Annotated in this window: 47 protein-coding genes, 1 pseudogene and 1 riboswitch; of the genes and pseudogenes, 35 read left to right on the forward strand and 13 right to left on the reverse strand. The window is 40.3% G+C overall.

The window, feature by feature from the left end; all coding sequences use genetic code 11:
• The 3 genes from ABH902_RS14305 to ABH902_RS14315 all read right to left on the reverse strand — a co-directional run.
• Positions 1 to 380 (reverse strand): transposase (locus ABH902_RS14305; protein WP_404591840.1); only part of this gene is annotated, 380 nt, incomplete at its 3' end.
• 258 nt (positions 381 to 638) lie between these two features.
• A complete protein-coding gene (locus ABH902_RS14310; protein WP_404591842.1) occupies positions 639 to 2,093 on the reverse strand; it encodes a glucosyltransferase domain-containing protein in 1,455 nt (484 codons plus the stop codon).
• 275 nt (positions 2,094 to 2,368) lie between these two features.
• Positions 2,369 to 2,749 carry a YxeA family protein gene (locus tag ABH902_RS14315; protein ID WP_404591844.1) on the reverse strand — a complete coding sequence of 127 codons (381 nt, stop codon included), beginning with the start codon at positions 2,747 to 2,749 and terminating at the stop codon, positions 2,369 to 2,371.
• Between the two features lie 369 nt (positions 2,750 to 3,118).
• Between ABH902_RS14315 and ABH902_RS14320 the strand changes: the two genes are divergently transcribed.
• Entirely contained in the window at positions 3,119 to 4,774 is a 1,656-nt protein-coding gene (locus ABH902_RS14320; RefSeq protein ID WP_404591846.1) for an alpha-glucosidase, read from the forward strand.
• A gap of 52 nt (positions 4,775 to 4,826) precedes the next feature.
• Here ABH902_RS14320 and ABH902_RS14325 read toward each other — a convergent pair whose 3' ends face one another.
• From ABH902_RS14325 to ABH902_RS14335, 3 genes are all read right to left on the reverse strand, one after another.
• Complete coding sequence (locus ABH902_RS14325) at positions 4,827 to 5,375, reverse strand: STM3941 family protein (RefSeq protein WP_404591848.1); 549 nt, start codon at positions 5,373 to 5,375, stop codon at positions 4,827 to 4,829.
• Positions 5,376 to 5,540: 165 nt separating this feature from the next.
• The gene (locus ABH902_RS14330) at positions 5,541 to 7,040 is read right to left on the reverse strand and encodes an NAD-dependent epimerase/dehydratase family protein (RefSeq protein WP_404591850.1); all 1,500 of its coding nucleotides are present in this window, start codon (positions 7,038 to 7,040) and stop codon (positions 5,541 to 5,543) included.
• Complete coding sequence (locus ABH902_RS14335) at positions 7,037 to 8,020, reverse strand: NAD-dependent epimerase/dehydratase family protein (protein WP_404591852.1); 984 nt, start codon at positions 8,018 to 8,020, stop codon at positions 7,037 to 7,039. Before ABH902_RS14335 ends, ABH902_RS14330 begins: the two co-directional genes overlap by 4 nt.
• 119 nt (positions 8,021 to 8,139) lie before the next feature.
• Here ABH902_RS14335 and ABH902_RS14340 point away from each other — a divergent pair, with 119 nt between their 5' ends.
• Together ABH902_RS14340 and ABH902_RS14345 are read left to right on the forward strand one after the other, a co-directional pair.
• Positions 8,140 to 9,360, forward strand: coding sequence for an AraC family transcriptional regulator (locus ABH902_RS14340; protein WP_404591854.1), 1,221 nt, complete (start codon positions 8,140 to 8,142; stop codon positions 9,358 to 9,360).
• A gap of 147 nt (positions 9,361 to 9,507) precedes the next feature.
• Positions 9,508 to 10,725, forward strand: a complete 1,218-nt coding sequence (locus ABH902_RS14345; protein WP_404591856.1) for a pyridoxal phosphate-dependent aminotransferase — start codon at positions 9,508 to 9,510, stop codon at positions 10,723 to 10,725.
• Between the two features lie 92 nt (positions 10,726 to 10,817).
• On the opposite strand, the gene ABH902_RS14350 is transcribed toward ABH902_RS14345, so the two are convergent.
• A complete protein-coding gene (locus ABH902_RS14350) occupies positions 10,818 to 10,994 on the reverse strand; it encodes a hypothetical protein (protein WP_404591858.1) in 177 nt (58 codons plus the stop codon).
• 185 nt (positions 10,995 to 11,179) lie between these two features.
• Here ABH902_RS14350 and ABH902_RS14355 point away from each other — a divergent pair, with 185 nt between their 5' ends.
• Complete coding sequence (locus ABH902_RS14355) at positions 11,180 to 12,007, forward strand: helix-turn-helix domain-containing protein (RefSeq protein WP_404591860.1); 828 nt, start codon at positions 11,180 to 11,182, stop codon at positions 12,005 to 12,007.
• 99 nt (positions 12,008 to 12,106) lie between these two features.
• Positions 12,107 to 13,255, forward strand: coding sequence for an N-acetylglucosamine-6-phosphate deacetylase (gene nagA / locus ABH902_RS14360; protein WP_404591861.1), 1,149 nt, complete (start codon positions 12,107 to 12,109; stop codon positions 13,253 to 13,255).
• Positions 13,256 to 13,322: 67 nt separating this feature from the next.
• On the opposite strand, the gene ABH902_RS14365 is transcribed toward nagA, so the two are convergent.
• The 3 genes from ABH902_RS14365 to ABH902_RS14375 form a co-directional block, all read right to left on the reverse strand.
• Positions 13,323 to 13,907 (reverse strand): DJ-1/PfpI family protein, encoded by a 585-nt coding sequence (locus ABH902_RS14365; RefSeq protein WP_404591863.1) that lies wholly within the window; start codon positions 13,905 to 13,907, stop codon positions 13,323 to 13,325.
• Positions 13,908 to 13,999: 92 nt separating this feature from the next.
• Positions 14,000 to 14,383 carry a hypothetical protein gene (locus ABH902_RS14370; protein WP_404591865.1) on the reverse strand — a complete coding sequence of 128 codons (384 nt, stop codon included), beginning with the start codon at positions 14,381 to 14,383 and terminating at the stop codon, positions 14,000 to 14,002.
• Between the two features lie 54 nt (positions 14,384 to 14,437).
• The gene (locus tag ABH902_RS14375; protein ID WP_404591867.1) at positions 14,438 to 15,103 is read right to left on the reverse strand and encodes a DNA/RNA non-specific endonuclease; all 666 of its coding nucleotides are present in this window, start codon (positions 15,101 to 15,103) and stop codon (positions 14,438 to 14,440) included.
• A gap of 161 nt (positions 15,104 to 15,264) precedes the next feature.
• Here ABH902_RS14375 and ABH902_RS14380 point away from each other — a divergent pair, with 161 nt between their 5' ends.
• The 8 genes from ABH902_RS14380 (at position 15,265) to ABH902_RS14415 (ending at position 26,402) form a co-directional block, all read left to right on the forward strand.
• Complete coding sequence (locus ABH902_RS14380) at positions 15,265 to 15,966, forward strand: ABC transporter ATP-binding protein (RefSeq protein WP_404591869.1); 702 nt, start codon at positions 15,265 to 15,267, stop codon at positions 15,964 to 15,966.
• A gap of 9 nt (positions 15,967 to 15,975) precedes the next feature.
• A complete protein-coding gene (locus tag ABH902_RS14385; protein ID WP_404591871.1) occupies positions 15,976 to 19,401 on the forward strand; it encodes an FtsX-like permease family protein in 3,426 nt (1,141 codons plus the stop codon).
• Positions 19,402 to 19,697: 296 nt separating this feature from the next.
• Entirely contained in the window at positions 19,698 to 20,222 is a 525-nt protein-coding gene (locus ABH902_RS14390) for a hypothetical protein (RefSeq protein ID WP_404591873.1), read from the forward strand.
• A gap of 18 nt (positions 20,223 to 20,240) precedes the next feature.
• Positions 20,241 to 21,716 carry a flotillin family protein gene (locus tag ABH902_RS14395; protein ID WP_404591875.1) on the forward strand — a complete coding sequence of 492 codons (1,476 nt, stop codon included), beginning with the start codon at positions 20,241 to 20,243 and terminating at the stop codon, positions 21,714 to 21,716.
• Positions 21,717 to 22,126: 410 nt separating this feature from the next.
• On the forward strand, positions 22,127 to 24,775 hold the full coding sequence (locus ABH902_RS14400) for a hypothetical protein (protein ID WP_404591877.1): 2,649 nt from the start codon (positions 22,127 to 22,129) through the stop codon (positions 24,773 to 24,775).
• Between the two features lie 77 nt (positions 24,776 to 24,852).
• Complete coding sequence (locus ABH902_RS14405; RefSeq protein ID WP_404591879.1) at positions 24,853 to 25,308, forward strand: hypothetical protein; 456 nt, start codon at positions 24,853 to 24,855, stop codon at positions 25,306 to 25,308.
• 63 nt (positions 25,309 to 25,371) lie between these two features.
• Positions 25,372 to 26,013 (forward strand): hypothetical protein, encoded by a 642-nt coding sequence (locus tag ABH902_RS14410; protein ID WP_404591881.1) that lies wholly within the window; start codon positions 25,372 to 25,374, stop codon positions 26,011 to 26,013.
• Positions 26,014 to 26,051: 38 nt separating this feature from the next.
• On the forward strand, positions 26,052 to 26,402 hold the full coding sequence (locus tag ABH902_RS14415; protein ID WP_404591882.1) for a hypothetical protein: 351 nt from the start codon (positions 26,052 to 26,054) through the stop codon (positions 26,400 to 26,402).
• A 69-nt stretch (positions 26,403 to 26,471) separates the two neighbouring features.
• On the opposite strand, the gene ABH902_RS14420 is transcribed toward ABH902_RS14415, so the two are convergent.
• Positions 26,472 to 27,068, reverse strand: coding sequence for an aromatic acid exporter family protein (locus tag ABH902_RS14420; RefSeq protein ID WP_404591884.1), 597 nt, complete (start codon positions 27,066 to 27,068; stop codon positions 26,472 to 26,474).
• A gap of 119 nt (positions 27,069 to 27,187) precedes the next feature.
• Between ABH902_RS14420 and ABH902_RS14425 the strand changes: the two genes are divergently transcribed.
• Positions 27,188 to 28,147 carry an aromatic acid exporter family protein gene (locus tag ABH902_RS14425; protein ID WP_404591886.1) on the forward strand — a complete coding sequence of 320 codons (960 nt, stop codon included), beginning with the start codon at positions 27,188 to 27,190 and terminating at the stop codon, positions 28,145 to 28,147.
• 70 nt (positions 28,148 to 28,217) lie between these two features.
• Here ABH902_RS14425 and ABH902_RS14430 read toward each other — a convergent pair whose 3' ends face one another.
• Positions 28,218 to 29,177, reverse strand: a complete 960-nt coding sequence (locus tag ABH902_RS14430) for a Gfo/Idh/MocA family protein (protein ID WP_404591888.1) — start codon at positions 29,175 to 29,177, stop codon at positions 28,218 to 28,220.
• 213 nt (positions 29,178 to 29,390) lie between these two features.
• Between ABH902_RS14430 and ABH902_RS14435 the strand changes: the two genes are divergently transcribed.
• The 11 genes and pseudogenes from ABH902_RS14435 to purB all read left to right on the forward strand — a co-directional run bounded on the left by ABH902_RS14435 (position 29,391) and on the right by purB (position 37,967).
• Positions 29,391 to 29,906: a hypothetical protein gene (locus tag ABH902_RS14435; protein WP_404591890.1), complete on the forward strand. Its 516-nt coding sequence runs from the start codon at positions 29,391 to 29,393 to the stop codon at positions 29,904 to 29,906.
• A 19-nt stretch (positions 29,907 to 29,925) separates the two neighbouring features.
• On the forward strand, positions 29,926 to 30,132 hold the full coding sequence (locus tag ABH902_RS14440; protein WP_404591892.1) for a hypothetical protein: 207 nt from the start codon (positions 29,926 to 29,928) through the stop codon (positions 30,130 to 30,132).
• 89 nt (positions 30,133 to 30,221) lie between these two features.
• Positions 30,222 to 30,842 (forward strand): glycoside hydrolase family 73 protein, encoded by a 621-nt coding sequence (locus ABH902_RS14445; RefSeq protein WP_404591894.1) that lies wholly within the window; start codon positions 30,222 to 30,224, stop codon positions 30,840 to 30,842.
• A gap of 21 nt (positions 30,843 to 30,863) precedes the next feature.
• Positions 30,864 to 31,544 carry a hydrolase gene (locus tag ABH902_RS14450; RefSeq protein WP_404591896.1) on the forward strand — a complete coding sequence of 227 codons (681 nt, stop codon included), beginning with the start codon at positions 30,864 to 30,866 and terminating at the stop codon, positions 31,542 to 31,544.
• Between the two features lie 352 nt (positions 31,545 to 31,896).
• A pseudogene (locus ABH902_RS14455) lies at positions 31,897 to 32,232 on the forward strand (C40 family peptidase); the annotation flags it as partial.
• Positions 32,230 to 32,724, forward strand: coding sequence for a hypothetical protein (locus ABH902_RS14460; RefSeq protein ID WP_404591927.1), 495 nt, complete (start codon positions 32,230 to 32,232; stop codon positions 32,722 to 32,724). The pseudogene ABH902_RS14455 and the gene ABH902_RS14460, both read left to right, overlap by 3 nt.
• A 79-nt stretch (positions 32,725 to 32,803) precedes the next feature.
• Positions 32,804 to 32,901: riboswitch (purine riboswitch) on the forward strand.
• A gap of 75 nt (positions 32,902 to 32,976) precedes the next feature.
• A complete protein-coding gene (locus tag ABH902_RS14465; RefSeq protein ID WP_404591897.1) occupies positions 32,977 to 33,558 on the forward strand; it encodes a xanthine phosphoribosyltransferase in 582 nt (193 codons plus the stop codon).
• Between the two features lie 2 nt (positions 33,559 to 33,560).
• Positions 33,561 to 34,874 (forward strand): nucleobase:cation symporter-2 family protein, encoded by a 1,314-nt coding sequence (locus tag ABH902_RS14470; protein ID WP_404591899.1) that lies wholly within the window; start codon positions 33,561 to 33,563, stop codon positions 34,872 to 34,874.
• A 178-nt stretch (positions 34,875 to 35,052) separates the two neighbouring features.
• Entirely contained in the window at positions 35,053 to 35,541 is a 489-nt protein-coding gene (gene purE, locus ABH902_RS14475; RefSeq protein WP_404591901.1) for a 5-(carboxyamino)imidazole ribonucleotide mutase, read from the forward strand.
• Positions 35,525 to 36,655: a 5-(carboxyamino)imidazole ribonucleotide synthase gene (purK, locus tag ABH902_RS14480; protein WP_404591903.1), complete on the forward strand. Its 1,131-nt coding sequence runs from the start codon at positions 35,525 to 35,527 to the stop codon at positions 36,653 to 36,655. Before purE ends, purK begins: the two co-directional genes overlap by 17 nt.
• Positions 36,656 to 36,668: 13 nt before the next feature.
• Positions 36,669 to 37,967: an adenylosuccinate lyase gene (gene purB / locus ABH902_RS14485; RefSeq protein ID WP_404591905.1), complete on the forward strand. Its 1,299-nt coding sequence runs from the start codon at positions 36,669 to 36,671 to the stop codon at positions 37,965 to 37,967.
• A 76-nt stretch (positions 37,968 to 38,043) separates the two neighbouring features.
• Here purB and ABH902_RS14490 read toward each other — a convergent pair whose 3' ends face one another.
• Positions 38,044 to 38,430 carry a hypothetical protein gene (locus tag ABH902_RS14490; RefSeq protein ID WP_404591906.1) on the reverse strand — a complete coding sequence of 129 codons (387 nt, stop codon included), beginning with the start codon at positions 38,428 to 38,430 and terminating at the stop codon, positions 38,044 to 38,046.
• A gap of 307 nt (positions 38,431 to 38,737) precedes the next feature.
• Between ABH902_RS14490 and purC the strand changes: the two genes are divergently transcribed.
• The 10 genes from purC to ABH902_RS14540 all read left to right on the forward strand — a co-directional run bounded on the left by purC (position 38,738) and on the right by ABH902_RS14540 (position 49,212).
• The gene (purC, locus tag ABH902_RS14495; RefSeq protein WP_404591908.1) at positions 38,738 to 39,454 is read left to right on the forward strand and encodes a phosphoribosylaminoimidazolesuccinocarboxamide synthase; all 717 of its coding nucleotides are present in this window, start codon (positions 38,738 to 38,740) and stop codon (positions 39,452 to 39,454) included.
• Positions 39,455 to 39,473: 19 nt separating this feature from the next.
• Complete coding sequence (gene purS, locus ABH902_RS14500) at positions 39,474 to 39,722, forward strand: phosphoribosylformylglycinamidine synthase subunit PurS (RefSeq protein WP_404591910.1); 249 nt, start codon at positions 39,474 to 39,476, stop codon at positions 39,720 to 39,722.
• Between the two features lies 1 nt (position 39,723).
• Positions 39,724 to 40,407: a phosphoribosylformylglycinamidine synthase subunit PurQ gene (gene purQ, locus ABH902_RS14505; RefSeq protein WP_404591912.1), complete on the forward strand. Its 684-nt coding sequence runs from the start codon at positions 39,724 to 39,726 to the stop codon at positions 40,405 to 40,407.
• Positions 40,404 to 42,626 carry a phosphoribosylformylglycinamidine synthase subunit PurL gene (gene purL, locus ABH902_RS14510; RefSeq protein ID WP_404591913.1) on the forward strand — a complete coding sequence of 741 codons (2,223 nt, stop codon included), beginning with the start codon at positions 40,404 to 40,406 and terminating at the stop codon, positions 42,624 to 42,626. The genes purQ and purL overlap by 4 nt, the downstream gene beginning before the upstream one ends.
• Positions 42,611 to 44,050, forward strand: coding sequence for an amidophosphoribosyltransferase (gene purF, locus ABH902_RS14515; RefSeq protein ID WP_404591915.1), 1,440 nt, complete (start codon positions 42,611 to 42,613; stop codon positions 44,048 to 44,050). The genes purL and purF overlap by 16 nt, the downstream gene beginning before the upstream one ends.
• A gap of 36 nt (positions 44,051 to 44,086) precedes the next feature.
• Positions 44,087 to 45,127, forward strand: coding sequence for a phosphoribosylformylglycinamidine cyclo-ligase (gene purM, locus ABH902_RS14520; protein WP_404591917.1), 1,041 nt, complete (start codon positions 44,087 to 44,089; stop codon positions 45,125 to 45,127).
• A gap of 2 nt (positions 45,128 to 45,129) precedes the next feature.
• Positions 45,130 to 45,735: a phosphoribosylglycinamide formyltransferase gene (gene purN / locus ABH902_RS14525; RefSeq protein ID WP_404591919.1), complete on the forward strand. Its 606-nt coding sequence runs from the start codon at positions 45,130 to 45,132 to the stop codon at positions 45,733 to 45,735.
• The gene (gene purH / locus ABH902_RS14530) at positions 45,710 to 47,251 is read left to right on the forward strand and encodes a bifunctional phosphoribosylaminoimidazolecarboxamide formyltransferase/IMP cyclohydrolase (protein ID WP_404591921.1); all 1,542 of its coding nucleotides are present in this window, start codon (positions 45,710 to 45,712) and stop codon (positions 47,249 to 47,251) included. Before purN ends, purH begins: the two co-directional genes overlap by 26 nt.
• 12 nt (positions 47,252 to 47,263) lie before the next feature.
• Complete coding sequence (gene purD / locus ABH902_RS14535; protein WP_404591923.1) at positions 47,264 to 48,529, forward strand: phosphoribosylamine--glycine ligase; 1,266 nt, start codon at positions 47,264 to 47,266, stop codon at positions 48,527 to 48,529.
• 146 nt (positions 48,530 to 48,675) lie between these two features.
• Positions 48,676 to 49,212 carry a type II toxin-antitoxin system Phd/YefM family antitoxin gene (locus ABH902_RS14540; RefSeq protein WP_404591925.1) on the forward strand — a complete coding sequence of 179 codons (537 nt, stop codon included), beginning with the start codon at positions 48,676 to 48,678 and terminating at the stop codon, positions 49,210 to 49,212.
• The last annotated feature ends 44 nt before the right edge of the window (positions 49,213 to 49,256 follow it).

The raw sequence follows: 49,256 nt of genomic DNA on the forward strand, positions 1-49,256 counted from the left end.
GATTCTTCATAAATAGTTGACTGGTGTCTCTTGATTTTCCGTACATATTGCCAGTGAGTTTGCGCAAGACGATGGGCATCTTGTTTATCAGTTTTGAGCACACGTAACCCGTTATCTAGCTGTTTTTTCGCTTCTAAAGGATTCAATAGGCAATAAGAAAAGTGATTGTTTTGGCAAAATGTTTCGATTACTTTTGAATAAACACCCGTTGACTCGAACACAATACTTGGCGTTTCAGGCAGAGCCAAAATTTCTTGAAGTAAGGTGTCAAATCCAGATTTTGTATGAAGAATTTCTCCTTCAGAGAGACAAACATTCTCTTGATAAAGCACTTTATAACTTTTCCCCATAGAAACATCCAACGCAAGTACATAAGCCATTCTTTTCATCTTCTTTCTTTTTTTCTGAAAGGTTCTTCACTGTTTCATTTCGTTCCTAATTTCCTAAACACGAGCTCGAAGCCCCAACATACTTAAACCAGATTTTAAAATGACAGTGAAGGAGACCGTTTTTTGATAGGGACTCGAAGTCCATGTGGACATGGTCGATCTTCCTTTCACACTCTACTATAAACCTAAAAAAGGAAAATAGAGGAGAAACTCATCCGTCGATAAGTTTCTCCTCTAATCTTAGTATGTTTATTTTGCAATAATATATAGTGCCTTTTCCTTTTGATAGATATCGTAGTAATAATCAGTGGATTTTAATGTGCTGCGAGACTTGTCAAACTCAGCTGAATTGAAGGGCTGAATGTCAATGTCTATGCCAGAATAGGTTTTAAAGAGTACCTGATTTGGCCAGAAGAGCGCACTATTCGCTGGTACTAGATCTTTTAATATTGGATAATTTCTTGCTGTATTTTCAACAATCGGAGAATCTTTAAAAAGTGTTGTTGCGTAAACTTGCTGCTCCTTAGAAGAAACGAAATTTTTCAGGTCATCAGCTAAAAGCATGCTCTGACGTTCAAACGAGTCTCGTTGATAAGCTAAGGAAGCTGCATAAACAAATGGAAATGACAGCAGATAGAAGCTAAACAAATAGAGTAACCCTTTGGCACTAAAAGCGAGACTGAAAATATTCGGCAGTAGACTCAATACTAAAAGACAAGTAATTACTGCAAACACACTAAAGCCATAGGCATAACGCGGCGCAGCTAAAGCTAATTTTTCCGGGAAAATTAGAAATACTCCATAGCTTAAAATCGCTCCTAAAACTAAATATAGAAATGCATAAAGCAGCCCTTTCCATTTATTCGTACTCGCTGCAAGTATACTCACGATACAAAATAATAAAACGATCAGAACAAAAAGTAAAAGCCAGATACGTGTACTTTGTTCGGCGATTCGCTGTAAGTACATTTGGCTATTGCTGATGAAAACAGCCGGAATATCCTTTAATGCAGCAATCGCAACATTTCCGCCGCGACTAGCAATGTCAGGATTCAGCTTAGTCTCAAGAAGATAGACAATCATAGCACAGATATAAGCACTTGCTGCAAGTCCTGTTTTTTTGATCACAGCCACTAAAGAGCCATTAGCTAATAGTTCTTTAAATGAAAGTGCTAAAACTAAAACAATATAAATGCCAGTAGAAGCCTGATAAGTATTGCACATTAAAAAAATTCCAACGCAGGATAGAAGAAAGAAATGCGCTGTTTTACTTGACCACCAAAGAAAAGGAATGACAGAAAAAAGAACGCTAAATGCCATATACGGACTATCAAATCTGAAGCTGATATTCTGTAAAAACCAAGGATTTAATCCAAGCAATGTTGACACAACAAAGGCTGAAACGGGCGGTTGTTTTTTATTGATAACAAAAACTACTATTACACTAGCCGCTGTAAGAATTACGGCCGTAACCAATGGTGAAAGCAGTCCCGTATCTGTTAAATGCCTGCTGCCTTGGTATATCCAAGCTAAAATTTCGCTTCCCCAGCGCGAATATCCTTCAGCAAATTTTGAATATCCCCATAATTGTCGGCCTACATCATCCAAATATGGAAAATTCACTAAGCCAATGGCAAGTAAAGCGAACGAATAAATCGCAAAAACTATGCCGATTTTATACCTATTTTGTTTTATTAACCCCAAATTACGACACCATCTTTCATCAATCGACGTTCTTATTAAAAAGTGAGTAAGAAAAGTAAAAACAACTTTTGCACCACTCTTGTCTTGAACGCATTCTTGTATTTCCTTTGTAAATTATACGTTAAGGCAAGACCATCTTCAATGAAAACTTCATACAAAAAACGAGTGCATGAAAAAAGTAAAAACTACTTTTGTCACACACTCATCTATGCTTAAAAAATAAACAACTTAGAAATTGTTATTGCTTACACTTAAAAGCTTAATTGTATTTTGCTTTATTTTAATTTTTCCTTTACTTTATCAGGCAATTCTTGCTCAGAAATATACGTCGGACCTTCAAGTACACGCTTTTTACTCATCTTCACTTTAATATAAGTGCCGGGTTCCAATGGTTTTTCATCGTCTCCGGATACTTGATAGCTTTGTTTTTCCACACGTCCATCTTCTTTTACAAACGTTAGATTATAATCATAAGAATACCAGGGTGCATTGTTGCCGATGCCGCTTTTACTTTCGTGTTCTATTTTTTCAGGTACTGCGTCGGGTACTTGCGCATAAGCCGTTTCTCCTACATAGGTTTCTTGGTAATAGTGATAGCCAAAAAAGCCAAGCATTACTACTGCTATAAAAAACAGTAAACCAAAGATTTTTTTCATTTTTATGCCTCTTTTCTTGAATAGTGGCTATATTCTAACGGATTTTTTCCGATTATGTCATGCTTCTTTTCGATCATTTTTGTAAGAAAACCCTACATATTTGTTCGTTAAAATAATTAATGAGCGCACGTAACAGCAGACAGAAAGATCTATTTTTACGGTAATCAGAAAATGGCGTTAATTATTTTTACCGCATTGTCTTCATTTCATGAAATATTCATGTAAAATAAAAAAATTGACTTTTTTGTAATTATTCTTGCTATTTAGTTTAACCATATTTAAGAAAATATTACGAATAAGGGGAAGCTATACGCTTTTATTTTAAATCTTACTATAATATAGGAAATTGTTAAAATGAAGGTGAGACAGATGATGATTAAGAAAGCTTGGTGGAAAGAAGCCGTTGGTTATCAAATATACCCAAGGAGCTTTTTAGATACAAATGGGGACGGAATTGGTGATCTTAACGGGATACGTGCAAAGCTGGATTATCTGAAGGATCTGGGGATCGGTTTTATTTGGATCACACCAGTCTATGAATCTCCTAATGTCGATAACGGCTATGATATTAGTGATTACCAGAGGATTCTCTCAACGTTCGGTACGATGGAGGAATTTGATTTATTACTGGAGGAAGCACACGAATTAGGAATAAAGGTGATTATGGATTTAGTGGTTAATCATACTTCTAGTCAGCATCCCTGGTTTTTAGAATCAAGATCATCACGCAAAGATGATTATCGCGATTACTATATATGGGCAGATGGACAATTGGACGGCCCTCCGAATGATTGGACCTCCATTTTCGGCGGCTCTGCCTGGGAGTACGATGAAGCAACGAATCAATATTATTTTCATGCGTTCGCTAAGGAACAGCCTGATTTGAATTGGGAAAATCCGCGAGTAAAACGCGATGTCTTTACCATGATTAATTGGTGGCTGGATAAAGGTGTGGATGGTTTTCGAGTAGATGCCATTTCGCACATAAAAAAAGCGCCCTTGGAAACGGTGACTGCAGACGATCCTTTTGCGCCGTTTAAAAATGTAACAGGTATTGAAAATCATTTGGAAGAATTACGGGATGTTTTCAAACAACGGGACATTTTAACGGTTGGTGAAGCAAATGGTGTTGGAGCTAATGAAGCACAGCAGTGGGTCGGCACAGAAGCAGGCTATTTCAATATGCTTTTTGAATTTGATCATATTTCGCTTTGGAATAAAACCGAGCAAGAAGGTTTGGATGTGATTCAATTTAAGCAGGCACTAACTGCTTGGCAACAGGCTTTGGCTCATGGGAAGGGCTGGAATGCGCTATATATGGAAAATCATGACATTCCTCGCTCCGTTTCTAGCTTTGGTAGTGAAGAAACTGTCTTTTGGCGAGCTTCTGCTAAAGCGCTGGCACTTAGCTTTTTACTATTGCAGGGAACGCCGTTTATTTATCAGGGTCAGGAAATCGGTATGACTAATATGCCGTTCCAGTCCATTGATGAAATCGATGCGGTTGATACGAGAAATTTCTACTATGATATGCTGCAGACAGGAGTAGCTCCTGAAAAGGCGCTTGAAATTATTCGGCAAACAGCCAGAGATAATTCACGCACACCAATGCAGTGGACTGCAGAGGAATTTGCAGGCTTTTCAAAACGTCAGCCCTGGCTGAAAATTAATCCTAATAAGCAATCTATTAATGTATTGGATGAACAAGCCGATCCACATTCAATCTTGAACTTTTACAAGGAAATCATTCGTTTAAGGAGAGAAAACGAGGCTTTAATTTATGGTGATTATACACTTTATTTGCCTGAGCATCCACAGCTATTTGTGTATGGGCGCCGCTTAGGAGAAGAACGTTTTGTTGTTTTAATCAACTTATCGAAAGAATTTGCTTCGGCCGATTTACCAGAAAATGTCCACATTGAGGACTGGGAATTAGTCTTGTCTAATTTAACAGGTCGCAAGATTCAGCAGCATACATTATTTGCTCCCTTTGAAGCAAGAGTATATCATTTTAGAAATGAATAGAAAAAACGTGAAACAACAGCGTCTGTTGCTTCACGTTTTTTAATAAAGAGCATTAGTGTACTTCGTTGGCGTTTTGCCAAAAAAGGGTCATTTCTTTTAAGAGCTGATTTAATGAAACACCTTTTGCCTGTTGAGCAGTAATACTAATTTCGTAAGCACCAAGCTTCAAATTAGCTTGGACTGCTTTGCGGTGAAAAGACGAAAGTGAAGCCAAAAAAGCTTCGCTGTTTTTCATTTTTACAGTAATAAAGGGCTGTCCCATAGTGCTGAAAGTCGCTATATCAGCGACATCCTGCCATGAAATGAGCCGATCTTTGGTTGCCATGGCGCTAGAGTAGTCATAGAAACCATCTTGGGTTAAAACGATCAGCTGTTTACCTGCTACAAATTCCTTAATTAAAAAAATCGTTCCAAAACCAAAAAAGAGGACACCTAAAAGACCAAAAATCACGATTAAATAATTAAGAAAATAGCTGGTTCCGTAGCCGTCATTCTGCTTAATAAAAATGACCAAAAAAGAGGCACCAACCATTATGATTGCAGCGATTATAAGTAAAAGCTGCTTTCCTTTACTTTCATAGACAACAAATTCATTTTTCATTTAACCTACTCCTTAAATAATTATTCTATTTATATAATAGTTTACCATTTAATTTAAACACTTATGATAAAAAGTTAGAAATTCTGCCTAATTTCAAAGGTAAAAATGAAAAAGAAAATTGAGCCGTTAATATTTCAACGGCTCAGTCTTCTTAAATTTAACTATCTATCGAACATCCGTATCTTTGACAGTTTTTTCATAACGCTTCGGTAATTCATTTTCAGCGTGAAGAGGCTGCCAGACTTGAGCGAAGAACGGACTGTGTTTGGCCAAATGATGGAAGTCCCAGCTTTCACGTTCGCATGTATCACACCAGTGTCCTGCTTCTAAAATCAAACGCGGACTTGCTTCAAACTGGTGACCACAGTGGCATTCAAAGGTTAATTTAGTGCGCCAATCGCCAATCGTCATTTGTTTAGACAAACAGCGCCCGCCGCGAAAGACAGCTGCTTTTTGAACATCCTCTAAAGATAATTCTGCTTCCGGCTGGTCTTCATCATAGCCATGATCTAAAATAATCGGCTTACCGGCTGGACGGTAAAGGACATATTGATCCCAACCGGGAATTTCAGCCCATTTTTCACGGGAAATAAAGAAAGGCTCCAATTTATCTTCTTCATTGTGGATGAGCCAATGCAAAGGACCAGTATCAGATAAAGCTGCTTCAAGATTTTTCTCCCGAATTCCTTGCTGAATCGCTTCTAGCGGTACCTGCGCTGCGTCTGAACCAGCTGCTTGCTGCATAACTCTACCATAATATTCAATAAAGTCATCGACTGTTTGGGTTCGGAATTTCAAAATGTCATTTAGCTTGTCAGAATCCAAATACCATTGTCCATGGAAGTTATGCGTGGCATACCAGTTAGGTTCAGCAACTGTTCTAAAATCATCAATACCGACTTTTGCCATCATCTTACTCATTAATTCGTAATTCGTTACACGGCAATCCTCGCCGCCGCCAATATTGTAAACATGTCCCCAGAATTCTTCCGGAACCCAATCCTCGCAGGCGTTGGCACATAATAAGCCCGAATCATGATCAGTGACCCATTCCAAAACATTATTTAACGGCTGGTGGAAGCCAATGCCTTCGTTATGGCTGAATTCTTTAATAGACATAATGCCCGTTTGTCTTAAGGAAACCCAATGCTTGATGCCGGATTCAATGACGGCACGTTCCGCCGCAATTTTTGAAACAGCGTAATAATCATGGACACTTGGCTTCAGCGGATCGCCGACGCGGCCCCAGTGAATCGGTGCCATACGATCACCGGTTTCTGCGACCGTACCAATATTCACCAGCTTAATATCATCATGATTCGGCTGCGCTAAAACGGCACGAATCAGGTTTAAGGTACCGCCGTAATTAATCGCCATCGCTTCTTTCGGATAGCGGTCAGCCGCAGGAGAAACAAAGGCGGCACAATGAATAACATAGTCACAGCCGGTCACACAATTTAACACATCCTCATAGTTCGTTAAATCTCCCCACACAACTTCTAAATTAGGAGTATTGGCAAACTCCTGCATAAAGAGTCGATTTTTTTCTGAATTTCGTGCCAAAGTGACCACATCAAAGCGATCAGGACGTGCAAGCAGTTCTTTCATTGCAGCGCCGCCCATTGTTCCGGTTGTTCCAGTGACGAATACACGTTTTTTAGTCATTTCATTTCCTCCTCTGTACATTTTGCTAGTGTTTCTTTAATCGATGCTATCACATCATGGGCTTTAATTCCCAAGCGATCCATGGTGTCTGCGGGATTTAGATATAAATCCTCGGTTTGCAATTTTGCGCTGACAGTCATATGAATGCCATGCTCCAAGCCGGCCGCTGCTGCCTGCTGATCAATCTCTTCATAAACTGGCAACATTTCGGCATAGTCCACGACTGGAATCTGAGTGGTTTTTGTTTGACCTAAGGCTTGTACAATCATTTGATAAAATTGCTGGTATTTCATATTCAGAGCTGAAATAGCGTAGGTACTGCGGTGTGTGCCGTTTTCCAGCGCACCGACTGCTGCTTCAGCTACTTGTTCAACCGTAACCATTGCTGTGCCGCCTTTTAAAGCCGGATAGACTGCCTGACCCTTGATTTGATCGCTAAACATTTTCCACAAAGGCATTCTACCGGGCATTGTGCCGAAAATGTATGGCAGGCGTAGTGACATCACACGCATACTGCCTTCACCTTCAGCAAAGGCAATTTGTTCCTGTAGCAAACGCATCGCCGGATAAGCTTGTCTTTGTAAGTGATAGTGAGGGAATCGTTCAGCAAATTCAGCAAAATAAGAGCCGAAAACCACAAAGCTTGTCACGCCGGCCTGCTTGGCTAAACGGGCTAAGCGCTGAGTAGGTAATACGTTAGCTTCATAGAAAAACTTCATTGCCGGTTTTTCCGGAATTGTACGCTCATCCGCACCGGCTGCGTAGATAAAGCCTTGACAATCACTTAACACAGCTTTAATTTCCGCATCGCTTAAGGCCATTATGTCACCTAATGTGCAGGAAACCTCAGCAGGCAGTAGATCTGCTTCTGGTAAGGGCGGCAACGCCATCGTTTTGACTTGATACCCTCGCGCTAAAAGTTCTTTAATCGTGTAATAGCCTAAAAAGCCAGTTCCGCCTAACACAAATACTTTTTTCACTTGACTCACTCCTTATTGAAATCGTTTTCTAAAGTGTAAGTTAAAATTATGGCAAAAAAAAGGACTAAACCTTCCTAATCACTAACCTAATTGCTAGAATAAAGAAGGAGGTGTCGGCTATGGAGCAATTCTTTGACAATTTGCCTTATGTCAGCTCAGATTATATATCAGAAAATTTTCATCCCAATCAGTTGCGGATTCAGCAGGAAACCATTCGGGCAGATGAGGCGATTCATCATAAAAACGAAGTTGAATTTATTTATATTTGCAGTGGCAGCGGCAGTATTCTTATTAATGGCAACCTTTTTTCAGTTACAACAGGAGATTTACTTTTTTTGCAGCCTTATCATGTTAATGCTTTACGTTTGCAGCCCGGACAAGTGCTGACAATTTATCGGATTACCTTTTCATTGGGTTTGCTGCTGCTCATTAGTACCAATCGGCAAGAATACCTGGCTGCTATTAAGCAGGTAGAAGATGCTCAACCGATCCTCAGCTTGGCTAAACCGCAAAGAAGACAAGTGCTTTTTCTATGTAATGAAATTTCTATAGAAAAGCAGCGAAATCATGAAATGAACAATAATTTGAATGTCAGCTTAGTGGCTTTTTTAACGTATATTTTTCAGCATTATCAGCAAAAGCTGACACCAACGAAGCAACCTAGAAATCTAGCTTGGGAAATTTTGGAGTTTATCCAAGTCTATTATCGTAGTCCGCTTACTTTGGCGATTTTAGCCGAGAAGCTTCAATTGGAGCCAAAGCTAGTTAAAAAGATTCTATATCAATTAACCGGTGCCAGCTTTCAAGAGAATCTGAACCGAACTCGCATCCGCAATGCAGTGGCTTTACTGCAGTTTGAAGAGCTTTCCAGTAACCAAATCGGGAAAATCTGCGGCTATCAAACAGAAGCCAACTTTTACAAAGCATTTAAACGACTGCTGGGCGTCACCCCTGCTGTTTATCGACAGGAACAAATTTCCTATAATTCTAGCCAAACACGAATGGATGCCTGGGAAATTTATCTTTATATTCAGGAAAATTATCGGCGGGATCTGTCATTAAAAAAAGCGGCGGAGGAACTGAACGTCTCGGAAAAGAAAATCAATCAGTTGTTGCGTGAAACCTTTGCCAAAAATTTCAAGGAGATTTTATTGGCAATCCGTCTGCAAATCGGTAAAAATCTGTTAACCTCCGTTGACAAAACAATCAAAGAAATTAGCTATATTGTCGGATTTCAGGAGGTTTCATTGTTTCGTCGCCATTTTAAGAAATGCTACGGCTCTACGCCAAAACAATACGCGCTTAGCCATAAGCAGCAACTGTCCACTTTAAAAAATTAAGATTGCTCATCAAAGAAAATCGATTATTAAAGAAATAAAAAAGCAATGTCTGTTAAAAATTTAGAAAATTTAAAATTTTTGATTGATTTTTCATGCTGGTTGGCGTAACTTTAAAGATATAAATTTTTGAAAATGAGGGATGACAGTATGAGAAACTTTGAGAAATCCAGTAAGCTTGATGGCGTAAGCTATGATGTTCGTGGTCCGGTTTTAGAAGAAGCCGACAGAATGCAGGAAGAAGGCATTCGCATTTTGAAACTTAATACTGGAAATCCCGCCCCGTTTGGTTTTGATGCACCCAATGAAGTGATTCGCGATATGATTACCAATGTACGCAACTCCGAGGGTTATTCAGATTCAAAAGGAATATTTTCAGCGCGGAAGGCCATTGAACAATATTGTCAGGTGAAAGGCTTTCCTAATGTAACCATCAATGATATTTACACAGGTAATGGTGTTAGTGAATTAATTACAATGTGTATGCAGGGGTTAGTCAATAATGGGGATGAAATTTTGGTTCCGATGCCTGATTATCCGTTATGGACTGCGTCAGTTTCTTTAGCAGGCGGGACACCTGTTCATTATATTTGCGATGAGCAGGCAGAGTGGAATCCTGATATTGATGATATCAAGAAGAAGATTACTTCAAATACTAAAGCCATTGTGCTAATTAATCCGAATAACCCTACTGGCGCGCTGTATCCGAAAGAAATTTTGGAGCAAATCGTTGAAATTGCCAGACAAAACGAATTGATTATTTTCGCAGATGAGATTTACGATCGTTTGGTGATGGATGGAATGACACATATTCCGGTTGCGACTTTAGCGCCTGACTTGTTTGTAGTGACTTTAAACGGCTTGTCTAAATCGCATCGCGTAGCCGGGTTCCGTTGCGGCTGGATGGTGCTTAGCGGCAACAAAAAACATGTTAAAGGCTACATTGAAGGCTTAAATATGTTAGCGTCAATGCGACTTTGCTCAAATGTTTTGTCCCAGCAGATTATTCAAACTGCTTTGGGCGGCTATCAAAGCGTGGATGATCTTTTGCTTCCCGGTGGTAGAATTTACGAGCAGCGAGAATATATTTACAATGCAATCAATGACATTCCAGGGCTTTCTGCAGTCAAACCGAAAGCTGCGTTTTATATTTTTCCTAAAATTGACACTGCACGCTTCAACATTTATGATGATGAAAAATTTGTTTTAGATTTTTTACATGAGCATCATATTTTGTTAGTGCATGGCGGTGGCTTTAACTGGAAGCAGCCGGATCATTTTAGAATTGTCTATTTGCCAAAAATGGAAGATTTAAAAACGACTACTGCGAAAATGCGTCAATTTTTAAGTAATTATCAACAAAAGTAAACCCGATTGAATTCATGACAAAAAAGCGACTCAAAACCAAGCCGGCTTTGGGTCGCTTTTGGTTGTCTTAAAAACAAAGATAAGTTTGCAACTTATTCTGTTTCTTGACAACTTTTTTTACTGATTACCATTCGATTTGTATACTTTTCAACCATATCCGGACTGGGGTCCGAAACAACAACCAAATAAGCATTTTCATATTCTTTCTCGACATAGCCCATATAATTGCTTTTCTCCCAACGAAAGCTGATCCGTCTCTCCTGTGCCATAAGTAACACTCCTTATTTGTATTAAATTCAATCGTCTTGGTTAAGCTTTAGGTAATGTTCTTGCAGTATATTATGCAATAAAGTAAAATAAATGCATAATGCGAATTCGCATATTTTTACAAAAGGTAGATGAAAATACTCTTTTTACTTAATATAGTATGTCAATTTGACCTAGGGGTGAAGTTATGAATTCTTTTGGAGCGGTGATTAAAGAAATTCGTAAGAATCGAAAATTAACACAAAAAATGTTATCAGAAGATATTTGTTCACAAAGTGTATTGAGTCGGATCGAAAATGATGAGGAGCTGCCAAATGTCGTAGTAATGCAGCAAATTTGTCAGCGCTTAGGTGTTACGATGGATCAGATTATGCAGTTTAAGTCGGAGGATGTTCGCTTAGTTACGCGTATGTTTGATAAAATTGCGGATTATTTTCGTCATAAGGAATACCAAAAGATTTTAAATTATATGAAGGAAACAACGATTGAAGAACGTCTGCATCTAGACACGGACTGGCAGCGTTACTATTATTATTTAGGCAGCTGTAAATTTTATCTCTATAATAATTACGAGCAGGCAATTTTAGACTTGAAAAAAGGGCTATCCTATACGTATCAAGCGAATAAAGCCAATCTTTCCGACTTTGAAATTCAAGTAATCAGCTGTATCGGCAGTACTTATGGGAGTGCCGGCAACCCGGCGGAAGCAGAAAAATATTTGAAGCTAAGCATCCACTATTTTCATAAATTACCTAACATTCGAGTAAATGCTGAGCTGACCAAGATTTTTTTCAATTATGCAAAATTCTTAAGAGAACAGAATCGCTTGGAAGAAGCGCAAATATATATTGATCAAGGCATTGTTTGGGCTAGACATCGCAATAGCTACTATTATTTAGAGGAACTGTTTAAGCTAAAAAGTCAATTAATGGAACTGAAACAAAATCATGAAAAAGCAGAAGAATATCGGCTTCTTTCAGAGCAAATTCGTCGGATTGAAACTATAAAAATCTAAAAATCAGACAAAAATTTCAAAAAGGTCTACACCATTCTTGACTTCTTTCACGTTTAAGAGTACGTTTAAAGGAGAAAAATTAAAGAAAGAAGGATGACGATGAGAACGTTTATCTTTGCTGACAAATTCTTTTTGAAAAGCGATGTTAAAGGTCCAGGCTATCTGGAAATTACGGACGGATTATTTGGCGAATATTTTAAAGAGCTGCCAGATCCGTCAGCGAAAGTAATCAGAGAAGAAGGAAAATGGGTTGCACCGGGCTTGGTGGATACCCATATTCACGGATATATGAATCATGATGTCATGGACAATGATGCAGAAGGCTTGAAGGTAATGTCTGAGGGCTTACTTTCCTGCGGTGTAACTTCGTTTTTACCAACAACTTTAACTTCAAGCAAAGAGCGCTTGAAGGAGGTTGCTCAAACGATTGGCGAGGTCTATCAAGAAGTACCAGGTGCTAAGGTTCAGGGGATTTATTTTGAAGGTCCTTTTTTCACTGAAGAGCATAAAGGCGCTCAAAATCCCAGCTATTTCGGCGATCCGGACTTGGCTACTTTTAATGAATGGCAAGAAGCTTCCGGCGGTTTAATTAAGAAAATCGCTCTGGCGCCTGAACGCAAAGGCGTGAAGGAATTCGTTAAAGCAGTGACTGAAGAAGGCGTCGTGGTATCTTTGGGACATAGTGATGCGACTTTAGAGCAAGCGACTGAAGCTGTAGAAGCCGGTGCCAGTGTCTTTGTTCACGCTTATAATGGTATGCGCGGATTAAATCACCGCGAACCCGGTATGGTGGGAGCGTTACTTTCATTAAACCATGTTTTTTCTGAATTAATCTGTGATGGTCACCACGTACATCCCAATGCAGCAGACATTTTAATGGAAAAAGCCGGACATGATCATGTGGCTTTAATTACAGATTGTATGATGGCCGGCGGTATGCCTGACGGTAATTACAATCTTGGTGAATTTCCGGTTGTAGTAAAAGACGGAACAGCTCGCCTAGAATCAGGCAACTTGGCTGGTAGTATTTTGAAACTAAAAGAAGCGATTAAAAATGTCGTGGATTGGGAAATTGCCACGCCGGAACAAGCAATCATGATGGCTTCTTTAGTACCGGCTGTCAGCTGTAAAATCGACGATAAATGTGGAATGATCGCTAAAGGGCGTGAAGCTGACTTTATCGTATTAAATCCAGCGATGGAATTAGAAGCAACGTACTTAGATGGTGTGGAACGTTACCGCGCCTAGAAGTGACTGATTAAATGAAACAAACATGAAGAACGAGTCAACTGACTTGCGCTTCATGTTTTTTCATTTATTCATTATAGCCCATTGCTTGTTTGACTGTGGTCATCATTGTTTCACCCGCTAGCATTTTCAGTAGCTCAAAGGCAACATCAGCTGAGGTTTCGGGACAATACGAGGTGATAATGGTGTCATCGACAACGATGCGCTCATTCATCACCTTTGCGCCAAAAGTAGCTAATTCTTTTTGGCGATAGCCGTTTTTTAAATGATAAGTGGTAGCTTTTCGATTCATCAAAATACCGCTTTTTCCTAAAGCGAGTGCGCCTACACAGATTGCAGCAATCGGTTTTTTCTGATGTTCAAAGGCGCTAATTAAAGCAGAAAGCTGCGCATCATATGCCTCATCGTAAAAACCGTATTCTTCAAAGCCGCCCGGAATTGCTAGGGCATCATACTCATTAACGTCTATTTCGGTGATACACTTGTCTACTACGATCGGAATACCAAAAGTGCTGACCACCGTTTTTGTAAAGCCGCAGGTGTCTACTGTTATCTGACAGCCAAAATCATTTCTGGCCCAGCCAAACACATCCACGAATACACTGAATTCCATTGTTTCAAAACCTTTTGCGCAAAACAATAATACCTTCATTTTTAACCTCCCGAATGAATTGTCTAACTATTAAATCCTATTAATAGGATAGCCTTTTCGGAGAGAGAAGTAAATCGCTTCTTGATTATTGCTTAAGGACTAGGCAAGATGGCAGAAGAAAGAGTGCCATTTTCATAAGCGATAAAAAAATCCGTTAAAAATAGGTCATGTTTTTCAATATCCGCTTTATAAAGCGAAACAGGTATCACAAAGGTTTGACTCAGTGTCCCAGCAATGTAATCTCCATCAATCGTTTGAGCAACCACTAAGAAACCTTCACTCTGCAACTGAGTCACGTCGGCTAGAGAAATCGTTTCTTCAGAAGCCAAAACCTGACAATTTTGCTCAAACTGCTTTTCAATTGTCGAACTAAAGATGAAAAAAGCATCAATTTGCTGTGTTTCTGCCAAGACACAGGTTAAAAAAGCGTGCGGGTCATTTTGCGGTATTTTTTCTTTTATAGCTTGAAAATCCATGTTGCACCTCCAATTGCTCAAATTTGATTGGCTATTAATCTCAGTGATGTCCGCCTACTTTTCATTGAAAATTGTCACTCGAAAATTGATGCTTGACTGCTTAGCTAAGCCTTTTGCTTCTAAATCTATCTGCTTACAGAGCAATTCAGTTCCTTCGTAAACAGGTGTCACACGATAACGGACTGTTTCTCCCTTATCCAAGGCCTGACGAATCTGATTTTCATACTTTGTCATATAAGGCGTATTAACAGGTGTTTGGTAAAGAGTCGTTAAATTTCGTGCATCATCACCGGTTCCGCCTAGCTGGCGTCCGATCAAATGTCCGCGTGAATGATTATAAGGGTCTAATCCCGAAATAAAGCCCGGCGGTCGAATGTCTTTATTAGCGGAAGTTCCGGTATTTACCATAGCTGGCTTCAATAAAGCATCAGCACCAGTTGCCCGACCCAGTGAATCTACAGCATCATAGTGAATCCAGCCCTTTTTACTGTCTTTCATTTCATCTGCTGAAAAGGTGGCTGACCCTAGTTCCTTTGGTCCCGGATTTGTTGACGTGGTTGATTCTTTTGTTGCCGGCTTGCTCTGTTCTTGAGTATGGATCCCGAAGAAAGACTGAATATCGTTCGGTACTTGAATACCCAAAACGCCTAAAAGTAGAATAATTAATGCGGCAGCCAGCATAACAGCTGGACTAAAAGGCGGTTTTTGTTTTTTTGCCATAATTTTCTCCCATCTATTGCCTAACCTGCTATTGTCAATAGGTTAATATAAATACCTATCTATTATACGAAAAATACTAAAAAAATCAAAAAAGCTTTTACCTTGAAGAGGACTTGTTCGGCGGCATGTGATAAAATCTTTCTGAGAGGAGATTTGTGTAGATGGCATATATAGAAGTAATTAATGAATATAAACGATACCACATGGGTGATACCACTATTGCGGCAAATGACGGTGTTAGTTTTTCCGTAGAAAAAGGTGAGGTGGCGGTTATTTTAGGTCCCAGCGGTGCGGGAAAATCAACTGTTTTAAATATTTTAGGCGGGATGGATTCCTGTGACGAAGGGCAGATTATTATTGATGGAACCGACATTGCCAATTTTAATGAAAAACAACTGACCAAGTATCGGCGCAATGATGTCGGATTTGTGTTTCAGTTTTATAATTTAGTTCCTAATTTAACAACGAAAGAAAATGTAGAGCTGGCATCTCAAATCGTTACTGATGCTTTAGATCCGGTGGAGATCTTAACATCTGTCGGTTTAGGCAAACGATTAGATAATTTTCCTGCTCAGCTTTCCGGCGGCGAACAGCAACGGGTCACGATTGCCCGGGCAATTGCTAAACGCCCGAAGCTGTTGTTGTGTGATGAACCAACCGGTGCGCTGGACTATGAAACTGGGAAACAAATTCTAACGATTTTACAGGATACTGCGCGTAATACTGGCACAACTGTCCTGATTATTACCCATAATTCCGCTATTGCACCTATGGCGGATCGAGTGATTCGAATTAATGATGCGAAGGTTCGTGATATTACGATCAACGAAAATCCCCAACCTGTAGCAGATATAGAGTGGTAGGTGTAAATAGTGAAAAAGACAGCTTTGTTTAAAACAAGTATCCGTGAAATCAAACAATCCAAAACACGCTTTTTATCAATTATGGGAATTATTTTCTTAGGCGTAATGGTTTTCGTCGGTTTAAAAGCAACGGGTCCGGACATGACCAGAACAGCAACCAATTATTATCAAAAACAAAAATTGGCAGATACACGCGTAGTTTCCTCCTTAGGCTTGACGGAGCAGGATGTAAAAAAGCTTGAGCAGCTGGACGAAGTAAAAGCTGTTGTTCCAAGATACACGACAGATATTGCTGTCAGTGAAAAAAATGCGGTCGTTAAAATGATCGGTTATGATTTGAAAAAGAAAACGGAACTGAATCAGTATCTGGTTGTTTCCGGACGCTTGCCTGAAAAAAGCGGTGAAATTGCGCTTGATGCTTTAGCCAAAATTTCCGGAGATTATAAAGTAGGCCAAAGCCTATCCTTATCCGCAGAAGATAATGCGGATGGTACTGTTAAAAAGGAAAAATTTAAAATCGTCGGTTTTGTTCAATCCCCTGAATATATCGACAATACCTCTCGGGGGAACACGACGATCGGTAAAGGAACTTTAGATTATTTTGTGGTAGTACCCAAAGAGGATTTGGCTGTAGAGACCTATACGGATATTTTAGTTTCCTTTAAGAATCTTGAAGACACTGACAGCTATTCAGAAACATACAAAAAAGTGCGCGATCAAGATCAAAAGAAGGTCAAAGCAGCACTGAAAGAACGACCAAAACAACGTGCGCAAGAAATTCGTAATGATGCTCAGGAAAAGCTAGACAGCGCACAAAAGAAAATTACGGACAGTGAAAATCAATTAGCAGAAGCACAAAAAGCGTTGACTGAAAATAAACAAAAGCTGGATAGTGCAAAAGCAGAATACAATCAAGCGCAAGCCGCTTATACAGAACAAATCACCACAGCTGAAAATACATTGGCTGAAAAGCAAAACGAGGTGACTGCCGGAGAAGCTGAATTAACAGCTCAAAGAAATGAACTGGAAGCTAAAAGAGCGGAATTAGCTCAAAATGAAGCGCAGGTTGTCCAAGCGCAGCAAACCCTTACTGATTTACAGGCTCAGCGTGCAGATTTGGCGGTTTCAAATGATTCTCTTACACAGCTTGCCAACGGCTATCAAAGCTTAGCTGCTTCCGTCGCCATTTTGGATCGTGTCCCGGATGAATTATTGCCTGAAAGTGTCGGCGATGCTGCGGGACAACTGCAAGCAGCTTTGCAATCCTTAGGTAACCCGCCGGAAGTATCCAACACAGTGAATCAGTTGATTGACCAACCTGTTCGCGGGAATATCGCTGTAGTAATGAACGCCATCAACAGTGCATTGACGAGTCTTTCAGAGCAAAAGACGCAAATCAATCAAGGCATTGCGACGCTGGATCAAAACATTCAAACGATCACCCTCTCTGTTAATCAATATCAGCAAGGAATGCAGGCCATCAATGAAGGGGCAGCCCAACTAGATCAAGCCCAAGCACAGCTTGACGAAGGGAAAAATCAGCTGGCAGCCGGTTACCAGCAGTTAGAGCAGGCCAAAGCAGAAGGCCAGGCACAATTAAATGAAGCAAAAGCGCAAATTGATAAAGGGCAAGCCGCTTATGACGAAGGTGCAGCTGCTTTTGACAAAGAACAAAAAACAGCACAATCTAAATTAGAAAAAGCCAAAAAGCAATTAGCGGATCAGAAAAAAGAATTGGCGGATTTGAAAAAAGCGGATTATTATTATTTCACTCGTAAAGATAATCCCGGCTACTCAGAGTATGATGATAATGCCCAGCGGATTGCTTCGTTGTCCACTGTTTTTCCGATCTTTTTCTTCTTGATTGCAGCATTAGTCAGTCTAACGACAATGACACGAATGGTGGAAGAAAAACGAATGGAAATCGGCAGCCTGAAAGCGTTAGGCTACAAAAATGGTGAGATTGCCTTTAAGTTTTTGCTGTATGCAACCTTTGCCAGTCTGTGCGGCGCTCTTTTAGGTTTAGTAGTGGGTTATTATCTATTTCCAACGATTATTTTCAATGCGTACGGACAAATGTACAATATTCCTAATTTCGTGACGCCATGGTATGTGAGTCATAGCTTAGTTGGGATTCTCGTTGCTGTTTTATGTACGGCAGGAGCGGCGATGGTGGTCTTACGCATTGATCTCTTTAGTACACCGGCTATTCTTTTGCGTCCAAAAGCACCAAAAGCCGGTCAGCGAATTTTTCTTGAAAGAATCAAGCCGATCTGGAATCGAATGGGCTTCATAGAAAAAGTAACGGCACGTAACTTATTCCGTTATAAACTGCGGATGCTGATGACAGTGGTAGGCATTGCGGGCTGTATGGCTTTAATCATTACTGGCTTTGGCTTAAAGGATTCAATTACTGATATTGTTGAGATTCAATTTAATAAAATCTGGCACTATCAAGCGATTGTTACCTTCAAAGAAAATCCGGATCAACAAGAAATGCAAAAGTATCAGAAGGACATTGAAGCACTTTCGGATTTGAAAGGCACGATGCCGATTTATTCTGAAATTCTAACGACAACGGATAGCGCCTATGCGAAGCAGGAAGTTTCTATTTATGTACCGAAAGAACCTCAAAAAATCGATCAGTATATTCTATTTAATGAGCGAAAAGCGGGTAAAGAACTTTCATTATCGGATGATGGAGTCATTATCAATGAAAAACTGGCCAAGCTGTTCCATTACAAAGTTGGCGATCAATTAACCTTGAAAAATAGTGATAATCACAGCTATCAGCTTAAAATTCAGGGGATTGTCGAAAACTATACAGGTCATTTTGCCTACCTGTCTCCAGCTTATTATGAAAAGATTTTTGACAAGCAGCCGCAATACAATACGGAATTTCTGCTGTTTAATCGTACGCCGAATAAAAAGACGGAAGCAGCCATTGGGAAACAATTGATGGAAAATACAAATGTTTTGAATGTTTCATTCTTGTCTGTCACCAGTGATGCACTGGCAGATACTGTACGCAGTTTAAATATTGTGGTTTGGGTGTTGATTACTGTTTCTGGTCTATTGGCATTTATTGTGTTGTACAATTTAACCAACATCAATATCTCGGAACGGATCAGAGAATTATCTACGATCAAGGTTTTAGGCTTTTATGATAAGGAAGTAACGATGTATGTCTATCGTGAGAATATTGTATTAACGCTAATCGGCATTATCTGCGGCTGCTTCTTTGGGAAGCTGGTACACAGCTATGTGTTGACCACCGTAGAAGTGGACATGCTGATGTTTTCACCAACGATTCATTGGATCAGCTATCTGTATTCTGCGTTAATCACTCTATTCTTTACACTGTTAGTTATGATCTTTATGCATAAAAAATTGAAAAACGTTGATATGATTGAAGCGTTAAAATCAAATGAATAAATGAATTCAGGGTGTGACGGAAAAGCGTTTTGCTTTCCTGTCACGCCCTGTCGCTATTTTAAACAAAGCAGTAATCTTGAAATTGAGCGAATGTCGTTTCTTTCCGTTGTTTTGTAGTATCTTACTAAAAAATTGTTATTTTATAGCGACTTTCCAAGAATAGCTGTCATTTTAAATAAAGTATTGGTAAAATAGAAGTATCGTCGGAACAGGAATAAGGAGAAGGAAAAAGTACGCTGTCTTTAGCAGGGAGATGGGGAACAGGCGTAACAAGTTTGCTGGGAAGGAGTGAGGATATGATTCAAGGGATTCCGATCGTAACCATTTATATGTATGCGTTAATCGTCTGTGCAGGACTAGCATTTTTACTGCTGGTTTTTGGCGATATTTTTAATTTTGATGGCCCGGTAGATCCGATGCTGATTATACCTTGGGTGGCTTTTACTTCGTTGTTTGGTTACTTAGGTGAAAAGCTGTTAAATTGGGATCATCTGACCTTATTTATTATCAGTGCGGCGATTGCCTCTGTTCTAGTGTTCTTTTTAAATTTTTATGTATTGGTACCGCTTAGAAATGCTGAAGCAACGATTTCGATTTCAGAAAAAGACATGGAAGGCAACACAGCAGTTGTTGTCACGCCGATTCCGGTTCGCGGAATGGGCGAAATTCAATTCAGCAGTGTGACTGGTTCGATCAGTCGCCCAGCGGCATTTTATGCACCACAGGAACGGCCGCTTGAAAGAGGCGCTCAGGTATTGATCATTGAAATTAGAGAACGTGTTTGCTATGTCGTTCCCTATGAAGGAAGCCTACAATTATAAATCAAAGGAGTAGAGAAGATGGGATTAGGAATTTTAGGACCAATTGTTTTAGTTATTTTTATTTTATTGATGCTGCTGATCATTTTTATTTCAAAATATCAAACAGCAAAACCGGATGAAGCATTGATTGTCAGCGGAAGCTATTTAGGAACTAAAAATGTTCATACGGACGAGCGCGGCAATAAAATCAAGATCGTTCGTGGAGGCGGAGCTTTTGTACTACCTGTCTTTCAACGTTCTAACCGCATCAGCTTACTTTCAAGTAAGCTAGATGTATCGACGCCGGAAGTTTATACAGAGCAAGGAGTACCGGTTATGTGTGATGGTACATCCATCATCAAAATTGGCTCTTCTGTTGAAGAAATCGCTACAGCAGCTGAACAGTTTTTAGGTAAAACCAGAGAAGAACTGGAAAATGAAGCGCGCGAAGTACTGGAAGGTCATTTACGTTCAATCCTCGGTTCAATGACGGTGGAAGAAATTTATCAAAACCGTGATAAGTTTAGCCAAAGCGTCCAAGAAGTAGCCAGCGTGGATTTGGCCAAGATGGGACTGATTATTGTATCCTTTACCATTAAAGAGGTACGCGATAAAAACGGCTATCTGGACTCATTAGGGAAACCAAGAATCGCCCAAGTAAAACGTGATGCAGATATTGCCGAAGCTGAAGCGCTGAAAGAAACCCGTATCAAAAAAGCTGAGGCAGAAAAAGAATCACAACAAGCTGAATTACAGCGTCAAACAGAAATCGCTGAAGCGTCGAAGGAAAAAGAATTAAAACTGGCTTCTTATAAAGAAGCACAGGATATCGCAAAAGCCAAAGCAGACCAAGCCTACAATTTGGAAAGTGCGAGAGCGCAACAAGAAGTTGTCGCTCAAGAAATGGAAGTAAAAGTCATTGAACGTCAAAAGCAAATTGAGCTGGAAGAAAAAGAAATTATTCGTCGTGAAAAACAATACGATTCAGAAGTGAAGAAAAAAGCCGATGCGGATCGTTATGCCAAAGAGCAGGAAGCTTTAGCCCAAAAAGCACGTGAAGTAGCCGAAGCTGAAGCGGAACGTTTCCGTGTAGAAGCCCTAGCTGAAGCCGAAGCGAACCAAACACGTTTAGCTGGTCAAGCGGAAGCTGAGTCCATTTTAGCACGTGGGGCTGCCGAAGCCGAAGCGAAACAAAAGATTGCGGATGCCTTTAAAGAATACGGCGAAGCTGCTGTTTTAAGCATGGTCATGGAAATGCTGCCGCAATTAATGAAAGAGGCTGCTCAACCGCTTGGCAATATTGATAAAATTTCTGTGGTGGATACCGGTGGCGGTAGTGAAAATGCTGGTGCGAATCGAATCACGAATTATGCCACTAATTTATTAGCCGGCACACAAGAAACATTAAAAGAAACAACAGGCTTAGATGTAAAAGAATTAATTGAAAACTTCTCTAAAAAAGGCACAAGCAGCAATGTAAATGTCTACAGCGAAGAACCTAAAACAGAAGAATAACGAAGCACTTGCTTTGGTTAAATAATCAACAAAGGCATCACTTTTCCTTCAATTACAAAGGAAAAGCTGAGGCTTTTGTTTTTTTGTTATGTACAAGCTAGAAAGGCTGGCAGAATATAATAAGATTTCACGCTAAATATATTTATATTTCATCATTATCGCGATTATAAATCATATAAAAAAACGATCTTTTAAATTTTATGTCGAAAAAATGAGCTTTAATTACAAAAGTTCCTATTATATAAATAACACCAACTTTTTATTAAAAAATAATAAGAATTATATCTTTTTTATCGAAAAACATTGAAAATTAATGTGAAATAACGTATTTTTTACTAAGAAAAGTTTGTCGCTCGCTCATTTTTTGCAAATAATAAATAAGTCGTGCTACAAAAGAAAGGAGCAGATAGTTGAATAAGTTTGCATTATTCATGTCGTGTTTGTTGCTGGGAAATAGTCTAACAACGGTGAATTCAGTAGCTTTCTCTACGAGTACAAAAGAACCTGTATTGGCAGAAACTGAAACAGTCACAACCTCTCAACTAGAAGAGCTAGCAAAAAATGAACAATCAAATAGCACAGAAGAAATAAGCGCAGCTACCCAAACAAACTCGTCAGAAAATCAAGAAGTTTCTACAGAAACGACAACAACTTTTTCTGCTTCTGAAGAAAACCAACCTCAGGATAAACGAAGTGTCGCCTATGAATCTGAACTGCAGGACTCAGACGGGTATTGGCTCGTTGGCGATCTGGATACACTGAAAACATATATCGTTACCGATAAAAAAACGGAATTACGTTTAACGGCAGATATCGATATTGGTTCAACGAATCTAACCTTGTACGATGGCTTTGTTTTAGATGGGGCCGGACATACACTTAGCTATAATAAAGGAGCCAGTACGACTAATGGCTTTCATTTAAATGAATCCGATGCAACTATTACATTGAAAAATCTTAACATTGGAACACCGGATGGCCAAGGTGCTACTGGCTATTACGGCATTGTGAATGGGTATGATAGCTATACGAATATGACGATGATCTTTGAAAATATTCATTATAAAACCTCTAACGGACAGCCTTTTTATAACGTGAATGGACGAATCATTTTAAAGGGTGACAATACGTTTGAGCAGACAGGTTCCTCCACATACTCTCAAGAATGGGCGGAAACAAACTACATAGAAATTGCCTCAGGAACAACTAAAGTTGTTCATAATACAGGAGTGAATTATGGTTTTATTTATGCTCATGGTACCAGCAGCAGCAATCCGTATGCAAGCTCAGTGAATCTAATTGTCCGTTCAGGCGCAACCTTTGATGTTGAAACAGGGCATGCTTTTTTCTATAGTGCTGCTTCTTACGATCATTCAATTATTGTAGAAGATCAAGCCTCGTTCATGGTGAAGCAATCGGGAACAGATGCTATTCGTAAACGATTTATTTATCCTGATTTAAGTACAAGTGCTGCTACTAATTTTCAATTTGGTGATAATTCTAGCGCAAAGCTAGATTTCCAAGTGCCGCTTTCTTTAAATAATTCTAGAGGCGGAATGTCGATCGGAACGAATGCAACCTTTGAAATGAATGTCGCTAATGGTCAGATGTTTTCACTTGGTAGTTCAGGAACATTCAACTTGGATCTTCAAAATGTGAAGAACGCGGATTTTACTGGTACTACCGCTGATACACTAGGGCTAAGGGCGAGTGCGGGTGTAGGTAATCTTTCTTTTCGTGGAACAAATCGAATGAAAGTGACAACATACGATGATCCGAGTGCTAGCTTGCCGAGTGCATCGTTCAATAAAAAGGAAACGTCTTTAAACGTCTTGAACGGAACCTATCAAAATGTTTCAGGTGATCCGTTAAGTCAGGTTGCGTTGGATTTTTTGGGGAGTTCGAAACGATTAGTATTTACCAATGTATTGGTGCCAGATATTTTAACAACGGCTGCTGTAAATACTAGCAGTCAGGAAGCTGACTTGACTGTTACGGTAGAAAATCACGGATTGCCGATCACGCAAATTAAGTATTTCTTATACACGAATGAAGCCGATATTGGTTTAGTAGAAAAAGCCAAACATATTTATACAGATCATCAGCCAATACAAAATGACTCAACCTACCATTATAAAGTCACTGATTTAAATCCGAATACAAGATACTGGCTGCAAGCAGTTGTTTCAAATGAAAATAGTTCGGGCGAATGGGGAACTCCTATTTTGTTCGCTACGGATCCTGTTCTTCAGTCATTGACAATCAAGGAAAACGAAATAACGGAAACCACAGCAACGCTTACTGGTATTTTCGCCAATAATACAGGATTTTGGACAGATTACAGCAAAGGAGAAGAGGAGGCTGTAGGTGGACAAGTCGCTGATTATGGTGTGGGGTATGCTGATGCATCGATTCAACTAGAATATAGTCGTGATCCAGATTTCTCTGAGGTGAAGAGTGTGGCAGTAACCAATCGTTTTGGGGAAAATGACAGTCAGTTTTCAGTGGAATTAACCGCTTTACGTCCTGATTCGACTTATTATGCAAGGGTAAAAGTGACGGGTATTTCTGGTAAAGAGGTTCTTTCACCGCTGGTCTGCGAGTTTAAAACCAACTATGCTGAGGTTATTGATGTTTCGATACCTGTAGATATGTTATTTGAAACGGATAATACCCAGTCAAGTACTACAAATGCAGGAGCTATCCAAACGAAAACGGGCGCTTACGAAATAAAAAATCAGGGCAATGTAGCTACATCGGTGACTGTCACTGATTTTACTGCGAAAAATGCCGAAGCGACGAATATAGAGCTTCTATCTGATTTGAACGGACAAAATAATGCCAATCAATTAGCGTTGAAATTGCTGGCGAAAGGTCGTATGACAACCGAGATTTTTTTAACGCCGGATCTGCGAACGAATCCAGCTTTGCTTGGAACGCTGGACACGGCACAAGCAACTAGTTTACAACTAGATTTTGGCGGAAAATATTATCGTCCTTTGGGTGAAGTTGTACAGCCGGCATATACAATGACTTTAAAATTTGAAAAAGCAGAATAGGAGAGAGCAAAATTAAAACAACAGAGAAGAAACGTAAAAAGAAATGGCTGTGGCTCAGTCTATTAGTTCTTTTACTGATGCTCGGCGGAGGCTATTACTATTTTATTCATCAAAAAGAAGCTGTTCGCGTGGTAGCAGGTGATTATCTGCCTGAAGTCAAGGAAGCACAAAAAATGACGGACAAGGAAATTAAAAAAGCCGAACAAAAGGCTGTGGATGCCAGCAAATTTAATATGGTCATCAAACCAGAAGCCGTTTTTGAAACCGGGGATCAGGCAGGAACCCTTTATATTCAGAACCCGGAGCATAATGCTTATCCGATCAATGTAGTGATTACGATAGATAAAACTGGAGAAGAAGTATACTCTTCTGGAGCGCTGGAGCCGGGCTACGAAATAAAAACGGCGGTTTTAGGACAAAAGCTAGCAAAAGGTGATTATCCAGCTACAGCTACTTTCAGTATTTATGATCCCAAGACAAAACAAAAACGGGGGCAGGTCCAAGCCAGTATTACGATTAAGGTTTTAAATTAAGGAATTAACAGAACTTTAAACTGTTAATATAAATAAAAAACATAGGATAAAAGGAGCATAATTATGAAATTAACGAAAACTTTCATTGCAACAGCAATGATTTCAGGAATTGGTGTCGCCGGCTTAGCTTCAGTGGCTAGTGCTCAAACATATGACGGAGTTAATACAGGAGAAATCCAAGTAAACGGTACAATCGGCAAGGTCGATAATACCAATCCGGATGCTGAGCTTCCAGAAGGGTCGGATGACTGGATCAATGTGACTGTGGATACAGCTACTGCTTTTCACACGACAACAGCTTCCGCTCATACCCAAATTGAATCAGCTAAATATACTATTCAAAATAATTCAGGTCGCGGTGTTGCGGTCTACTTATCTTCTTTAACAGGAACACCCAATCACGTAACGCAGTTAACAATTAATCCGGAGGCAGCTTCGGCCGCTTTAAGTACTACACCGACTGCAGTGAACTTAGTCGATCAAAACGCGATCACAACAATGCCGGCAACTGCTTGGCTACTTTTAGCCAATAACGAAGGCCGTTTAAATTTAAGTAGTGATGCCCAAAACGCTTATGGAAATGCAGCGAAATTTTACTATACCGGAACTGTTTCAGAGGCTCCAACAACGGCAACAGCCGAAAATTATACGTTAACATTGCGATTCGCTTCTATTCAAGCGGATGGTACAACAATCGGTAAATAATTGATTTAACACATAGAAGCAAAACTGAGGGGTAGAAAATGAAAAAAAGTCGCAACTTAATACTAACGCTTTTATTCATATGCTTGATTTTTCCGTTAAATGAAGGGCAGTTGCTTAGCGCAAAGGCTGCATCACTTGAAATCAATGGAAGAATTGGCGGTAGGACTGAAGAAACGGAAACAGAAAAAACAGAGGAAGCTACATCCACCTACTCTTCAGATAAGCTTGCTTCACCAAATGAAAAAATAATCATTTTGGACCGCTTACCTAAAGCCGGTGAACATAGTGGGAAACGATTAAGCGCTGTTGGATTTGGTTTCCTACTGACAGTTGTTTTAATAAGAAGAAAACATAGAAAGTTAAGCAAAAAGTCAGGATCAGCATCCTGACTTTTTCTATTGTCTAGGTACACAACTTCATAATAGAAAGCCGAATAGTGTATAATAAAACGAGTCAGCTTATTTTTCTGAATCATTTTCTTTGATTTTGGCTTGAACGCGGGCTTTCAATGCCTCAAGCTCCTGTTCTTTTTTCTCTAGCTCCGCTAAGTCCTCATCGATTTCATGCTTTTCTTCAACTGGTTTTGGTTGGAAAAAAAAGTTTAAACCGATACCGACAAACGTTCCGATAAAAGTATCTGCCACTCGTGACAATGCATATAATAAGGATTCGCCCTGCGGAATGCTCAACGCGATTAACAATAGTGTAGCAATGGCCGAAATAATGCCGGAATTATTGTTAATACCATCAGAAACCACGATCAATACAATAATTAGAAAAGGCAGAAATAGTAATTCCACTAAAAAATCATTAGAAAAGAAATCTTTTACTAGAAAATAAATGATCGCTAGAAAGCCACCTAAAGAGTTCCCTAGAATTCTTGACTTTCCAAAGGAAAGACTAGTAGTTAAATCCTGTCGTAAAGAAAAAACGGCTGCTAAGGCAGCAATACTTGAAGCGCTGCGATCCATTAGTCGAAATAAAAGTATACATATCATTACAGCTAGTGCGGTTTTTAACGTACGCATGCCTAAACGGAAACGTCCGAATTCCATAAGTGATCTCTCCTGTTGGTGATAAATAATAGTTTTCTATTTAATGATAACCGAAATAGAGGTAAAATTACTAGTGTTAAAATTTATTTATCAAAGAAGAATTTGGAAGAAGGTGTCAAATGAAAATTGGTTTAAGAACAATAAAAACAGCGGTCAGCGCAACGCTGTCAATGGCCTTTGCTGGAAGCTTAGGTTTATTATTTCCAGCTTCTGCGGGGATTATTTCGGTTTTGAGTGTGACGAATACGAAGAAAACATCTCTTATGACAGGAATTTATCGCTTGTTTTCCTTAGCGCTGGCTACTTTGATTGCCTATGGATGTTTTTCATTGCTGGGTTTTACTTCGCTTGCTTTTGGCCTTTATTTACTATTATTTATTCCCAGCGCTGTTTATTTTCGTTTGTCGGATGGGATTGTGGTCAGCTCAGTTTTGGTGACTCAATATTTGATCGAAAAGGATTTGTCCTGGTCAATCATCGCGAATGAGTTTTTACTTATGACGATTGGGGTCGGCTTTGCGCTACTCTTGAATTTATATATGCCGGATGTTGAAAAAAGCCTAAAAGAGGATCAGGTGGTCATTGAAACGATGTTCCGGAAAATATTAACTAATATGGCCGCTTATCTAAACCAACACGGCAAAGAAAGAAATTTATTCGAGTCATGTGATGATTTAAAAGGTTATATTCAAGAAGGGGAAAACTGGGCAAAAAATCATGCAGAAAATCAACTGCTGTCATCTGATAATTACTATTTAGAATATTTTATTATGCGTAAAATGCAGAGCAACAGTCTAAAGGATATGCTGAAAATTTTAGAAAAAATCACTGTCGAAGCAGAGCAGGTTGAAAATATCCAGCGTTTATTAGAATTTACTGCCGAAACCTTTGCCGAAAATAATGACGGACAAGCAATTCTAGATAAAGTTGCAGAAGTTTACGAAGAATATCGCCAAAAGGCTTTGCCGAAAACCCGTGAAGAATTTGAAAATCGCGCTCAGCTCTTTCAGTTGCTGCAGATTTTCCAATCTTTCATTGAAATTAAAGCAGAATTTACAAAGCACCAAAAAGTCAGATAACCTTAAAACAGTCAGCCTGCAAGTGTTCTTTATTCATCAAAGACTTGCTTACAACGCTGACTGTTTTTAGCTATTTATTGTTATTCCAGGCTTGTTGCATTTGATCCAAAATATCGATAACATCCTTCGTTAAAAAGAGCGAGCGATTGGGTGCATCTCCTTCAATAACAGCCAGCATATTGCTTACTTCATAATTGAGCGCTTGAGCAGTATCTCCGGAAATGACTGTTTCAACTGTGCCATCATTAAAGAAAATTTTAGCTTCAGCCGCTCTAGGGTAATCATTAATCACAATATAGGCATTTTCAAAAGCGACAACGCCTTGTTTGGGCATTTTGGCCTGAAAGCTTAGGGAAACGGCTGCCATTTCCTGCTTAGCATTTTGCAGAATAGTGATGGATTGCTCATCAACGCCGGTGGAAAAAGGCTTCATTGTTGAAGCTACAACAGTTGGCTGAGCGGTTAAAAACCAGCGGGCAAAGGAAACGGCATACGTACCTATATCTAAAAGAGCCCCGCCGGCTAAATCTGGATTGAAGAAACGATTGGTTGGATCTGGCTCTTTATAGCTGCCGAATGGTGCTTGGATCATTTTTAAAGAGCCAAAGCGGTCTGAATTAATTTGACTAGCTAATTCATGATACAAAGGCATATTAAAAATAGTCATCGCTTCGGCTAAGATCAATTGCTTTTGTTCAGCCAGTTTGATGGCTTCTTGCAGTTCGGCACTATTCATTGTGATTGCTTTTTCACATAGTACATGTTTGCCGGCTGATAGGGCTTTTAATATATGAGCAATATGCTGCTTGTTAGGAACGGCAATATAAATAATAGCAATTGTTTCATCGGCAAGCAACTCGTCAAAAGAGCCGTAAGCTTTTTCGATTGAATATTTTTCGGCAAAGGCCTCCGCTTTGGTTAAGCTTCTCGAAGCGACGGCGGCAATACGACTGTTGGGTTGATCAAAGCTTTCCGCAAAGTCAGCGGCAATCTCACCGAGTCCGATAATTCCCCAGTTGTAATGTGTCATGAAGTAATTCCTCCTTAGATGATTGAATATGAAACTATCCATTTTTATTATACACGAGATTGCCAAAAGTTGACTGAATTAAACTATCCCGCTATAAAAAGAGTAATCAACATAAGAAATCAATCATAGTTTGTTAAAAATATAAAAATTTGCAACTTAAACAGATGCAATTTTTTACTATTTTCAGTAAAATAGATAAAAGGGGGCGAAATCATGCACCAAATGTATATTGATATTATTATTGATGCAATTATAGAACAATTCGAAACCGAAGAACGCTTTTATTCCGAGTATTTGCAGTTAACAAAAGAAAACTGGGAAAACTGGAAAAGTGGCAGAATTAATTTAACCGGTGAAGAAATGCAAAAAATTAAAAATCTGTTTACAGATTATGAATGGATGTTGACACAAAAGATTTTACGCCAAACCATTTTATTCCCGGAAAAAAGAAATATTGCTGTGTCAGAATATAAACGTTTAAAAACCGTTATCGCTAAAAAATGGTTACAGACGGGTGTGGGCATTGCAGAGTTGATTCCGGAAAAAAACAAGGAAGTTAAACAAACTTTTATTGATTTGAAAGTCACAGCAGCATATGGCGAATGGGGCTTTGATGATATTGTTACATTCCGATTGCCAGCCACGCTACAAGGCCAATTAGAAGGATCAAAGGTTGAATTACTTGATTGGGTAAATGAAAATCTAATGGGGACTTACGTTGGTGAATAAGTAAGTAAGGAGTTTTTTTGTGAAACAAATTTTAGGAATTTTGTCTGTAATTATTGTTTTTGGTGCGGTTATCTTCGTCATTTTTGGTAACCCGCTGGCAAATAATAAGACAAAACCATCAACCGAAACGACAGAAACAGTAACAACGAATACTCAATCTACGTCTACAACAACGAATAAACCAACACAAACATCACAAACTACGATTACGTCAGCTGTTGATTGATGGTTTGAGAAAAAAATGCTATGATCAAACAGCTCTTGTCGCTTGCTGAAACCAGTTTAGAGACGAATACTAAATAAAGTAGGGAATGTATGAATAGTCAAAGGTATCAGAAAAGAAGAAAGAAAAAGAATAATTTACCTGTCTTGTTTGCGGGATTATTAATTGCGGGCTTAGCCTTCGTTTTGACAATTAATTTGTTGTCAGATTCACCAAATACGGAAGAACAAAAAAAAGACAATGCACAGGTTTCCAAGGAAGAGTTTATCGATCGCATTAGTCCGCACGCTCAGGAGCTGCAGTCTTCTTATGGTGTTTTACCGAGCATCATTATTGGTCAGGCTATTTTGGAATCCAACTGGGGACAAAGTACATTAGCGTCCAAATACAATAATCTCTTTGGCATTAAAGCTTATGGAGACCAGAAAAAAGTGAATCTTGAAACGAAGGAATATATCAATGAAGAATGGATTGTTATTCAAGGTGATTTTCGTGTCTATGATACTTGGGAAGAATCCATGAATGACCATACCCGTCTTTTTGTGAACGGCGTTACTTGGAACCCGCGTTTGTATGAACGTGTTCTTTTAGCTAAAAATTATAAAGAAGCAGCTCAGGCCTTACAAGATGCCGGCTATGCAACAGATCCTACATATGCAGAAAAAGTGATCCACGTTATTGAAAGTTATCATCTTGATAAATATGATTATTAGTTTTGAAGGGAAGTGTACAGCATGGAAGAAAAATGGGTTCCGGAAATTGTGACGCCATTGAAGCAGGACATTGTTCGTGTGCCGAAAATTATTTCTCAAGCCAGCGGTATTCGCATTTTTGGTAAACGGATTAAATCAATTATTTTTACAACAGATATCGCTATTATTCGCAACACAGACGCCAATGCCGTCATCGCTGTTTATCCGTTCACTCCGCATCCGGCTATTACAAAAAGCATTATCGAGGCAGCGGATATTCCTGTATTTTCTGGAGTCGGTGGTGGTTTAACCCAAGGTCAGCGCTGTGCATATATGAGTTTATTTGCCGAAGCTCAAGGCTCGATTGGTGTTGTCTTAAATGGTCCTACGCCCGTTGAAACCGTTGAAATGGTTTGTGAGGTAGTCGATATTCCGGTTGTCAGTACCGTTACTTCAATTCATACGCCTATTGATGAAAAACTAAAGGCTGGTGTAACCGTGATTAACATTAGTGCTGGCAAAGATACAGCTAAAACGGTCCGCCATTTTCGAGAACGTTATCCTAAATTGCCGATCATTGCAACCGGCGGACCAACTGACGAGTCGATTCAGGAAACAATTGCTGCCGGTGCCAATGCCATTACTTATACGCCGCCGAGCAACGGTGAATTATTTAGTCATAAAATGGACAAATATCGAAATTTAGAAAAAAAGAACGATTAACAGTTTCTTTATAAGTAAGATGTTTAGTATAATAAAAAGATAACCGTCAATTTTTTTTGATATTATTGAAAAAAATAATAAGTGATGACGAAAAAAATAAGGAGTTAGTTAAATGAAAAAACAATGTTTTGTCTTGGGGGGAGTTTTACTTCTAGGAGTTCTTGGATTTGCACAAAATGTCCATGCAACAGGGGAAATGAATGAAGAGGAGCAACGCGCTGCGCTAGAGGCTGGTTATAATACGCAGCAAATTCAACAAATTGAAGAAATGCCTGATTTTTCTTTGGAGAATATTCCGGAGGAAAGTACCGCTAGAAGTTTTGAAGCTTATTCAGCCTCACAAAAAACACAAATTGTTACTGAGGCAAAAAAACACTTAGGCAAACCTTATCTTTGGGGCGGTAAAGGTCCGAATGCATTTGACTGTTCCGGCTTGACGCGTTATGTTTATTTGCAGGTAACCGGTAAAAACATTGGCGACTATACTGTGCCGCAAGAAAAGGCTGGCGAACAAATTGCTGTTTCAAAAGCTGAACCAAGTGATTTATATTTTTGGGGAACTAAAGGCAATACTTACCACGTGGCGATTGCCCTTGGGAATAATCAATACATTCATGCCCCTAATACAAATGAAGTGGTTAAAATTAATTCAACTTCTTATTTTAAGCCAGATTTTGCAGTGCGGGTGATTAAAAGTAGTACATCTACGCCAGCACCTGTCAGCACGAACTTAATCAATTATCGTACCCACATCCAAAATATTGGTTGGACTAGTTATGTTAAAGCCGGTCAATCCAGCGGAACGGTAGGCAAATCGAAGCGCCTTGAAGGCATCAACATAAAACTAGATGCTGCCGCTGAAGGTGGCATTCAATATAAGACCCACATTCAAGATTATGGTTGGCAAGGCTGGAAATCAAATAATCAATTAAGCGGTACGACCGGAAAATCGAAACGATTAGAAGCGATTCAAATCAAATTAACGGGAAATGCTGCTAAAAAATACGATGTTCAGTATCGGGTTCATTCTCAAACCTATGGCTGGCAGGCGTGGACCAAAAATGGGAACTCCGCAGGTACCCAAGGCTTAGCAAAACGTTTGGAGGCAATTCAAATCAAAGTAGTTCCTAAAAATACACCGCTGCCAGGTGGAGGTAAAGCGGCCTTTATAAAAAAATAATCTATAGAATTGATTAGAGAGTTTGAAAATTTCAATGAGAATCACTATTTTCATTGAAATTTTCATTATTTTATACTATGGTATATAAATACAAGAAGCTTATATATGGTCATAATAAGGATGACCGTTTCTACCCAACACCGTAAATGTTGGTCTATAAGTGAAAAAGAGTCTCGGACCCTTTTTTGCTTTTGCAAAAAAGGGCTTTTTGTTTTCAAATGAATGAAAGAAAAATGGCGAAGGAGTAGAAGAATGGAAGAATTAGTTAAACGAATTAAAGCAGACGGACGTGTTTTGGGTGAAGGCGTGTTAAAAGTAGACAGCTTTGTGACTCATCAGGTCGATCCTAACTTAATGGAAGCAATCGGAAATCGTTTTGCAGAAATTTTTGCCAATGCTGGAATTACAAAAGTAGTAACGATCGAAGCTTCAGGAATTGCGCCTGCTCTTTTTGCAGCTAAAAAATTGGGTGTACCAATGATTTTTGCCCGCAAAGCGAAAAGTTTAACAATGGACGAAGAGCTATTAACAGCTTCCGTTTATTCATTTACAAAACAAGTAACCAGCCAAATTTCCATTTCAAGAAAATTTTTAACGAGTGAAGACAAAGTGTTGATCATTGATGACTTTTTAGCGAATGGACAAGCAGCCAAGGGCTTGGTGGAATTATGCCAACAAGCTGGAGCAGAGGTTGATGGTATTGGAATCGTGATTGAAAAATCTTTCCAAGACGGTCGAGAATTATTAGAAAAAATGAACCTGCGTGTGGTCTCATTGGCCCGTATTGCTTCTTTAAAAAATGGTGAAGTTGAATTTTTTGAGGGGGATGCATAATTTTGGGAAGCGGCAAAAGTCAAAAGGATCAGAATGTTCATTCGGAACAAGGAAATGGCAAGTCAGCGATTTTAGGGCTGCAGCATTTATTAGCCATGTATGCAGGGGCTGTGGCAGTTCCGCTGTTAATAGGAACCGGGTTAAATTTTAATTCGGAACAAATGACTTATTTAATTTCAATTGATATTTTTATGTGCGGTATTGCCACGTTATTACAGTTGACGGTTAATCGCTTTTTTGGGATTGGCTTGCCGGTTGTTTTAGGCTGTGCCATTCAAGCGGTGGCGCCGTTGATTATGATCGGCAGTGATAAAGGAGTGGGAGCGATTTACGGCTCAATCATTGCTTCCGGCATTTTTGTCGTATTGGTTTCAGGAATTTTCTCGAAAATTAAGAAGCTTTTTCCACCGTTAGTTACAGGAACAGTGATTACTGTAATTGGCTTGACGCTGATTCCTGTGGCTGTTGAAAAAATGGGTGGTGGTTCAGCTGCTGCGCCAAGTTTTGGAGATCCGGAAAATTTACTTTTAGCGTTTGTCACGATTCTTTTGATTATTGTTGTACAAACATGGGGACGCGGGTTTATCAAATCGATTGCAGTATTGATCGGTCTAGTTGGCGGGACTGTTTTAGCAGCTATTTTAGGTCATGTAGATTTGGCTCCAGTGGGGGAAGCAACTTGGTTTCATTTTCCTCAGCCTTTTTACTTTGGTACGCCGACCTTTGATGTTTCTTCGATTTTATTGATGATCATTATTTCAATTGTTAGTATGGTGGAATCTACCGGGGTATATTTTGCGTTGGGTGATATTACAGGAAAACATGTCGGTGAGGAAGAATTGAAAAAGGGTTATCGGGCGGAAGGTCTGGCTGTCATTTTGGGCGGTTTGTTTAATACTTTCCCTTACACTGGTTTTTCTCAAAATGTAGGTTTGGTTCAACTGTCAGGAATTAAGACACGGCGCCCGATTTATTATTCCGCCATTTTCTTAATTATTTTAGGCTTATTGCCAAAGGTTGGTGCAGTTGCACAAATTATTCCGGAAGCTGTTTTAGGTGGAGGAATGTTAGTAATGTTTGGGATGGTTGCGGTTCAAGGGATGCGGATGCTTTCAAAAGTAGACTATACAAACGACAAAAATCTTTTGGTAATTGCTATTTCCATTGGCTTTGGCTTGGGCTTTAATATGCTGCCAACGTTATTCCAGCAAATGCCTGCTACGGTTAGTATGTTTACGGGCAATGGAATTGTTATGAGCAGTTTAACAGCGATTATTTTAAACTTACTTTTTAACGGTATCAAAAAGGAACAATAGCAGCAGGTTCTTGTCTGTGGCTAAGCGATGATTGAAAGGTCGTCACTTAGTCACTTTTCTTCTTTTTTGTTAAATAACGAACATTAACATTAAAAAAAATAATAATATTCGATTTTTCTTTGACAGTCGCCTGGTCCGTTGCTAAAATGAAGAAAATGAGGTATGAAAGGGGAAGTTTATGTCTGTCTTGGTTTCAGTTATTATGGGAAGTACTTCCGATTGGCCAACAATGAAGCATGCGTGTGATATCCTAGACGAATTTGCTATTAACTATGAAAAAAAAGTTGTTTCTGCTCACCGTACGCCTGATTATATGTTTGATTTTGCAGCTCAAGCGAGAGAGCGTGGGATTAAGGTCATTATCGCCGGAGCCGGCGGTGCGGCACATTTACCAGGGATGGTTGCCGCTAAAACGACGCTGCCGGTCATTGGAGTACCTGTACAGTCAAAAGCGTTAAATGGGCTGGATTCACTTTTGTCGATCGTACAAATGCCGGGCGGTGTTCCGGTAGCGACCACAGCGATTGGAAAAGCTGGGGCAATTAACGCAGGACTGCTTGCAGTTCAGATGCTTTCAATGTATGATGTAGAGTTAGCAGGAAAATTAGACAATCGTCGTAAATTTCTTGAAGAAACTGTGATGGAAAGTAGTGATGAACTTGAATAATCCTTTATTGCCGGGGCAAACGATCGGTATAATTGGCGGAGGTCAATTGGGTAGAATGATGGCTCTTAGTGCTCGGGAGATGGGGTTTCGTGTAGGAGTTTTAGACCCAACGGCGGATTGTCCGGCAGCTCAAGTGGCAGATTGGCACTTAATGGCTGATTATGACGATTTAGACGCATTGAAAGAATTAGCGCAGCGAGCGCAAGTGTTAACTTATGAATTTGAAAATGTCGATGTAGGCGCATTGCTGCAAGTGGAAGAGCTGGTCAATATTCCTCAGGGAACGGATCTCTTAGCGATAACACAGGATCGTTTACTGGAAAAATCTTTTTTAGAAGAAAATAATATTGTGATTGCACCTTATGCAACGATTGTTAGCCCGACTGATATTCAGGATGCAATTGATGGTATCGGCTATCCTTGTGTCTTAAAAACAACTCGGGGCGGTTACGACGGCAAGGGTCAATTCGTTTTGTACAGCTCTTCTGACTTAGTCCCTGCAATGGATTTGCTGCGCAAAGGTACTTGTGTTTTGGAAGCGTGGATCCCTTACGAAAAAGAAATTTCTGTACTGGTCAGTGGAAACGGCTGTGGAGCATATACTGTTTTTCCAGTGGTTGAAAATCTTCATCGCAATAATATTTTACATGAAACCATTGCACCGGCTAGAATTGAGACGGAAGTGATGGAGGAAGCACAACGGATAGCCCGTGTCATTGCAGAAAAAGTTGCTTTGGCGGGGACCTTGGCAGTCGAAATGTTTCTGACAAGTAATGGCGGAATCTATGTGAATGAACTTGCCCCTAGACCGCATAATTCTGGTCATTATACGATTGAGGCCTGTTCTATGAGCCAGTTTGATGCACACATTCGTGGCATTTGCGGCTGGCCTTTGCCGGAAGTGAACCTGTTATCAAGTGCTGTAATGGTCAATATTTTAGGGAATGAATTGAAGGAAACGTTGGAGCTGATTCCTGAAAAGGCGGACTGGCATTTTCATTATTATGGAAAAGCAGAAGCAAAACCTGAGCGTAAAATGGGTCATATTACGATCTTGAGCGAAGATGTGTTTGAAACACTTGAAGAAATTTATCAAACGAATATTTGGGATTAAAGGAGCAAAACAGATGATTGATCGTTATACACGCCCTGAAATGGGCGCAATTTGGACAGATGAGAACCGCTACCAAGCTTGGCTGGAAGTAGAAATTTTAGCTGATGAAGCCTGGGCTGAATTAGGCGAAATACCAGCAGAGGATGTCAAAAAAATTCGGGCGCAGGCTTCTTTTGATGTTGATCGAATTTTAGCGATTGAGGCTGAAACGAGACATGATGTGGTCGCTTTTACCCGGGCAGTTTCTGAAACGTTGGGCGAAGAACGGAAGTGGGTTCATTACGGCTTGACGAGTACGGATGTTGTAGATACTGCGTACGGCTATTTATTGAAACAAGCGAACGATATTTTACGTCGAGATTTACGTGCATTTACAGAGATTATCGGTGAAAAAGCCAAGGAACATAAATATACGGTCATGATGGGAAGAACCCATGGCGTTCATGCAGAACCGACCACTTTTGGCTTGAAATTAGCATTATGGTATTCTGAAATGAAACGTAATCTTGAACGCTTTGAGCATGCAGCTAAAGGAGTGGAAGCTGGTAAAATCAGTGGGGCTGTCGGAACCTTCGCAAATATTCCGCCATTTGTAGAGGCTTATGTATGTGAGCATTTAGGTATTCGGGCGCAAGAGATCTCGACGCAAGTATTGCCGCGGGATTTACATGCGGAATATCTGTCGGCGATGGCGTTGATTGCGACAAGCATTGAAAAATTTGCTACGGAAATCCGTGGGCTGCAAAAATCTGAAACTAGAGAAGTAGAAGAATTCTTCGCAAAAGGCCAAAAAGGTTCGTCAGCTATGCCGCACAAGCGTAATCCGATTGGCTCTGAAAATATGACTGGTTTAGCTCGCGTAATTCGTGGACATATGATCACCGCGTATGAAAATGTTACTTTGTGGCATGAACGTGATATTTCACATTCATCGGCTGAACGAATTATTATCCCTGATACAACTATTTTGTTAAACTATATGCTGAACCGCTTTGCTACAATCGTCAAAAATCTGACGGTCTTTCCTGAAAATATGAAACGTAATATGGATGCTACGTATGGCTTAATCTATAGTCAACGGGTCTTGCTGAAATTAATCGATCATGGCATGACGAGAGAAGAGGCTTATGATTTGGTACAACCAAAGACAGCCTATGCTTGGGATCATCAGACCGCCTTCAGACCTTTATTGGAAGCGGACGAAAAAATTACTTCTGTTTTATCAGAAGCAGAATTGGACGACGCATTCGATTATCACTATCATTTGAAAAATGTCGATCAAATTTTTGAGCGTGTCGGCTTGGGAGAATAGTTTTTCTAAGGAGCTTAAAAAACAAAAAAATCTTATTTCGATGAGCATCGGAATAAGATTTTTTTTGTTTTTTAACTTAAATAGTGATTCCACGTAACGTATGTAATGGCTTAGCTGTCGGTGCTTTTAACATGGACAGTAATGCTTCGACTAAAACATAACTGCATTCTGTTGTATTAAAATAAACTTGGAGACAATAATTATTTTTAAAGAAATGTTGTTCGTGTATTTGATGGATAATCAATTCATTATTATGATTGTTCATGTAACGGATTGTTCGCTTTCTTCTTTCGGAATGGCGCCGTGCCACTCTCTTTAAATTTTTAAAGGTATAATAAGTGCTGTACTGATTCAATTTGTGGACATCTTCCAAAGCGAGCAGATCATTGTATAATCTGGTTTTTTCTTCAGGTGTCAATCCTGCTAGAAAATCTTCTGCTAAACTATCATAATCGCCGATCATCTTTGTGTTCCCTCCCAAAAAAGTATCACTTTACCTTATAAAGAAAAAATGAAATCTTCTGATCTTCTACGTTATTCAGCATATCATTTTTCTAGTTATTTGTAAATGCTTACAAGTATTTAAGTTTTTTATAAGAAATAATCAATTAAAAAGTTAAAAAGAAAATACGAACGATAATGAGAATATTTGATTAAATTGTTAATGAAATGTTGACCTGTGATTAATGGCTTGTTAAAATGTAAACAAATAAAAAGCGAATAATATAATGGTTAGTATTCGTGAATATATGGAATAGGATGTGGATTGAGTGGTTGTGAAGCAGGAATTATTATATCAAGGAAAAGCTAAAAAGCTATTTAAAACAGAAGATCCAGCTACATTATTAGTAGAATACCTTGATCAGGCAACAGCGTTGAATGGCGCTCGTAAAGACGAAATAGCTGGTAAGGCAGCGTTGAACAATCAAATAACAGCCCTAATTTTCGAACGTTTAAATGAAAAAGGTATTAATAGCCACTTTATCAAAAAAATGTCTAAAAACGAACAATTAGTAGAAAGGTTGAAAATTTTTCCGTTGGAAGTTGTCGTCCGCAATTATTCTGCGGGAAGCTTCGCCAAGCGCTTAGGGTTTGACGAGGGGGTGCCGCTGGCATTCCCAGTTCTTGAATTTTATTTTAAAGACGATCACTTGGATGATCCCTTCATCAATGAAGACCATATAAAAATTTTAAAGCTGGCTGACGAAAAGGAAGTAGCGGAAATTAAAAAGCAGGCAAATGCGATTAATCAAGCGTTGATTGAGCTGTTTAAGGAAATTGGTATTCGGTTAATCGATTTTAAAATTGAATTGGGCAAGCGAGCCGACGGTACGATTTTATTGGCGGATGAGATTACGCCGGATACTTGTCGTTTATGGGATGAACAAACCAATGAGCATTTAGATAAAGATGTGTATCGAAGAAATTTAGGTGAATTGGTACCTGTGTATCAAGAAGTGCTTGAACGCTTAACTAAAAAAAATTAATTAAAAAGGAGAAAAACACATGTATCTGGTAAAAGTTTATGTCACGTATAAGGACTCAGTTTTAGATCCACAGGGAGAAGCGGTAAAAGGAGCGGTTCATCGTTTAGGATATGCGGAAATCAGTGAAATTCGCATCGGCAAATATTTTGAAATTAAAGTGGCGCAGCCCACGCAGCCGATTGAAACAGTCGTTGAAGAAATCTGTGATAAATTATTGGCAAATGTCAATATGGAAACGTACCGCTACGAGATTACGGAGGAAGCCTAATATGAAATTTGCAGTCATCGTTTTTCCCGGCTCCAATTGTGATCTTGACATGCTATGGGCGGTAAAAGAAATTCTGGGTGCTGAAGCTGAATACGTGCCGCACACGGCTAGAAGCTTGGACGGCTTTGATGGTGTCTTAATTCCGGGTGGTTTTTCGTATGGCGATTATTTACGCTGTGGCGCTATTGCCCGTTTCTCTGAAATTATTCAAGAGGTTATTCGGTTCGCGGAAGAAGGCAAGCCGGTTTTTGGTACCTGCAATGGCTTTCAAATTTTGACCGAAGCCGGACTTTTACCAGGTGCTTTGCTGCGAAATGATTCGCTGCACTTTGTCTGTAAAACCACCACGCTTAACGTCGTCAATAATCAAACCATGTTTACTACAGCCTACGAAAAGGACGAACAGATTCGGATTCCTGTCGCACACGGCGAAGGAAGATATTACTGTGATGAAGCCACACTTAAAAGCTTGCAAGAGAACAACCAAATTGTTTTCACCTATGCACAAGAAAATCCCAACGGCAGCGTGGAAAATATTGCCGGCATTATCAATGAAAAAGGAAATGTTTTGGGCATGATGCCGCATCCGGAACGCGCGGTTGAGGAGCTGTTAGGGTCAGCAGACGGCTTGCGCTTTTTTAAATCTATTGTTGAAAATTATCGAAAGGCTGGTGTACAAGTATGATGAAAATAACAGAACCGACAGCTCAGGAAATTAAAGAGCAGCGTATTTATGCTGAATGGGGCTTGACGGACGCTGAATATCAGCTAATTGAAAAAGACATTTTAAAACGTATGCCTAATTACACTGAAACTGGTCTATTTTCGGTAATGTGGAGCGAACATTGCTCTTACAAAAATTCAAAGCCGGTTTTGAAGAAATTTCCAACGAGTGGACCCAACGTGCTGCAAGGTCCCGGAGAAGGAGCTGGGATTGTTGATATTGGTGATGGTCAAGCCGTGGTTTTTAAAGCCGAAAGTCATAATCACCCTTCTGCGGTGGAGCCTTATGAAGGTGCTGCTACAGGCGTCGGCGGTATTATAAGAGATATTTTCAGCATGGGAGCTAGACCCATTGCTTTGTTGGATTCCCTGCGTTTTGGGGAATTAGATAATGAACGGACGAAGTATTTACTGGAAGAGGTTGTTGCAGGAATCAGTGGTTACGGCAATTGTATCGGGATTCCCACAGTTGGCGGCGAGGTCGCTTTTGATGCCTGCTACGAAGGAAATCCCTTAGTCAATGCGATGTGTGTTGGCTTAATTGACCACAAAGACATTCAAAAAGGTCAAGCCAAAGGAGTAGGCAATACGATTATGTACGTCGGCGCGAAAACAGGACGCGACGGCATACATGGTGCTACTTTTGCTTCAGAAGAGTTTGTCGAAGGAGAAGAACAACAACGCTCAGCTGTGCAGGTCGGCGATCCCTTCATGGAAAAATTATTGTTGGAGGCTTGTCTGGAATTAATTTTGGAGCATGCGGATCTTTTAGTCGGAATTCAAGATATGGGGGCAGCAGGGTTGGTTTCTTCCAGTGCCGAAATGGCTTCGAAAGCTGGTTCTGGTTTAGTCTTAGATTTGGATGATGTCCCGCAGCGAGAAACAGGTATGACGCCTTATGAAATGATGCTGTCTGAATCGCAGGAACGAATGCTGATTTGTGTTAAGCAAGGACGAGAAGCGCAAGTGACAGAATTATTCAAAAAATATGAGCTGGATGCTGTAACGATCGGCAAAGTAACCGACGATGGTCAATATCGCTTATACCACAAAGGTGTAGAGGTTGCGAATATTCCGGTTGATGCACTGGCAGAGGAAGCGCCGGTTTACCATAAAGAAATGAAAGAACCGGCTAGAATCCAAGCCTTTGCTGAAAAAGCAGACTTTGTTCCAGAGATCAAGGATGGAACAGAAACCTTACTGCAGCTTTTACAGCAGCCGACAATCGCTTCAAAGCAGATGATTTATCAAACCTATGACTCGCAAGTACGGACAAATACTGTTGTTCAGCCCGGCAGTGATGCGGCTGTTTTGCGTGTCCGAGGAACTAATAAAGCATTAGCCATGACGACGGATTGTAACGCTCGTTACCTTTATTTAAACCCGGAAATTGGTGGACAAATTGCAGTAGCAGAAGCGGCGCGTAATATCGTGGCTTCCGGTGGCCAGCCATTAGCGATTACCGACTGCTTAAACTACGGCTCGCCGGACAAACCAGAAGGCTTTTGGGAGCTTTCAACCTCAGCTGACGGAATTGCGAAAGCCTGCGAAGTGTTGGCAACGCCAGTCATTTCGGGCAATGTCTCTTTATACAATGAAACGAACGGACAAGCAATTTATCCTACGCCAATGATCGGGATGGTGGGTCTGATTCAATCCTTGAATGATATTACGACACAGGATTTCAAAGCAGCCGGTGATTTTATTTATGTAGTTGGAAAAACAAATCCCGATTTTAATGGCAGTGAGCTGCAAAAAATGCATTTAGGTAAAATCGAAGGCAAGCTGATGGCGTTTGACTTGGCGACTGAAAAAAAACATCAGGATTTAGTGCTACAGGCCATTCAAGCTGGTTTAGTGCAAAGTGCGCATGACTGTTCCGAAGGGGGCTTGGGCATTGCGTTGGCAGAAGCAGCTTTCAACCAAGAACTTGGTATCGATGTTGCGGTAACAATGCCGGTTAGCTGGCTGTTTGCTGAAACGCAATCACGTTTTGTTCTTTCAGTTTCGCCAGAAAAGCAACAGGAATTCGAAGCGATCATGCAGGATACGGCGCAATTCGTCGGTAAAGTAACAGACAATCGCCGTCTGCTCATCCAAGCGGCAGATCAGCAAATTGATGTAGCGACGCAAACGGCTCGAAAATTATGGGAGGATGCGATTCCATGCCTTATGAAGTAAAAAGCTTAAATGAAGAATGCGGCATTTTCGGTATTTGGGGTCATTCGGACGCAGCGCAAATCACTTATTTCGGGCTGCATAGCCTGCAGCATCGTGGTCAGGAAGGTGCCGGGATTGTTGCCAATGATGGTGGCAAGTTAAACGGCTATCGTGGCTTGGGCTTGCTTTCTGAAGTGTTCAAAGATGATCGTTTACTTCTTTCACTACAGGGTAGCGCAGCAATTGGTCACGTTCGGTACGCAACCTGCGGTAACGGCAGCGTAGATAACATACAACCGTTTCTCTTTAATTTCTCCAATAATTCCTATGCGTTAGCCCATAATGGTAATCTGACCAATGCCAAAAGTCTGCGCAAAGAATTAGAACAAGGCGGAGCTATTTTTCATTCAAATTCTGACACAGAAATTTTAATGCATCTGATTCGACGCAGTAAACAGCCGACCTTTATTGAACAGCTGAAAGAAAGTCTGCGGGCAGTTAAAGGTGGCTTTGCCTATTTGTTGCTGACGGAAACCAGCATGATCGCCGCTTTGGATCCCAATGCCTTTCGACCGCTTGCTATTGGTCAAATGAAAACAGGTGCGTATGTCATCGCCAGCGAAACCTGTGCTTTGGAAGTAGTGGGTGCTACCTTTGTTCGCGATGTTGAACCCGGTGAAGTCATTATTATTGATGATAACGGCTACCATATTGAAAAATATACAGAAGATACGCAATACGCGATTTGTGCGATGGAATACATTTACTTTGCGCGGCCGGATTCTAATATTGCCGGTGTCAATGTGCATACCGCCCGTAAGAATATGGGCAAGCGTTTAGCTCAAGAAGCGCCTGTGGCAGCAGATATGGTTGTCGGGGTGCCGAATTCCTCTTTATCTGCTGCCAGTGGTTATGCAGAAGCCAGCGGGATTCCTTATGAAATGGGCTTAGTGAAAAGTCAATATATTGCGCGAACCTTTATTCAGCCAACGCAGGAATTAAGAGAACAAGGTGTTCGCATGAAGCTTTCGGCCGTTAGAGGTGTCGTCGAAGGCAAACGAATTATCATGGTGGATGATTCCATTGTACGAGGGACGACCAGTCGGCGCATTGTTCAGCTGTTAAAAGAAGCCGGAGCAAAAGAAGTCCATGTCCGCATTGCTTCACCGCCATTAAGGTTTCCTTGCTTTTACGGCATCGATATTCAAACAAGAAAAGAACTGATTGCAGCAAATCATTCCGTCGCTGAAATTGAACAGCTGATTACTGCCGATTCGCTAAGCTTTTTAAGTGAGCAGGGGCTGATTGATGCGATTGGTTTAAACTTTGATGCACCTTATTCAGGGCTATGTATGGCGTATTTCAACGGCGATTATCCAACGCCGCTTTATGACTATGCAGAACAATATCAAGCATCATTACGGGAAAAAATTAGCTTTGCCTAAAAGAAGACAGCTTAACTAAAAGCAGGAGGAAATTCGATGGAAAATGCTTATGCAAAAGCGGGCGTAGACGTAACGGCCGGCTATGAAGTCGTGGCACGTATCAAAAAGCACGTAAAAAGAACAGAACGTCTGGGTGTAATGGGAGCACTCGGTGGATTTGGCGGTTGTTTTGATTTAAGTGAACTAAACGTAAAAGAACCTGTTTTGGTTTCAGGAACAGATGGCGTAGGCACAAAGCTAATGGTCGCAATCAAAGAGAACAAGCATGACTCAATCGGGATTGATTGTGTGGCTATGTGCGTCAATGATATTGTTGCACAAGGCGCAGAACCACTGTATTTTTTAGATTATATTGCTACCGGAAAAAATAATCCGGAACAGCTGGAGCAGGTCGTTGCTGGTGTAGCGGAAGGCTGTGTGCAGGCGGAAATGGCGCTGGTTGGCGGCGAAACTGCCGAGATGCCAGGTATGTATGGCGCTGAAGATTACGATTTAGCCGGCTTTGCTGTAGGCGTGGCTGAAAAAAGTCAGCTGATTACAGGGGCAGACATTCAGGAAGGTGATCTTCTGATTGGATTGCCGTCAAGTGGTATTCACTCGAATGGCTATTCACTGGTACGCAAAATTTTCTATGAAACACACCAATTATCAGGTAGCGTGTGCTTACCTGAATTAAATGAAAAGCGCTTAGGTGAAGAGCTTTTAACACCAACGAAAATTTATGTAAAACAGGTATTGCCGTTGATAAAGCAGCAGCTGGTTAAGGGAATTGCGCATATTACAGGAGGCGGCTTCGTTGAAAATATTCCGCGTATGCTACCTGAAAACTTAGCTGCTGACATCACGTTAGGAAGCTGGCCAGTACTGCCGATTTTTACTGCACTTGAAAAATACGGCGGCATTCCTTCTATGGAAATGTATGAAATTTTCAATATGGGCATTGGTATGGTGCTAGCAGTGGCGCCGGAAAAAGCTGATAGTGTACGCACAATTTTAAGTGAAATGGACGAAGCTAGCTATATTATCGGTAAAGTCACCGCTAATACGGGACAATCACTTTATCTAAAAGAGGTGTAGCCATGAAATTAGCAGTATTTGCTTCGGGCTCAGGCAGTAACTTTCAAGCGATTGCTGAAGCGATTCAAAAGGGGCAGCTTGAGGCAGAAATCGGGTTGCTGTTTTGTGATAAAAAAACGGCGTATGTCCTGCAACGGGCTGCCGCCTTACAAATTCCAGCGGTGACTTTTTCGCCCAAAGATTTTCCTTCAAAGGTACAGTATGAGCAGGAGATTCTCCGACTATTGGAAGAAAATGAAATAGAATTGGTTGTTTTAGCTGGGTATATGCGGATTATCGGAGCAACCTTATTAGCCCGTTTTGCCAATCGAATGATCAATATTCATCCTTCCTTGTTGCCTGCATTTCCGGGTATTCATGGAATTCAGGACGCTTTTGAAGCGGGAGTGGCAGAAACCGGTGTGACGATTCATTATGTTGATGCGGGAGTGGATACGGGCCCGATTATTGCTCAGGAAAAAATCAACATTACTACGGAAGATACTCTTGCAACCTTGACAGAAAAAATCCATACTATAGAACATAGACTATATCCAACTGTATTACAAAAGCTGATTACAACGCAGAAGGAGCGAGCAATTGATGACGAAAAAAAGAGCCTTAATTAGCGTTTCCGATAAAGCAGGAATCGTTGATTTTGCTGCCGGATTAATAAAAGCCGGTATTGAAATTATTTCTACAGGCGGTACGAAAAAAGCTTTGGATCAAGCGGGCATCCCTACGATTTCCATTGAAGAGGTCACAGATTTTCCTGAAATGATGGATGGTCGAGTGAAAACACTACATCCTAAAATTCATGGCGGTTTATTAGGGCGCCGCGATTTAGACAGTCATTTAAAAGCGATGACTGAGCATGATATCCTTCCGATCGACTATGTCTGTGTGAATCTTTATCCATTCAAAGAAACGATTTTAAAACCTGCTGTTACAGAAGAAGAAGCGATTGAAAATATTGATATAGGCGGTCCTAGCATGCTGCGCAGTGCAGCGAAAAACTTTCAGTCGGTTACTGTGGTCGTTGACCCGAGTGATTATAGTAAGGTTTTAGCAGAGCTTGCCGAACAAGGAGCAACCAGCTTAACGACCAGAAAAAAATTAGCAGCTAAAGTTTTCCGACATACTGCGGCTTATGATGCATTGATTGCTAATTATTTAACAGAGCAGGCTGAAGAAAAGGAGCCTGAATTATTGACGCTGGCTTATGAATTGAAGCAGCCCTTAAGATACGGAGAAAATAGTCACCAAAAAGCAGCCTTTTATCAAGAGGCTTTACCAGTAGCTTTTTCTATTGCCAATGCTGTTCAGCTTCATGGCAAAGAGCTGTCCTATAATAATATTAAGGATGCGGATGCTGCCATTCGTATTTCTAGAGAGTTTGACCAACCGACTGTGGTAGCTGTTAAGCATATGAATCCTTGCGGCATTGGTACGGCTGATGCCATTGAAACAGCTTATCAGGCGGCGTATGAAGCAGATCCGGTATCGATTTTTGGGGGAATCATTGTCTTAAACCGTGAAGTGGACTTGCCATTAGCGGAAAAAATGCATCAGTTGTTTTTAGAAATGATTATCGCACCCGGGTTTACACCCGCAGCCTTTGATCGCTTAGCAACGAAAAAGAATCTGCGTTTAATGACATTAGACTTTTCTAAAAAGGATCAAGCAACCGCTGATGAAAAAGTATCTGTTTTAGGAGGACTATTGATTCAAAATCAAGATATTCTTTTAGAGGAGAACCAAAATTGGCAAGTGGTAACGAAACGTCAACCGACGAAAGAAGAGCTTAATGCGCTAACATTTGCCTGGAAAGCCGTGAAGCATGTGAAAAGTAATGCGATTGTTCTTGCCAATGAACATCAAACGGTAGGAATTGGTGCGGGTCAAATGAATCGTGTCGGTTCAGTAGAAATTGCTGTGCAGCAAGCCAAGGACAAGCTAAAGGGAGCTGTTTTAGCTAGTGATGCTTTTTTCCCGATGAGCGATAGTGTAGAGTATGCCGGTAAGCATGGTATTAAGGCGATTATTCAGCCCGGCGGCAGTATTAAGGATCAGGAGTCAATTGAAATGGCCGATAAATATGGCATTACGATGCTGTTTACCGATGTTAGACACTTTAGACATTAAAAGGAGAGAGTCATGGGATTAAAAATTTTAGTCATTGGCAGTGGTGGACGTGAACATGCAATTTGTAAAAAACTACTTGAAAGTCCGCGTGTGTCGACTGTATTTTGCGCGCCCGGCAATGCTGGAATGAAAAGAGATGGCATTCAATTAGTGCCGATTGCCGAAACAGAGCATCACGCGTTAATTGCTTTTGCTAAAGAGCAGACCATTGATTGGAGCTTTGTTGGACCAGAAGTGCCATTGTTAAACGGGATTGTAGATGACTTCGCGGCTGCCGGTCTGCTTATTTTCGGACCTAAAAAAGCCGCAGCTTTAATCGAAGGCTCAAAGGATTTTGCTAAAAAAATGATGGATCTTTATGACGTGCCGACCGCTGCCTACCAAACCTTTACTGATTTTGAGCAGGCACAAGTATACGTAAAAAAGCTCGGCGCACCTATTGTTATTAAGGCAGACGGACTTGCAGCCGGCAAAGGTGTGGTGGTGGCTGAAAACGAAGCAGAAGCAATTTCTGCATTGGACGAGATGCTGAACAACCATAAATTTGGCGCCAGCAGCGGCAAAGTCGTGGTCGAAGAATTCCTTGTAGGAGAAGAATTTTCTCTGATGGCCTTTGTTCGTAATCAGGAAGTGTATCCAATGGTCACGGCCCAAGATCACAAACGTGCCTTTGAACAGGATCGTGGCCCCAATACTGGCGGCATGGGTGCTTACGCGCCAGTACCGCAAATCGCGGATGAGCTAGTAGCAGAAGCAGTGGAAACGATTTTAAAGCCGATTGCTAAAGGTCTGGTGGAACAGGAGCGAGCTTTTTCAGGAATTTTATATGCTGGGTTGATTGCCACCGAAAGCGGTCCGAAAGTAATTGAGTTTAATGCCCGCTTTGGCGATCCGGAAACGCAAGTAGTGCTGCAGCGTTTGGAAAGTGATTTTGCTGAAGTGATCGATGCTTTAGTAACGAATCGTCAGCCGGAGATTCGCTGGAAAAAGTCAGGATTTCATTTAGGCACAGTCATTGCGGCTAACGGTTACCCCGAAGCCTATGAAAAGCAGATTCCGCTCCCTGATTTTTCCGCAGTAAAAGATGCTACTATTTACTTTGCTGGTGTAGAAGAACAGAAAGAGCAACTTGTTTCAGCTGGCGGACGTATTTATTTAGTGGAAGCAAGCGGCGAGACCTTACAGGAGGCGCAAGCCAAGGTTTATCGTACGTTGGACAATCTGGATACATCAGGCTGTTTTTATCGTAAGGATATTGGTTTTAAAGGAATGAAATAAGCAGTAAACGATAGTTAAACGTTTTATGGGTGAAATTGTTACCACCCAGCGTTTATTCTATCGTTTTTTTCTCTTTTTTAGTAAAAAACCACAGATAATCGGCTCGCAATCTATGCTATAATCTACTTGGAAAGGAGGGAAGTAAAATGAAAAATAAAACAAAACAAGGGTTGTCTTATTCCGTAACAGAAATGAAACAGTCGCCGATGACAATTTTCGAAAAAGCGCAGGAAAAGAATCAAGGCATCTACATTTACAATCGAAATACTGTTGCTGGTGTCATAGTGAGTGCAAAGCAATATGAAATGTTGGTTAATAAAAAGGTTAAAAAAACAAAAAAAGACCAAAAACTTTCCGGTTTAAAACAAATGGTACGCGAAACTATTGCGTTTGGCTCGCTCATTACGACCAAAAACCTGGATGATCAATTAGTCTCGCTCGGCTTTATCACAAAAAAGGTTGGTATCGATGATTACACCGAGATCATGACGGAACTAAATGAAACCGGCAAAGTTAAATATGATCTGCAAAAGAAAGAAGATCGCACGAAAATTTTTGCTGAAGTGATTGGAGAACAAAGTAACCAATCAAAATGGCCGGACAAATTAATTGTAAAAAAAGTATACATACGAGAGGTCGGGACAAACACCCATGAGGGCCATAGCCCTCACCAAACAGAATGAAAATAAAGTGTATAAAGTGATCGACCTACAAGCTATTACCTGGC

It is taken from the genome of Enterococcus sp. UD-01 (assembly GCF_044909655.1).
Taxonomy (GTDB): Bacteria; Bacillota; Bacilli; order Lactobacillales; family Enterococcaceae; genus Enterococcus_L.

Coding starts and splice junctions, on each gene's coding strand:
- ABH902_RS14315 (WP_404591844.1), bottom strand. CDS start 2,749: ATGAAAAAAATCTTTGGTTTACTGTTTTTTATAGCAGTAGTAATGCTT.
- ABH902_RS14320 (WP_404591846.1), top strand. CDS start 3,119: ATGATGATTAAGAAAGCTTGGTGGAAAGAAGCCGTTGGTTATCAAATA.
- ABH902_RS14325 (WP_404591848.1), bottom strand. CDS start 5,375: ATGAAAAATGAATTTGTTGTCTATGAAAGTAAAGGAAAGCAGCTTTTA.
- ABH902_RS14330 (WP_404591850.1), bottom strand. CDS start 7,040: ATGACTAAAAAACGTGTATTCGTCACTGGAACAACCGGAACAATGGGC.
- ABH902_RS14340 (WP_404591854.1), top strand. CDS start 8,140: ATGGAGCAATTCTTTGACAATTTGCCTTATGTCAGCTCAGATTATATA.
- ABH902_RS14345 (WP_404591856.1), top strand. CDS start 9,508: ATGAGAAACTTTGAGAAATCCAGTAAGCTTGATGGCGTAAGCTATGAT.
- ABH902_RS14350 (WP_404591858.1), bottom strand. CDS start 10,994: ATGGCACAGGAGAGACGGATCAGCTTTCGTTGGGAGAAAAGCAATTAT.
- ABH902_RS14355 (WP_404591860.1), top strand. CDS start 11,180: ATGAATTCTTTTGGAGCGGTGATTAAAGAAATTCGTAAGAATCGAAAA.
- nagA (WP_404591861.1), top strand. CDS start 12,107: ATGAGAACGTTTATCTTTGCTGACAAATTCTTTTTGAAAAGCGATGTT.
- ABH902_RS14365 (WP_404591863.1), bottom strand. CDS start 13,907: ATGAAGGTATTATTGTTTTGCGCAAAAGGTTTTGAAACAATGGAATTC.
- ABH902_RS14370 (WP_404591865.1), bottom strand. CDS start 14,383: ATGGATTTTCAAGCTATAAAAGAAAAAATACCGCAAAATGACCCGCAC.
- ABH902_RS14375 (WP_404591867.1), bottom strand. CDS start 15,103: ATGGCAAAAAAACAAAAACCGCCTTTTAGTCCAGCTGTTATGCTGGCT.
- ABH902_RS14380 (WP_404591869.1), top strand. CDS start 15,265: ATGGCATATATAGAAGTAATTAATGAATATAAACGATACCACATGGGT.
- ABH902_RS14390 (WP_404591873.1), top strand. CDS start 19,698: ATGATTCAAGGGATTCCGATCGTAACCATTTATATGTATGCGTTAATC.
- ABH902_RS14395 (WP_404591875.1), top strand. CDS start 20,241: ATGGGATTAGGAATTTTAGGACCAATTGTTTTAGTTATTTTTATTTTA.
- ABH902_RS14405 (WP_404591879.1), top strand. CDS start 24,853: ATGCTCGGCGGAGGCTATTACTATTTTATTCATCAAAAAGAAGCTGTT.
- ABH902_RS14410 (WP_404591881.1), top strand. CDS start 25,372: ATGAAATTAACGAAAACTTTCATTGCAACAGCAATGATTTCAGGAATT.
- ABH902_RS14415 (WP_404591882.1), top strand. CDS start 26,052: ATGAAAAAAAGTCGCAACTTAATACTAACGCTTTTATTCATATGCTTG.
- ABH902_RS14420 (WP_404591884.1), bottom strand. CDS start 27,068: ATGGAATTCGGACGTTTCCGTTTAGGCATGCGTACGTTAAAAACCGCA.
- ABH902_RS14425 (WP_404591886.1), top strand. CDS start 27,188: ATGAAAATTGGTTTAAGAACAATAAAAACAGCGGTCAGCGCAACGCTG.
- ABH902_RS14430 (WP_404591888.1), bottom strand. CDS start 29,177: ATGACACATTACAACTGGGGAATTATCGGACTCGGTGAGATTGCCGCT.
- ABH902_RS14435 (WP_404591890.1), top strand. CDS start 29,391: ATGCACCAAATGTATATTGATATTATTATTGATGCAATTATAGAACAA.
- ABH902_RS14445 (WP_404591894.1), top strand. CDS start 30,222: ATGAATAGTCAAAGGTATCAGAAAAGAAGAAAGAAAAAGAATAATTTA.
- ABH902_RS14450 (WP_404591896.1), top strand. CDS start 30,864: ATGGAAGAAAAATGGGTTCCGGAAATTGTGACGCCATTGAAGCAGGAC.
- ABH902_RS14465 (WP_404591897.1), top strand. CDS start 32,977: ATGGAAGAATTAGTTAAACGAATTAAAGCAGACGGACGTGTTTTGGGT.
- purE (WP_404591901.1), top strand. CDS start 35,053: ATGTCTGTCTTGGTTTCAGTTATTATGGGAAGTACTTCCGATTGGCCA.
- purB (WP_404591905.1), top strand. CDS start 36,669: ATGATTGATCGTTATACACGCCCTGAAATGGGCGCAATTTGGACAGAT.
- ABH902_RS14490 (WP_404591906.1), bottom strand. CDS start 38,430: ATGATCGGCGATTATGATAGTTTAGCAGAAGATTTTCTAGCAGGATTG.
- purS (WP_404591910.1), top strand. CDS start 39,474: ATGTATCTGGTAAAAGTTTATGTCACGTATAAGGACTCAGTTTTAGAT.
- purQ (WP_404591912.1), top strand. CDS start 39,724: ATGAAATTTGCAGTCATCGTTTTTCCCGGCTCCAATTGTGATCTTGAC.
- purL (WP_404591913.1), top strand. CDS start 40,404: ATGATGAAAATAACAGAACCGACAGCTCAGGAAATTAAAGAGCAGCGT.
- purF (WP_404591915.1), top strand. CDS start 42,611: ATGCCTTATGAAGTAAAAAGCTTAAATGAAGAATGCGGCATTTTCGGT.
- purM (WP_404591917.1), top strand. CDS start 44,087: ATGGAAAATGCTTATGCAAAAGCGGGCGTAGACGTAACGGCCGGCTAT.
- purN (WP_404591919.1), top strand. CDS start 45,130: ATGAAATTAGCAGTATTTGCTTCGGGCTCAGGCAGTAACTTTCAAGCG.
- purH (WP_404591921.1), top strand. CDS start 45,710: ATGACGAAAAAAAGAGCCTTAATTAGCGTTTCCGATAAAGCAGGAATC.
- purD (WP_404591923.1), top strand. CDS start 47,264: ATGGGATTAAAAATTTTAGTCATTGGCAGTGGTGGACGTGAACATGCA.
- ABH902_RS14540 (WP_404591925.1), top strand. CDS start 48,676: ATGAAAAATAAAACAAAACAAGGGTTGTCTTATTCCGTAACAGAAATG.